Source organism: Variovorax sp. KK3 (genome assembly GCF_001984055.1).
Classification (GTDB): domain Bacteria; phylum Pseudomonadota; class Gammaproteobacteria; order Burkholderiales; family Burkholderiaceae_C; genus Variovorax.
This window is the reverse complement of record NZ_LYVO01000001.1, coordinates 56,850-111,810: the sequence shown is the minus strand read 5'-3', so window position 1 is coordinate 111,810 and position 54,961 is coordinate 56,850. Positions and strand designations below refer to the sequence as shown.

The following is a 54,961-nucleotide window of genomic DNA, read 5'->3' as shown; positions in this document are numbered from 1 at the left end:
GGCGCGGTCGAGCTGCTGCGGCGCGCTCATGGCGACGACGTTTCCTTGCCGGCATCGGCCACCAGCAGCACGTTGGCGAAGGGAGTGCCCTCGCTCATCGGAATGGCCAGCACGGGCGAGAAGCCCAGGCGCTGCAGTAGCGCCGTCCACTCGTCCACCGTCCGGCCCCAGGTCGGCGACACCTTGTGCCCGCGGATGCGCGTCACGGTCCGGTCGACCCATTGGCTGACGGCGAAGCCGCGCCGGCTGGCCATGTCGCCCACGCGCAGCAGCATGCGGCCGCCGGGCTGCAGCGCGGCACGCACGCGGCGCAGCACGCCTTCCTGCGCCGCATGGTCGACGTAATGCAGCACGTCGAGTATCACCACCAGGTCGCAGGACGGCATCGCCGCCGTGCACATGTCTTCGCAGACGAAGCGGGGCCTGGGCTTCAGGTGGCCGATCGAGGCCTCGGCGCGCGCCACGTCCTTGGGCATCAGTTCGATGCCGGTGTACTCGGCCCGCTCGGGCGTGCCGGCCCAGGTCGCGGGCCAGCGGCCGTGCTCCATCTGCATCTCGGCCATCGACGACAGCAGGCTCGCGAACAGGCCTTGGCCGCAGCCGATGTCGACCACGCGGCGGCGGCGCAGCCCGATCAGGCCGCGTTCGATCACGCCACGAAACACGGGGTCGCGGCCGAGCTTGCCGCGAGCGAAATGCCAGGCGAAGCTGCCGGCCTTCTTGTACGGCGCGCTGGCCGCTTCATGCAATTGGCGCCAGGCGGCGTCGGTGGAGGAACTGTCGGTCATGCAGCGGTCAGGGCCTGCGGCAGCGTCACGGCACGCAGGCCGTCGGCGCGCAGGCGGTCGAACAGAGGGGGAAGAACGTCGAGGATCACCGGCTGACCGTCCGCGGTGCGCGCGGCGTGGCCGTCGTGCAGCAGCAGGATGTCACCGGCCTTCAGCTCGCGCGTGAGCCGTGCGAGCACGGTCGCGGCGTCTCGTTCGCGGGTGTCGAAGCCGCGGCGCGTCCAGCTCACGAGCACCAGGCCCATGCGGTGCAGCACGGGCGCCAGAAAAGGATTGCGCAGCCCCGCCGGCGCACGGAAGCAAACCGGCCGCTCGCCGGTGACGGCCTGCAGCATCTGCTGCGCGCGTTCGATCTCGGCGTGGAAACCGCGCGGCCCGAGGAAGGAGAAGTTGTGCCGATGCCGCGCCGTGTGATTCTGGATGCTGTGACCGCGCGCCACGATCTCGCGCGCCAGCGCCGGATGCGCCTGCACCCGCTCGGCGATGCAGAAGAAGGTGGCGCGCTGGCCATGCGCATCGAGCAGGTCGAGCACCTGCGGCGTGACTTCCGGGTCGGGACCGTCGTCGATGGTGATCGCCACCTCGCGGCGTGCCACCGCCGCGGCAGGCAAGCGTGTGATGTTCGGCCCGAGCAGGCTGCTGCGCGGCGTGAGGCCGGCCCCGGTGATCAACGCGTGGTTGAGCACCACCGCGGCCAGCGCCCAGGGCCACGCGCCGGGCACCAGCAACGCCACCGCCAAGGCCAGCAGGTGCCACACCGCACTGGCACGCACCAGGCGCGGCCACGGCCAAGAAACGGAAGCTGGCGGGCTCGAAGACATGGGCGCCGATTCTCCCATCAGCGTGACGCCGCGCGCGCCTTGACCGGACCGCGCGCGAACGCGGCCGACAGCAGCAGCGCCAGCAATGCGCCGGGCGCCACCACCCGGCCGATGGCCGAGAGCGCCGGGATGTCCGAGATGGCGATCAGCGTGAACGACACCACCGTCGTCAGGTTGGCCAGCATCAGCGAAGCCAGCGTGTCTTCGTCGGCCCGGCCGGTTTCGCGCAACTGGTCGAAGAAGAGCGCGTAGTTCGACCCCACCGCCACCACCAGCAGCAGACCCACCAGGTGCAGGATGCCCAGCGGCACGTTCAGCAGCGCCAGGCCGCCGAGCGTCAGCAGCACCGCGACCAGCAGCGGCTCGCACACCGCGATCAGCCGGCGTGCCGAGCGCAGGTAGATACCCAGCAACACGACCACCGCCAGCGCACCCAGCATCACCTGCACGAAGGCTTCGTGCAGGTAGCGCTTGTAGAGCCCGCTCAGTTCGTCACCGACGTTCACGACCTGCACCTCGGGCACGTCGGCCAATGCGGCCGCCAGCCGGGCGGAATCGAAGCGCTCGCCCGGATGCAGCGAGATCAGCGTCGACCAGCCGCCACCCGGGCGCTGGAACATCAGGGCGTTGACGACAGCGCCCAGCGGCCCGCTTTCGAGGTCGGCGCGGTGAATCATCGGCTGCGCGCGCGCCTTCTCGACATCCGCGAGGAAGGGCTCGAGACGGGACGCCGGCAGGGGCAGGCCCGCGGTCGCTTCGGCCAAGCGCGCTTTCAGGGTGGCCGCATCGGGCAGGCTGGCCACGCGCGCCGCCTGTGTGGCTTCGCTCGGCAGCACGCGCGTGACGCTCTCGAAGCCCGCGAGTTCGCCCCGGTCCACCAGCGCTTCGAGCTTGGCCGAAGCCTGCTCGGTGTTGCGCAAAGCCGCCTGCTCGTCGGCGCCGCGGATGACGACCAGCGTGCCGCCGTCGCTCGTGCCGATGTCGTTGCGCAAAGCCTCGTCGAGATCCTGCGCGGCCTTGGGCACCGGGCTCATGGCGCTGAGTTCGGCGCGCCAAAGATGGCCGCCCTGCCACAGCACCAGCGCCAGCGCCGCAGCGCCGAGCGCGACGAAGACGTAGCGCAGGCGCGGCAGTGCGCGCACGATGACGCCGGCCACGCGGGCCATCTGGCGCCGCATGCCCATGCCGGTCGCACCGTCGGGTGCCAGCACGGGCAGCACGTAACGCGCGACGAGCGCCGCGGCGATCAGCCCGGCCAGCGAGAACACGCCGAGTTGCGCCAGCCCCGGGAAGCCCGAGAACACCAGCGCCGCGAACCCGCAGACCGAGGTCAGCAGGCCGAGCCGCACGGTCGGCCAGTGGATGTCGCGCCAGCGCTGCCAGCCGGTGCCGGGCACCGCGGCGCCGCGCGCCTGGATCAGGTAGTAGATCGCGTAGTCGACGGTCTCGCCGATCAGCGTGCTGCCGAAGCCCATCGTGAGCCCGTGCACCTCGCCGAAGACCAGGCTGACGGCCGCCGTGCCGCCGACGACGCCGGTCGCGACCGGCAGCATGGCGATGACCAGCGCCCGCGGCGACGCGAAGGCCAGCAGCAGCAGCACGCCCATCACGATGCCGCCCACCATGGCCAAGTGAATCGCCTCGGCCTTGATCTTGTCGCGGCTCTGCACCGAGAAGACCGGCGCGCCGCTCATCTGAAGGTGCGGGCCGGCGCCGCCCATGTCGCGCGTGGCCGCGGCGAAGGCGCTCTGTACGCGTTCGAGCGCGAGCGCATGCGCATCGAGGTCGCTGCCGGCCGCATGCGTGGTGGCCAGGATCAGCGCGCGCGGCGCGGTGCGCGAGGCCCATACGCCCTGCTCGCTGCGCGGCGAACTCGCGGGTATCAGTCCTTCGGCGATGCGCTGGGTCTCGCCCGTGGGGTCGCGCTCCAGCAGCGGCTTGATGAGGTTGCCGGCGGGCGTGCCGAGCATCGACAGCGTGTCGACGATCGAATCGCGCAGGCCGTCGGCCGTGAAGCGCTCGGGCGTGATGTCGGGCGCGAGCCGGTAGCGTTGGTCGAAGACCCAGGTGCCCGAGTCCTTCCACTCGCTGGTGTCGCCGTTCTGGACTTGGTCGAAGAGCTTGCTCTCGCGCATCGACGCACCGACCGCACGCGACACCTCGGCGCGCTGCGCTGCGTCCTTGCCGCCTTCGATGCCGATGAAGACGGTGCGCGAGGCGATGCCGCTTTGCAGCTGTTCGATGAGCACGCGCTGGCGCTCGTCGGGGCTCGCCGGCAGGAAGGCGGTGAGGTCGGCGCTGAAATGCGTGCGCGCGATCAGCATGACGCCGGCCGCGAGCAGCAGCAGCCAGATGCCCAGCACGAGCGCGATGCGCCGGCGGCCAGGCGCAGCTGCGGCGGGCGTCACGGCGCGGTGCGCGTGGGGGTGATGGTCATCACCGAGCGGTCGCCGCCGATGAACTCCATCTCGACGCCCAGCACCTCGCCGGCACGGCCGGTGAGGCGCAGCGAACGAACCTGAGCGGCCAGCCGCTCGTCGACGGGCGCGAGGTCGAGCGCCCACTTGTCGGCGCTGCCCGAGACCGTGCTGCGAAAGTAGCGCTGCAGGCTCTGCGTGTTGCCGCTCAGCGTGCCGCGCATCGCTTCGACCAGGCCCAGCAGCTCGGGCATGCTGTCGAGCGTCAGCGTGCGCGTGCGGCCGCCGCGCGACAGCGTGAGCGAATTGCCGTCGACCACCATCGACTCGGGCCGCGGCGTGAGCGTGCGGCGCGTCATCTTGTCGGGCGCCTGGAAGCTCAGCGTGCCGCTCGCGTCCAGCGGGCCTTCGAGGCCGCGCACGAAGCGCTGCTCGGTGAAGCGGGCCTCGCCGCTTTTCTGCTTGGCGAGCATGCCCATGAGCTCGGGCAGGTCGAGGGCCCAGGCGGACGATGCGGTGAGGCACAGCGCCGCGACCAGCCAGCGGCACCAGCGCTCAAGGCGAATCTTCGAGCCAGAAATCATGGAAGTTGAACCAGTTGTAGGGATAGGCGCGGCACAGGGCCTCGAGCCGCGCGACGTAGCTTTCGAGCGCGGCGCGGATCAGGCGTTCCCGTTCGGCCGGGTCTCGCACGCGTTCGCTGAAGTCGGCCAGCGGCTCGAAGTGGACATCGTAGCGTGCGCCCCCCGCGTAGAGCCCCGCCATGAAGAACACCTTGCGCCGCAAGAGCGCGGCCAGCCGGAAGGGCCCGTCGTTGATGACGGCCGGATGGCCCAGGAACGGCAGCGTGACGCTGTTGCCGCGCTGTTGGCCCGCCTCCTCCGACCCGGGCAGCGTGCGGTCCGCCAGCAGGCCGGCGAGGCCCCCGCCGTCCAGCCAGTCGCGCAGGTCGAGCATCGAGTGCGGCCGGCCCAGCGCGATGATGTGCGGCCGCAGGCCGGGCTTCGCGATCGCGTCGAGCACCGCGGTAATCTGCTGCGCGTTGTCTTGGTACATCAGCATGGCGAGCCGAAGTTCCTTCGGCCGGCCGCTCTGGTGCTTGCAGGCGCCCATCGCCTCGAAGCTGCCGACGTGCGCGCCGAGCAGGAAGGCGCCTCGTCCCGCGATCGCCTCGGCCTCGACCGGTACGTTGCCCTGCACGCGTACGTCGAACAGGTCCATGCGCCCGCGCAGGAAATAGATTCGATCGAGCACCGTGGACGCGAAGGCGTGCAGCAGGCGGTAGCCGTCCGACCAGCCCGCCTGCGGGCCGATGGCGCGAAACAGGTAGCGCTTGATGTTGCGCCGTGGCCCGGGAGAGAACAGCAGGAAGTACACGCAGATCGGGTGCAGCACCAGCCGCGCGATCGGTCGTCCGCAGCGCAGCGCGATCCAGCAGATCACCCGCAGCGCGAGCATGTTGCTGCGCTCGGGCGCACGCGCCCAGTCGGCCTGACGCGGCTTCGCGTCACCGGCCCCGGGCGGCTGCGCGATGCTCATGATTCGGGGCCGGGTGTCCAGCGGCCGCTGGCAGCCACCACCTCGCCCACGCGCACCTCGAAACGCAAGCCGCGCGAGGGGGCGGTTTCGGGCACGAGGTCGATGGACAGCCGGCTGCCCGGACGCACCGGCGACAGGAACTTGGCCGCCGCGAGCGTGGGCCGCGGGCCGAGCCGCGCGGCCAGGGCCGGCACGCCCTGCGCGGCCTCCAGCACCTCGGCCAGCAGCAGCGCGCCGGGCAGCAACGGTTGGCCGGGGAAGTGGCCCGCGAAGGCCGGGTGGTCTTCCGGCACGTCATGCGTCAGGTGCACCGGCGTGCCGTCGGCGGCGAGCTGCGCCAGCGCGAACTCGCGCAAGGAACGGGCGGTCAGCTTGCCGGTGCCCTCGCGCGGGAAGGCGTCGACATGCACCACGCGGCGCGGCACGAATACCGCTTCGAGCCGCTCGCGCAGCGCCGCGATGATGGCGTGCGCATCGAGGGTGGGCGCCACAACGAAGACCACCGGCCGAACCACGCCATCGGCCAAGTCGTCCGGCAGCCAGAAGGCGCCGTCGTCGACGCCCGGGATGCTGTTGAGGTGGTGATTGAGGTAGCCCAGCGAGCTGCGCCGGCCGGCCACGTGGAACAGGTCGTTGGCGCGCCCGAGCAGCCGGAAGCGCCGGTTGTCGACGAGTTCGAGGATGTCGGCCATCGGCGTCGGCTCGGGCACGAAGTCGCCCGAGACGATGAAGCGCTCGGTGCCCTCCGCGTCGTGTTCGGCGTGGACGCGGATCTCGCCGAAGGTCTGCCACACCTCGCTCTGCGTCGGCCGCCGCGTGGCAACCTGGCCCGATTCGGTGCTGCCGTAGATCTCGATGAGCTTGCCGCCCATGGCTTGCTCGGCCTGGGCCGCGAGCTGTGGCGACAGCGGCGCGGTGGCCGAGAGGATCAGCTCCACCTTCGGCAGCGCCACGCCCGACAGCAGCAGCGTCTTCAGGTGGAAAGGCGTGGTCACCAGCGCACGCGGCTCCGGCACCGAGGCCAGCGCCTGCGCCACGTCGGCGGGGAAGAAAGGCCGGCCGCTGTCGAAGGCGGCGCCGCCCAGCATCGCCAGCAGCGCCGAGGATTCGAGGCCGTAGCTGTGCTGCACGGGCACGGTCGCCACCAGCGTCAGGCCGGTCAGCGAGGGCCGCTCGAGCAGTTCGGCCAGGCGACCGACAGCGGCGGCCACGTCGCCCACCAGCGTTTTCCACGACTTGGCGTGCGGCTGCGGCGCGCCGGTGGAGCCGGACGTGAGCAGGCTCACCGCATGCAGGCTTGCCGCGATGGTCGGCAGCGCCGGGTCGCTGTCCGGGTCGGATGCCGCACGGTGGTCGATCAGCACGCGCGGCATGCCGGGTGTGTCGAGCGCCGCGTCGTCGGCCAACGCATAGGTCTGGCGGCCCGGCTCGATCAGCCGCGCGAGCGTGTCGGGACGGGCATCGGGCGGCAGCAGGCTGGTCTGGCCCCGCACCAACGCCGCGGCAAGGCCCAGCGCGAAGGCATAACGGTCATTGCAGAGATTCACCGCCGGACCGCCGTCGGGCAATTGCGAGGCGAGCCGCGCCACGTCGGACAGGAATTCGCGGGCGCTGACCGGCACGCCGGCGCGCCACGCCAGGGGTGCCTCCGGATCGCGGTCGACCAGCAGCGGAAGGAGATCAGGGCTCAAGTCGGGTCACATTCATTGCCGCGCCGCAGGGTCGGCCGGCGCACTGTAGAAGGCGCGCACCGTGTCGATCAGGCGGGTGCGCTCGAATTCGGGATGCAGGCGGTAGCGCAACAGATACTCGCCGAAGAAAAGCGCACCCACCATCAGGGGCGACAGCAAGTTGGCCAGCACCGACCAGGCCGCGAACGACAGGGTGGCATAGACCCCGACCGACGCCACGGTCATGAGCGCGAAATACACGGTCCAGACGAGCGTGACGCGGCGCGTGTAGTCCCGCATCGCGGGCGACAGCGGATGGATGCGCTGTGCGAACTGGCCGATCAGCGAGAGCCGGTCGCGCCGCAGCGTGCCGCCGAACCAGCCGCACAGCAGCGCGTTGATGCCGGCATGCTGAAGCATGTAGAGCCGGTTCGGGTCGCCCGCCTCGCCGAGCAGCACCAGCGCGAAGCCGAGCACGCCCACCAACGCGGCCACCGCCAGGCCCCAGCCGCCGAAGCGGCTACCGGCCAGGCCCAGCGCCGTCAGCCATAGCGGCCCGAGGAGCACCCCGACCGCCCAGGGCTCGGCGGCATGGAAGAGCATCATCCAATGGGAAGCTCCGGCATAGGCCACCCCCGCGATCAGCAGGAGCGCCATGCGCCATCGGGACATGGATCAGGAGTCGCCGCGGTTCTGGGCGACATGTGCTGCGAGGCTGCGCAGCGATTGAAAGATCTGCTGGTTGCGCTCGTCGTCCGAGCGCAGCTGAAAGCCGTACTTGCGCGAGACTTCGAGCGCCACTTCGAGGATGTCGATCGAATCGAGCCCCAGCCCTTCGCCGTACAAAGGCGCCGTGGGCACGATGTCGGCAGGCGCGACCTCCAGGTTCAGCGACTCGACCAGGAGCACGGCCAGCTCGTTCTCGAGAGCGGACTGCTCGGGCGCATCGCCGAGGGCGGAAGGGGATGACTGGGCTGATGACAAGAGCAACTCCGGGAACTTTTGATTGAACCAACGTACGGGCTCGGAATTATAGGAGGCACCCCCGAAAGGCTTGGATAGACTGCACCCGAGTGCAACGACCGGAGCCCCTCATGGCCGACCCCCTTCTGATCGCCCGCCACGACACCACCGAATGCGCCCTGCTGCCGGGCCTGGCCAACCGCCACGGGCTCATCACCGGCGCCACCGGCACCGGCAAGACCGTCACGCTGCAAACCATCGCCGAACGGCTGTCGTCCATCGGCGTGCCGGTCTTCATGGCCGACGTCAAGGGCGACCTGACCGGCACCAGCCAGCAGGGCCGCATCGGCGACAAGATGGCCGCCACGCTGAAGGAGCGCGGGCTCGACCTGCCGGAGCCCCTCGCCTGCCCCGTCACGCTGTGGGACGTGTTCGGCGAGCAGGGCCACCCCGTGCGCGCCACCATCTCCGACATGGGCCCGCTGCTGCTGGGGCGCATGCTCAACCTCAACGAAACCCAGGCCGGCGTGCTGAACCTCGTGTTCAAGATCGCCGACGACAACGGCCTGCTGCTGCTGGACTTGAAGGACCTGCGCGCCATGCTGCAGCACGTGGGCGAAAACGCCAGCCAGTTCACCACCGAGTACGGCAACATCAGCGCCGCCAGCGTGGGCGCCATCCAGCGCGGGCTGTTGACCATCGAAAGCCAGGGCGGCGACAAGTTCTTCGGCGAGCCGATGCTCAACATCTCGGACTTCATGCAGATCGAGGGCGGCAAGGGCGTGATCAACATCCTGGCGGCCGACAAGCTCATGAACTCGCCGCGCCTCTACGCCACCTTCCTGCTGTGGATGCTGTCGGAGCTCTTCGAGCAATTGCCCGAAATCGGCGACCCCGACCAGCCCAAGCTGGTCTTCTTCTTCGACGAGGCGCACCTGCTCTTCAACGAGGCGCCCAAGGCGCTGGTCGAACGCATCGAGCTGGTGGTGCGGCTGGTGCGCTCCAAGGGCGTGGGCGTGTTCTTCGTGACGCAGAACCCGCTCGACATTCCCGACAGCGTGCTCGCCCAGCTCGGCAACCGCGTGCAGCACGCACTGCGCGCCTTCACGCCGCGCGACCAGAAGGCCGTCAAGGCCACCGCCACCACCATGCGGCAGAAGCCCGGGCTGGACATCGAGGCTGCGATCACCGAGCTGGCGGTCGGCGAGGCATTGGTGAGTTTCCTCGATGCGAAGGGGCGGCCCTCGATTACAGAGCGCGTCTATGTGCTGCCGCCGGGCAGCCAGATCGGCCCGATCACCGCGGCGCAGCGACAGGCCCTGATGGCCAATTCGCTCGTGGCCGGCGTGTACGAGAAGGCTGTAGACCGCGAGTCGGCCTACGAGACGCTGAAGGGCCGAGCCGCCAGCGCACCCGATGCGCCCGCTTCGCCTGGTGCATCGCCTGCGCCGGCGGGCAAGCCCGGCGCCGCAGCTACCGAAGAATCGGGCGGCGTGATGGGCAGCCTCAACGACATCCTTTTCGGCTCCACCGGCCCGCGCGGCGGCAAGCGCGACGGCCTGGCCCAGACCATGGCCAAGTCGGCCATGCGGACCATGGGGACGCAAGTGGGCAAGGAGATCTTGCGCGGGGTGCTCGGCGGGATCTTCGGGGCCAAGTCGCGGACCCGGCGCTGAACCAGAGTCGATGCGAGCCATCGATTCGAGCGTCTCGACGTGACGTGATGTGAGGCGACATGACGCGACGCGTCGTGAGCGCGACACTCGACCCGGCGGCGCATGGCGAAGGAAGCCAAGGCCTGCGCACCACACGCGGCAAGCCACCTTTTCTGTAGTACTTTCGACTAAACTCCGCTGCAACGCAACATGCGGAGGAGAACGTGGAGAGCAATCGTGATGCGGGCCAACGCCACGCGGGCGCGACTGCCTCTTTTTCATGGACACCCCGCACGGTGTGCGTCCCCCTTGCAGGCACCAGCGAAGAGCGACACGCGCGCGTGATCCGCAATCATTGCCGGCCTGGCGCCCCTGTCGAGCTTCGGCGGCCAAGCGACCGTGCGTCGGCGACGGAAGCCATGTGCGCATGGTTGCGCTGCGATGGCTGGTTCGGGTTGGCGACGACCTGGCGTCCCATCGGCTATGTCGATGCAGCGCACGCCTCGGGCTGGGGCTCCCAGCTCGACGCCGGATTGCTTCGCGTGGAGCGCGCGATCGTCTGCAGCAGCGCCCACGCACCCGGATGGCCGGTGCCTGTGGTCTCCATCCAGATCGACCTGCGACCCTGACGCGCATTCGAGGACTTGGCACGGTCATCGGCACTCCGACTGACGGGCAAGGGTCACGACCTCGACAGCAAGCAGTGGCGGAGCAGGCTGACGCCGACTTCTCGTAAACCACGGGCAAGTTCGAACACTGCACATAACCCCTGAGCGACGTCGCACGCATTCGCAATGCCGCGGGCTGGTGTCTATCCCTCATCCGCGAATGGTTGCTGGGCATCACTGGCCGCAAATGACACTGAGTGCCATAAACTACGGCACTCAGTGCCAATTCTCGAGCAATCTCGATCTCGTCCCGAATGATCAACACCAAGGAAGCCAGCCGCCTGGACGTGTCCCGGCACGCCACCCGCCTCTTTCTCGAAAAAGGCGTCACTGCGACGAGCGCCGACGACATTGCCGCGGCCGCGGGCATCTCTCGGCGGACCTTCTGGCGCTACTTCCGGACGAAGGAAAGCTCGGTCGAACCGCTGTTCAACCATTCGTCGTTCCGCTTCGTCTCGCAGATGTCCGAGTGGAAGCTCGACACGACCATCGAGGCATTCATCCACGGCTACTTCGCGCTGGCCACGCGCCCGGAACGCGACGTCAGCGACGACGTGCTCTGCGCGCTGCTGATCGCACGCCTGCCGATGGAGCCGGGCCTGCGCGAGGCATGGCTCATGGCCAACCACAAGGTGCAAGCGGAAATGGCGAAGGTCGTCGCACGGCGCGCACGCCGCCATTCGGAGGAGTTCGACGTGCAGCTGTGTGCCGCAACCATCATCGCCGCGATGCGCACGGTGGACGAGCACATCACCGATGCCGTCATCAACCAGAAGAAGGTCATGACGATGGAAAGCATCAACGACTTTCTCGCCCGCGCGATACGCACCGCCAGCACGCTGCCGATCTGCGACGCGATCAAGGACTAGATGCGACCTCACGACGAACGAACCTGGGCCCGAACGCGCCGAGCCTCATGGCTGGTGCCGGCCGGCTTGCTTGCCGCCATCCTCATGGGATGCGCCACGGGCGAGCATCCGCGCGTGCCCGAGATCACGCTGCCTCCCAGCTACGGCACGCAAGCCAGGAACGAACTGCCACCGGCCGCGCTCGACGCCTGGTGGCGCAGCTACGGCGACGAGCAGTTGCAATCGCTGGTGGAGCGCTCGCTCGCCAACGGCGTCGATGCCAAGCTCGCACTGGCGCGACTCGATGAAGCACGCGCCATCCGCGGCCAGACGCTGTCCATCGCCGATGCGCGCGGTGCAGTGCAAGGCAACGTGGAGCGCACCAGAAACATCCGCCTCGACGACGGGTCGGCATCGTCCGCCGCCGCCATCGCACCGACCACACGGAGCCAGGGCCTCTCGCTGCCCATCAGCTGGGAGCTCGACCTGTTCGGTCGCAACACGACGCGGCGCGATGCGGCGGACGCAGACCTGGCAGCCGCGCGATTCGACTACGAGGCATCGCGGGCGGCGCTCGCGGCCCAGGTGGCGCAGACCTTGTTCGAAGCCCGCGGCCTGGCGGCTCGGCTGGACGACGCGCGTGCGAACGAACGCATCCAGGGCGCGCTGCTCGAGTTGCTCGACCGCCGGGTCGAACGGGGCCTGTCTGCCGCGTCCGAAGCCGACCGCGTCGGTGCCGAGGTCGCACGCAGCCTTGCACAGCGAATGGGGCTGGAGGCGGAGCTACACGCAACGCGCCGTGCCGTCCTGGTGCTGGCCGGCGACGGCCTCGGCCCGATCGACCGCATCGCGGCCGATCAAGGCGCGAGCGATGGCCTGGGCGCGCCGCCGGGCGTGCCCGCCACCGTGCCAGGCAACCTGCTCGAACGCCGACCCGACGTACGGCAGGCACACGCCCGCGTCGAAAGCGCTCGCGCGTCCGTGCGCCTGGCCGAACTCGACTTCTTCCCGACGCTCACGCTGCAACCGTCCATCGGCGTATCGCAGCAGCGCGGCACCTTCGACACGCGGCTCGCCTTCTGGACGCTCGGCGCAGGCCTGAACATCCCGGTGCTCGACCGGCCCCGGCTGATGGCCGCGCTCGACATCCAGAGCGCGCGCGGCATGCAGGCCGTCGTCGCCTATGAGAAGGCCGTGCAGACAGCCTTCGCCGAAGCCGACCAGGCCTTCGTGCGCCTGGAAGCCGCGCACGAACGCGTGGCCATCCTGCAGGACGGCGAAGCACGTGCCCGACGCGCCTTCGACGCGGCGGAGACGCGGTACCGGCGCGGCCTGGGCGACCTGCAGAGCCTGCTCGATGCCGAGGCCGCGTGGCGCGGCTCGCGCGCCGCATTCACCACCGCGAAGGTCGACAGGCTTCTGGGCTCGGTCCAGGCCTTCAAGTCGCTGGGCGGCGGATGGACTGCGCCAGGCGCCGATTCATCCGAGTGAGCCCGCCGATGCCGGCGATCCCGGCGATTTCGCCGATCCTGAAATTTCGTACAGAACGTCCCCGAACCATGAACCGATCTTTTGCGCCCAGCGTCGTCGCGCTCCTGCTGGCTGCCGGCCCTGCCCTTCTGCTCGCCGGCTGTTCGGGCGAAGCCCAACCCAAGCGCGCGGCCGAGGTGCCTCGCACCGTCTCGGTCGCGCAGGTCGCAAGCGAAGCACTCGCCGCCACGACCACGGCATCGGGGCTGCTCGTTGCGCGCGAAGAGGCGGCGGTCGGCGTCGAGCAGGCCGGCGTGCGCGTGCTGCGTGTCTTCGTCGAAGAAGGCGCCCAGGTGAAGGCCGGCCAGGCCCTGGCCGTGCTCGACGATGCGCTGCTGCGCCAGCGCGTCGCGCAGGCGCGGGCGCAGGCCGAGAAAGCGAAGGCCGAAGCGGACCGCGTCGAAGGTCTGGACAGCACCGGCGTCATCTCCGACGAAGACATCGGAAGTCGTCGAAGCCAGGCCCGCATCGCAACAGCGCAATTGCGCGAACTCGAAACCCAGATCGGGCAGATGACCGTTCGCGCGCCCGTGTCGGGCATGGTCGTCGAGCGCACCGTGCGGCCGGGCTCGCTGTCGAGCGGCGAGCCGATGTTCCGTGTCGTCCGGGACAACGAGGTCGAACTCGACGCCGAGGTGCCGGAGATCGCCATCCTCGGTGTGCGGCCCGGCCAGGCGGTGAAGGTGACGCTCGCCGACGGCACCGACGTCGACGGCACGGTGCGCCTGATCAGCCCGCGCATCGATCCCCAGACCAAGCTCGGCCGCGTGCGGGTGGCCATGCCGACCGCGAGCATGCTGCGCGTGGGCGGCTTCGCGCGCGCGACCTTCGCGAGCGGCGCCGCGCCGGTCGCCGTCGTGCCCGAAAAGGCCGTTCACTTCGAAGCCAGCGGCCCGTCGGTGATCGTCATCGGCGCCGACAACCGCGCGCACCGCATGCCGGTCAAGACCGGCCAGCGTTCGCGCGGGCGCGTCGAGCTGGTGCAGGGCCCGCCCATCGGCACGCAGGTCGCGCTGGCGGGCGGTGCCTTCCTGATCGACGGCGACCTGGTGAAGCCGGGACTCGGCCAGCCGGCCGCGAGCGGAGCGAAGTGACATGAAGCTCGGCATCTCCGCATGGTCGATCAAGAACCCGATTCCGGTCAGCGTGCTCTTCATCGCGCTGCTGATCGCGGGCCTCGCGGGCTACCTGGCCTTGCCCATCAAGCTGTTCCCCGACGTTTCGTTCCCCATCGTGCAGGTGAGCGTGTCGCTGCCGGGCGCGGCGACGACCGAGGTCGAGACCCAGGTCACGCGCGAAGTCGAAGGCGCGGTGTCGAACATCGCCAACGTCGCCCACGTGAGTTCGACGGTGTCGCCGGGCGCATCGGCGACGACGGTCGAGTTCGCCGTGGGCGCCGATCCGCAGAAGGCGACCGACGAAGTCCGCGCCGCCATCGATGCGGTGCGGGCCGCCTTGCCGCGCGGCATCGAAGAGCCCATCGTGCGCCGCTTCGACATCGACTCGCTGCCCATCCTGACCTACGCAGTGTCCGCCTCCGGCATGTCCGACGTCGAGCTGAGCTGGTTCATCGACGACACGGTGGCGCGCGCATTGATCAGCGCCGACGGCGTGGCCCAGGTCGCGCGTGTCGGCGGTGTCGAACGCGAGATCAACATCACGCTCGACCCCGCCCGGCTCGAGGCACTGGGGCTGACCGCGCCGCAGGTCAACGACGCGCTGCGAGGCTTCAGCACCGACATCGGCGGCGGCATCACGCAGATCGGCGGCCACCAGCAGACCGTGCGCGTGCTGAACGCGGCGCAGAGCGTCGACAGCCTTCGCCAGCTCGTGATTCCGACCGGCGGCGGCCGCACGGTGCAGCTCGGCGACGTGGCCAACGTCGGCAGCGGTGCGGCCGAACGCACGGGCCTGGCCTTGCTCGACGGGTCGCCGGTGGTCGGCTTCCAGGTGATGAAGACGAATGCGGCATCCGACGTGGACGTGGAGACGGCCACCCTCGCGGCCGTCGACAAGCTGGCGAAGAAGCATCCGGGCGTCACCTTCACGCCGATCGTCTCGTCGGCCGAGAACACGCGGCACAGCTTCGACGCCACGGTCCACACGCTGCTCGAAGGCATGCTGCTCGCCGCGCTGGTGGTGCTGGCCTTTCTGCGCGACTGGCGCGCGACCGCCATCGCGGCGCTGGCCATGCCGATCTCGCTGGTCCCCACCTTCGCGGTCATGCACCTGATGGGCTTCAGCCTGAACATGATCACGCTGCTTGCGCTGACCCTGGTGATCGGCATCCTGGTCGACGACGCGATCGTCGAGATCGAGAACATCCAGAAGCGCATCCAGGCCGGCGAATCGCCTTTCCACGCCGCGTTCGAGGGCTCCGACGCCATCGGGCTGGCGGTGACGGCGACCACGCTCGCCATCGTGGTCGTGTTCATGCCGGTGTCCTTCCTCGGCGGCTTCATCGGCCAGTTCTTCTTCGAGTTCGGCATCACGGTGGCCGTTTCGGTGCTGTCGTCGCTGGTCGTGGCGCGCATGCTCACGCCGCTGATGTGCGCCTACTTCCTGGCGCCCGAGGCACATGCGCATCCGCAGAAGCCGTTCGTGGGCTGGTACCGGCGCTCGCTCGACTGGGCGCTCGACCACCGCTGGATCTCGCTCGGCCTCGGCTCGGCGATCTTCATCGGCTCGCTCTTTCTCGCGAGCCTGCTGCCCACTGGCTTCACGCCGCCGTCGGACAACGGCATCGTGCAGATCACGGTGGAAGGCGGGCCCGGCTCGACCATCGACGACCTGCAGGTCGCGTCGAGCCGGCTCACGCGCGAACTGAAGCAGCGCGACGAGGTGAAGACGGTCTTCGTCACCATCGCCAACGATGCCGCCAAGAGCGGAACCAGCGGCGTGACGGTGCTGCTGCGCGACGACCGCCGCATGACGACGCAGGAGTTCCAGGCCGACATCCGTCCGCTGCTCTCGGCCATTCCCGACGTGCGGCTCGGCTTTGCGTTGAGCGGACAAGGCGGCAGCACGACGGTGCAGATCCTGTTGTCGAGCGAGAACGGCCCGGCGCTCGAAAAGTCGTCGACCGAGCTGGCGCGGCAGATGCGCGAGCTGCCCGAGCTGGCAAACGTGCGCGAGGCGACCCTGCGCCCTGGCACCGAACTGGTCATTCGCCTGAAGCCGTCGGAGGCAGCTCGGTTGGGCGTCACGCCCGAAGCGGTCGCGGCGATCGCCCGTGTCGCCACCATCGGCGACATCGACGCCAGCTCGGCCAAGTTCAATGCCGGTACCGAGCGCCTGACCGTGCGGGTGCGGCTCGACGATGCATCGCGCGGCGACCTCGACGTCATCCAGTCCCTGCGCGTGCCCACCAGCTCGGGGTCGACCGTGCCGCTGTCGACGGTCGCCGAAATCAGCTTCCAGGCGGGCGCGGCGCGCATCGAGCGCTACGACCGCGAGCGCCGCGCCATGGTCGAAGCCGAACTGTCCGGCGTCTCGCTCGGCCAGGGCCTGGCCCGCATCCATGCGCTGCCGATCCTCAAGAACCTGCCCGAGGGCGTGCGCAACCCGGCCTATGGCGACAGCGAAAACCAGCTCAAGCTGTTCAAGAGCTTCGGGCTCGCGCTCGCGGCCGGCATCGGCATGATCTACGCGGTGCTGGTGCTGCTGTTCCGCAGCTTCTTCAAGCCGATCACCATTCTCGCGGCGCTGCCGCTGTCGCTGGCCGGCGCGTTTCTCGGCCTCTTGATCGGCGGCGCCGAACTCGGCCTGCCCGCACTCATCGGCCTGTTGATGCTCATGGGTCTGGCGGCCAAGAACTCCATCCTGCTGGTCGAGTTCGCGATCGAGGCGGAACGCGACGGCGCGAGCCAGCACGAGGCCCTGGTGCAGGCCTGCCGCGAACGCGCGCGCCCGATCGTGATGACGACCTTCGCGATGGCGGCAGGCATGCTGCCGACCGCGCTGGGCATCGGCGAGGGTTCGGAGTTCCGCGTGCCGATGGCACTGGCGGTCATTGGCGGACTGATCAGCTCGACCCTGCTGTCGCTGGTGCTGGTACCCGTGGTCTACGAATTCGTGGAAGACGCGGAGCTATGGCTGACGCCGAAGCTCGCGCGCTTCGTGACGCACAAGGGCATCGGTGCGGAAGGCCAGTTTCAATGAGGTGCGGGGGGCCCCGCTTCTTCGGCGTCACTCGGGCTGCAGCACCGACCTGTATGTGAAGCGGACTCGGCGATGCCCGTGGGCGATACACTACAGAAATCTGTACGCTCGCGACGCAGCATGAAAACCACTCTCGACCTGAATGATGCTTTGTTGACGGAAGCCAAGACCTTGGCCGTTCAACAGCGCACAAGCCTGACGCGTTTGATCGAAGAAGGACTCCAGATGCGCCTGCGCGCTCAAAAGGCGCCTGCAAAGCGCGTCCGTCTCCCGGTGTTCCGCGGCAAGGGTGGACTGGCACCGGGCTTGGATGGGCTCAGCAACAAGGCAATGCTGGACGCCGCCGACCGTGACGCCTGACGTCAACATCCTGGTGGCTGCCTCCCGCAGCGATCACCCGCATCACAAAGCTGCGAACGAGTGGTTGGAACAGGCGCTTGGCGATGCAAACCGCGGCACACGCCTCAAATTGCAGCCGATGGTGCTCGCGAGCTTCCTGCGATTGGTGACGAATCCCAAGATCTTCCTGAACCCCACGCCAACGGCCAATGCCCTGCGGTTCATCGAGGCGATATTGGCCGCTCCCGGCGTCGAAGTGCCATCGTTGGGGCCCGAATGGCCTCACCTGCGCCAGTTGTGCGCCGACATGAAGCTTGCAGGCAATGACCTGCCGGACGCCTGGCTGGCCGCAGCGGCAATTCACCAAGGCGAGCATGTGGTCAGTTTCGACTCGGATTTCAGGCGCCTGCTGCCTCGAACGCAGTTCACGCGGCTCGGGATCGCCTCCTAGCCGGCCGCGTGGCGCTCGACTTGCTCACCACCGCAACACCCGATACCCGATCACCGCCCCCGCCGCCGCCGGCAGCGCCATCCCGATCACGTACCAGATCCCGAGAAAAGGCGCCGCCAGTTCCGGGCAGTGCAGCGCATAGACCGCGGCACCCGCACCAGCGGACATGATGCCCGCGGCTGCGCCGGCGAGCGCCGGTTGCGTCGGCGCCAGGCTCTTCAGCGCGAACAAGGAGGCCACGAACACGGGCAGCGTGATCAGCGAGATGTTGAAGACGCAGCTGCGCCAGGTCTGGCCCCACACCATGGCGGCGCGGTCGTCGGTAGGCGCGTCCAGCCAGCTTGCGAGGCCGATCGCCCATATCAGCAGCACGGGCATCAGCAGGCCCAGCCACGCGGCGCGCACGCGCACGCCGGGGCGCGCGAGGCGTTGGACGACCACGAAACCTGCGACGGCCATGCAGATCGGGAACAGCAGCTTGATCCAGAACATCGGCCAAAACAATGTCTGCACCAGATCGCGCCGCACGCCGTATTCGACAGCCATGATGCCGATCGACAGCGGCAGGCCCAAGGCCAGCGCCAAGGCGAAGCGGCGCGAGGCGGCCTGGCGCGGCACGGGCTCGGCATCGGCGGCGAGCAGCGCCACGAGTTCGTCTGTCTTCATGTCGAGGTCTTTCCGATCTTGAGGGCCAGGGCCTTGAGCCCGCGGTGGATGCCCACCTTCACGGCCGATTCCGACATGCCGGTGAGCCGCGCCGTCTCGGCCACCGACAGGCCCTGCAGCTTCACATGCACGATCGGCAGGCGGTGCCGGTCGGGCAAGGTCTCGAGCAGCCCCGACAGGTCGCGCCGCGCGTCGCTGGCCTCGGTGGCCGAGTCGGCGAACACGGCCAGGTCGTCGTCGAGCGGAACGTGCAACGCCTCGCGGCTGGACTTGGCGCGCAGCAGGTCGATCATCTTGTAGCGCGCGATCGCATGCACCCAGGCCGTGAGCGGCTGGTCGCTCTGGTAAGTGTGGCGCTGGTTGTGCATCGCGAGCAGGCACTCCTGGACAAGGTCTTCCACTTCGTCCGGCCAGCCGAACAGGCGCCGGGCCAGATAGGCGCGCAAATGGGCGCTGAGCTTCTGAAGAAAGGCGCGATAGGCCGCGGCGTCGCCGTCCAGGCCACGCACGAACAGCTCGTGCAGCACCACTTCCGCTTCGCTCTTTGCCATCGGGCTCCCACCGGTCATTCGCGCCCGGGCCCGATCGGGTTACAGGCACGAAGAAAAAAAGAAATCCGGCGCATTGTGCCGCGCGCTGTAACTGCCTTCTTCGAACCCGCGAAGTAGTGACGACCGCGCAATGACGGCACGGTTGACAACCTCAACTTCACCACTGGAGCACTTCCATGATCACTCGCCCTCTCGCCATCACCGCCCTCGCCCTGGGCGCCCTCGCCGCCGGCAACGCCCTGGCGCAAGACACCAAGCCGATGGCCGACAAGATGCCCGCGATGGAGAAATGCTACGGCGTCTCGATGGCCGGCAAGAACGACTGCGCAGCCGGCCCCGGCACCACCTGCGCCGGTACCGCGAAGATGGACTACCAGGGCAATGCCTGGAAGAACGTGCCGGCCGGCACCTGCGCCGCGATCAAGACGCCGAAGGGCATGGGCTCGCTGATGCCGATCAAGTCCTGATGCCAGCGCGCCGCCCGTCACCATGACCTCGCAGGCGCTCGGGGCCGGCCTCGGCCTCAAACCGGAGCACTTCGATGCGGCGCTGTCGGCGCGTGCCGATGGCCTGTGGTTCGAAGTGCATCCCGAGAACTACATGGTGGCGGGCGGTCCGCGGCTGGCCTGGCTCGAAGCCGTGCGTCGGCACCACCCGGTTTCGCTGCATGGCGTTTCGCTCTCTCTCGCTGGCGAGACGAAGCCGGATGCGGCGCAGCTGCGGCGGCTGGCGGCGCTGGCGCGACGCATCGAGCCCACGCTTGTCTCGGAGCACTTGGCCTGGTCGACATGGCGCGGCGGCTACCTGCCGGACCTGCTGCCCTTCGCACGCACGACCGAGGCGCTGCACCGCATCGCGGCCCACGTCGGCCGCACGCAGGACGCGCTGGCAAGGCCTATCGCGATCGAGAACCCCTCCCACTACCTGCGCTTCGACGGCCATGCATGGGACGAGATCGACTTCCTCACGGAGTTGGTCCGCCGCACCGGCTGTACGCTGCTGCTGGACATCAACAACGTCCACGTGTCCGCCTGCAACCTGGGCTACTCGGCCGAAGACTGGCTCGACCGCTTTCCGGCCGCGCCGGTCAGCGAGATCCACCTGGCCGGCCATTCGCAGGATCCGACGCTCGGCGCCGCATTGCTCATCGACTCGCACGATGCACCCGTGGCGACGGAAGTCTGGCGGCTCTATCGGCGATTCGTGGAGCGCGCCGGCCCGCGGCCGACGCTGATCGAACGCGACGGCCAGGTGCCGGCCTTCGACGAACTGATGCGCGAACGTGCCACGGCCCACGCTGCAATGGCCACGCCCGTCCACGCCGAAGAGGCCGCGGCATGAGCTTTCACGACGCATTCGCGCACGCCCTCTTTGCGCCTGACACGGTCGACGACCCGGCGGTGCAGGCGCTCGTGGCCCAACCGGCCTTCGCCGTCTACCGCAACACCGTCATGAAAGGCTGCATCGACGCGCTCGAAGCCAACTTCCCCGCCGTCGCGCGGCTGGTGGGCAGCGAATGGTTCCGAGCGGCCGCGGCGCTGCACGTCGCAGGCCATCCACCGCGTGACGGGCGCCTTCTCGTCTACGGCGACGACTTCGCCGCATTCCTTCAAGCCTTCGAGCCCGCGGCCGGATTGAGCTATCTGTCCGGCGTGGCCCGGCTCGATGCGCTGTGGCGCGAAGCCCATGCGGCCGGCGACGCCGCCTCGCTCGACACCGCGTGGCTCGCGCGACATGAACCGGATGCACTCGCGGCCCTGGTGCTGCGCCCGCATCCGGCAACGCGCTGGGCCTGGTTCGACGACCAACCCGTCTACAGCATCTGGGCACGCAACCGAAGCGCGGCGCCGGACGAATCGGAACTCGCCTGGCGCGGAGAAGGCGCGCTCATGACGCGCCCCTTCGACAGCGTGAACTGGTGCGGCATCGACCAGCCTGCCTGTGCTTTTCTCGACGCCTGTGCAGGCGGCGAGCCGTTGGCCGCAGCGGCCGAGCGCGCGCTCGCGGTCGATGCCGATGCCGACATCGCCGCCCTGCTTGCGTCATTGCTGCGCGCTGGCGCTTTCACCACCACCGACCATTCCCGAGACCACCGCTGAACGAGGACCATCATGAACGCCCAACCTGCCTCCCCGACCGCCACCGCCACCCCTCTTGCCGACGCGCCTGCACACGGCCTCCGTGCGCGCTGGAACGATGCGGCCGACCTGCTCTCGCGGCTCGTGACCCATGACCTGCTGGCACTGGCATCGCGCCTGAGCATCGCGGCCATCTTCTTCCTGTCGGGCCGTACCAAGGTCGAAGGCTTCCTCATGCTGACCCCGGGCGCCTACGAGCTGTTCCGCACCGAGTACAAGCTGCCCCTGGTGCCGCCGGAAATCGCGGCCCATCTCGCGGCCTACGCCGAACACCTGTTCCCGGTGCTGCTGGTGCTGGGCCTGGCCACGCGGCTCTCGGCGCTGGCGCTGCTGGGCATGACGCTGGTGATCCAGGTCTTCGTCTACCCGGACGCCTGGCCGACGCATCTTTCGTGGGCCGCCCTGCTGCTCTACCTGGTCGGCCGCGGCGCGGGCGGCTTCTCGCTCGACCGGCTGTTGCGCCTGCGGTGAAGAGCAAGCGACGCGCCGCGGCCCGCAAACCGCGGCTTGCCAGCCACGGACACCCTCGCTACATTGTGTTTTTTGAGGGCCTGCAATGTCCGTCGACGCCGTTCCGACTCCTTCTTCACCGACCTTTTCCCCGACTTCCCCCGAGCCCTCCTCTTCAGTGCCTTCCGCGCCGAGCACACCGCAGCGCTCCCACATCCGCCTGACATCCCATGCGGGCGGATTCGGAGCCCTGCCGATCCAGTGGGGCGCGCCGACCGCGGCCGAACGCGGCCCGGTGGTCGGCACCACCACCAAGCGCGCCCACCGCAACGTGATCGGCACGCACAGCGGCTCCTACAGCGTGTACCGCGCACTGGCCGTGGCGGCCGGTGCCCTCAAGCGCGAGCACAAGGCCGACCTGACCAACACCGCGCCGACCGACGTGATCGGGCCCTACCCGCAGTGGGGCGAGCCGGGGCGCATCGTCTCGCTCGACCCCTGGGGCGCGGTGGTGGCCGACGCCTTCGCCACCGAGCTGGCCGCGGGCTACGACATCCGCCCCACCATCGCCGTGACGAAGGCGCACGTGATCCTGCCCGAGGTCATCGAGGGGCTGCAGAAGGGCCGGCTGCAAGCCGACGGCAAGTTCCTCACGCCGGGCGGCGCCGCGCTGGTCACCAAGGCCGCGGTCGAGCCCGTGTGGTACTTGCCCGAGGTGGCCAAGCGCTTCGGCTGCTCCGAAACCGACCTGCGCCGCGTGCTCTTCGAAGAGACCGGCGGCATGTATCCCGAGCTGGTGACGCGCTCCGACCTCGAGGTCTTCCTGCCACCCATCGGCGGGCAGACGCTCTACATCTTCGGCAACCCGCGCGACCTGGCCAACCCCGATGTCGAGCTCACCGCGCGCATCCACGACGAGTGCAACGGCTCCGACGTGTTCGGCTCCGACATCTGCACCTGCCGGCCCTACCTGACGCACGCCATCGAGGAATGCATTCGCGGCGCGCAGCGCGGCGGTGTGGGCCTGATCGCCTATTCGCGCAAGGAAGGCCGCGCGCTCGGCGAGGTGACCAAGTTCCTGGTCTACAACGCACGCAAGCGCCAGGTGGGTGGCGACACGGCCGACCAGTACTTCGCGCGCACCGAGTGCGTGGCTGGCGTGCAGGACATGCGCTTCCAGGAGCTGATGCCCGACGTCTTCCACTGGCTGGGCATCCGCAAGATCCACCGGCTGGTGTCGATGAGCAACATGAAGTTCGACGCCATCGTCGGCTCGGGCATCGAGATCGGCGAACGCATCAACATCCCCGACGAGCTGATCCCGGCCGACGCGCGCGTGGAGATGGACGCCAAGATGGCTGCCGGCTACTTCACGCCCGGCATCGTGCCCGATGCCGAAGAACTCAAGAAAGCCAAGGGAAGGACCCTCGATTCATGACCAAGGACAACTACGGCCTCGACCCCGACCGCCCCACCGCCAACGCCGCCGTTCGCCATGCCGATGCGGACGGGCACGTCGACCCGGCGCTGGAGTTCGTCGAGGACACCAGCCGGCCGGCCGGCGCCGCGGCCTTCCTGCGCACCACGCGCGCCATCCGCATCCGTGCCGACGCCCTGCTGGCGCGCGCACGGCGCGGCGAGTCGCAGTGGTTCACCATCGGCGACGAATCGGCGCTCGAAGGCATGGCGAAATCGGTCGCCGACGTGACGCGCGAACGCTACCCCAAGCACACCATTCCGTACCACAGCCGCTGGCGCCACTTCGAAGCCGGCGGTGTCGACAGGCTCGGCGAGCTCAATCGACTGCTGGGCGACCTGGCCCCGACACAGCGCGCCCGTGCCCACATCGACCTGGCCGTGGTCAGCGTGCTGCTCGACGCCGGCGCCGGCCCCTTGTGGCACTACACCGAGCCGGCCACCGGCAAGCGCTTCGGCCGCTCCGAGGGCCTGGGCGTGGCCAGCTTCCATGCTTTCACCAGCGGCCTGTTCTCGTCCAATCCCGACCGGCCGCTGCAGGTCGATGCGGTCGGCCTGCGCGGGCTGGTCACCGACCGGCTGGGCGACGCCTTCCAGGTCAACGACATGAACCAGCTGGTCGGGCTCTCCGGCCGCGCGACGCTGCTGCGCCGCTTGGGTGAGGTGATGAGCGAACAGCCGGAGGTCTTCGGGCAGGACGGGCGTCCCGGCGGGATGTTCGATGCGCTGGTCAGTCCCTTCGGCCCGGCCACGCCGCCGACGGCAGAGACGACGGCGCACGACATCCTGTCGCTGCTGCTGCAATCGCTCTCGCGCATCTGGCCGGCCGCCAACGTGATCGACAGCGGCGGCACCCGCGCTGCAGATGCGGCCGGCGGCGTTGCGCCCGACGATCCTGCGCTGGCGCTGGGCGACTGCTGGCGCCACGGCGCGGTGCGCGGGCCGGGGCTCACCAACGGCTGGATGCCCTTTCACAAGCTGTCGCAATGGCTGACGTATTCGCTGATCGAGCCCTTCGAATGGGCCGGCGTGAAGGTGCGCCATCTCGATGCCCTGACTGCCTTGCCCGAGTACCGCAACGGCGGCCTGCTGCTCGACAGCCACGTGCTGGTGCCGCGCGACCCGGCGCTGCTCGAGCGCGACTGGACGGTGGGCGACGAATTCATCGTCGAGTGGCGCGCCCTGACGATCGCGCTGCTCGACGAGCTCGCGCCGCGCGTTCGCAAGGTGCTGGGCCGCAGCGAAGAAGAGCTGCCGCTCGCGCGCGTGCTCGAAGGCGGCACCTGGGCTGCCGGCCGCGCGCTGGCACAGCGCTTGCGTGGTGGAACGCCACCCTTGCGCATCGAGAGCGACGGCACGGTCTTCTAGGCAGCACGTCTTCCAGACTCCAACCCCTTTCGCAACGCCAAGACAAAACATTCATGAGCAACGTCCATCTCGTCGACCATCCCCTCGTCCAGCACAAACTCACGCTGATGCGCCGCAAGGAAGCCAGCACCAACAGCTTCAGGCGCCTGCTCAACGAAATCAGCATGCTCATGGCTTACGAGGTCACGCGCGACATGGCCATGCAGGACATCGAGATCGAGACCCCGCTCGAGACCATGCACGCCAAGGTGATCGACGGAAAGAAGGTCGTGCTGGTGTCGATCCTGCGCGCGGGCACCGGCATTCTGGACGGCATGCTCAGCGTGGTGCCCGGCGCACGCGTGGGGCACATCGGCCTGTACCGCGACCCGAAGACGCTGACCGCGGTGGAGTACTACTTCAAGATGCCCGGCGAGATGGAAGAGCGCGATTGCATCGTGGTCGACCCGATGCTGGCCACCGGCAACTCCGCGGTGGCGGCGGTGGAACGGCTCAAGGAGCTGAACCCGAAGTCGATCAAGTTCGTCTGCCTGCTGACCTGCCCGGAGGGCGTGCGCACGATGCAGGCGGCGCACCCCGACGTGCCGATCTACACCGCGGCCATCGACCGCGAGCTCAACAGCCACGGCTACATCCTGCCGGGCCTGGGCGATGCCGGCGACCGCATTTTCGGAACCAAGTAACAACGCCCTCGAGGAGAATTCTGTGCCCCTACGCCGCCAATTGATCGTCCGTTCCATCGCCGTCGCTGCGGCCCTTGCGTCTGGCGCCCCCGGGCTTGCCTTCGCGCAAGCCAAGCTGAAAGTGGCGGCGGTCTACACCGTGCCCTTCGAGCAGCAATGGGTGGGCCGCATCCACAAGGCACTGAAGGCAGCCGAGGCCCGCGGCGAGATCGAATACAAGGCCACCGAGAACGTCGCCAACGCCGACTACGAACGCGTGATGCGCGAGTACGCGCAGGCCGGCAACCAGCTGATCCTGGGCGAGGTGTTCGGCGTCGAGGCGGCCGCGCGCAAGGTGGCCAAGGACTTCCCGAAGACGGCCTTCCTGATGGGCTCGTCGCTCAAGCCGCAGGCACCCAACTTCTCGGTCTTCGACAACTACATCCAGGAGCCGGCCTACCTGTCGGGCATGGTGGCCGGCGGCATGACCAAGAGCAACCGCATCGGCATGGTCGGCGGCTTTCCCATTCCCGAGGTCAACCGGCTGATGAACGCCTTCATGGCGGGCGCGAAGGAAACGAATCCGAAGGTGGAGTTCAGCGTGAGCTTCATCAACAGCTGGTTCGACCCGCCGAAGGCCAAGGAAGCCGCCTTCGCGATGATCGACAAGGGCGCGGACGTGATGTACGCCGAGCGCTTCGGCGTGAGCGATGCGGCCAAGGAAAAGGGCAAGCTCGCCATCGGCAACGTGATCGACACGCAGGACAAATACCCCGACACCGTGGTCGCCTCCGCGCTGTGGAACTTCGAGCCTTCGGCCGACCGCGCGATCAAGCTGGTGAAGGAAGGTAAGTTCACGGCCGAAGACTACGGCGTGTACTCGCACATGAAGCACAAGGGATCGGAGCTCGCGCCGCTCGGCACCTTCGAGAAGAAGATACCGGCCGACATCATGAGCAAGGTCAAGGCGAAGCAGGCCGACATCCTGGCCGGCAAGTTCACGGTGAAGGTGGACGACAGCCAGCCGAAATCGACGGCCAAGTAGGCACGATGCGGCAGCGGGAGAAAGAGCCAGACACGGTCCTGAGACTGCGAAGCATCACCAAGCGCTTCGGCACGCTCGTCGCCAACGACGCCATCTCGCTCGAACTCGCCGGCGGAGAAGTGCTGGCCCTGCTGGGCGAGAACGGGGCGGGCAAGTCCACGCTCATGTCGATCCTGTTCGGCCACTACGTCGCGGACGAAGGCGACATCGAGGTCTTCGGCCGGCCGCTGATACCCGGTCAACCGCGTGCCGCCCTGCAAGCGGGCATCGGCATGGTGCATCAGCATTTCACGCTGGCCGACAACCTGAGCGTGCTCGACAACGTGATGATGGGCAGCGAGCCGCTGTGGCAGCCCTTCTCCCGGCGCTCGGCCGCGCGGGCGAAGCTGCTCGACGTGTCGCAGCGCTTCGGCCTGCCGGTGCAGCCCGACGCGCGTGTGGGCAGCCTGTCGGTCGGCGAGCGGCAGCGGGTGGAGATCATCAAGGCGCTCTACCGCGGCGCACGCATCCTCATCCTCGACGAGCCCACCGCCGTGCTGACGCCGCAGGAAAGCGAGGCGCTGTTCGGCACGTTGTCGCAGATGGTGGCGCAGGGCCTGTCGATCATCTTCATCAGCCACAAGCTGGACGAGGTGCTGCACGTGTCGCATCGCGTGGCGGTGCTGCGCGGCGGGCGGCTGGTGGCCGAGGCGCCGACGCGTGACACCACTGCGGCACAGCTGGCGCTGTGGATGGTAGGCCATGCGGTCGAAGGGGTGGCCCGCACGCCGGCACGGCAGGTGGGCGATGCGGTGTGCGTGCTCGACCACGTACGCACCGCTGGCGACGGGCACGACCGGCTTCATGACGTGACGCTCACGCTGCGCGCCGGCGAGATCACCGCGGTGGCCGGTGTCTCGGGCAACGGCCAGGTCGCGCTCGCCGAACTCTTGTGCGGCACGCGCCGCGCGACTTCCGGCACGGCACAGCTGATGGGCCGCCCGCTCGCTGCCGCGCCGGCGCGCCTGGTGCATCGCGGCGTGGCGCGCATTCCCGAAGACCGGCATGCGGTCGGCGTGGTCGGCGACCTGGCGGTGTGGGAGAACGCGGTGTCCGAGCGGCTTCGGCACCCTGCCTTCTCGCGCCTGCTCTGGGTGCGGCGCGCAGCCGCACGCGCGCATGCGAAGCACATCGAGAAGGCCTTCGACGTGCGCGGCGCGGGGCTGGACGCACCGGCGCGCTCGCTGTCGGGCGGCAACATGCAGAAGCTGATCCTGGGCCGTGCGCTGCTGGCACCGGAAGGCGCGAAGCACAAGGCAGCACGCCTCATCGTCGCGCACCAGCCCACCTGGGGCCTCGACATCGGCGCGGTCGCCTACGTTCAGCAACAGCTCATCGCGGCGCGCGATGCGGGCGCCGCGGTGCTGTTGATCTCCGACGACCTTGACGAAGTGCTCGCACTGGGCGACCGGGTCGCGGTGATGCACGGTGGCCATCTGGGCGAGCCCCGGCCGGCTTCGAACTGGACACGCGAGGCCATCGGCCTGGCGATGGCGGGAACCGCCACATGATGCGGCTGGAGCGACGCCACGAGAGCTCGCGCACCGCGCTGCTGCTGGCGCCGGTCGGTGCCGTCGGCTTCACGCTGATGATCAGCGCCTTGCTGGTGCTGTGGGCAGGCGCGCCCGTGGGCCGCACCTACGGCTTGCTGCTGCAGGGCGGCTTCGGCTCGGTCTTCGCGTTGAGCGAGACCCTGACGCGCGCCACGCCGCTCATCCTGACCGGCCTCGCCGCCACCGTGGCCTTCAAGGCCCGGCTTTTCAACATCGGCGCCGAAGGGCAGTTCTACGGCGGCGCGCTGGCCGCGGTGGCGGTGGGCGGCATGCACGGCGGGGCCGGCTTCGAACTGCCGGCCTTGGTGCTGTTCCCGCTGATGATGGCCGCTGCCGCCTGCGTGGGCGCCCTGCTGCTGCTGGGCCCGGCGCTCATGAAGAACCGGCTGGGCGTGGACGAGGTCGTCACAACGCTGCTGATCAACTTCATCGTGCTGCTCGGCGTCTCGGCATTGCTCGACGGGCCCATGAAAGACCCGAGCGCGATGGGCTGGCCGCAGAGCGTGTCCTTGCAGTCCGAACTGGAGCTGGGCCGCCTGATCGCGCAGACCCGGGTTCACACGGGGCTGCTGTGGGCTGGCGTGCTCGCGGTGCTGACCTGGGTGCTTTTCAAGTACACGGTGATCGGCTTCGACATCCGAGCGCTCGGGGCCAATCCGCGTGCGGCAGCCTTCGCCGGCGTGCCGGTCACGCGCACTGTCGTGCTGGTGGCACTGCTGTCGGGTGCGCTCGCGGGGCTGGCCGGCGCCATCGAGGTCGCGGGCCGCACCAGCTACGTCACGCTCGACATGTCCCCGGGCTACGGCTACAGCGGCATCGTGATCGCCATGTTGGCCGGGCTTCATCCGCTGGGCGTGCTGGCCGCCGGCGTGTTCGTGGCCGGCGTGCAGGTGGGCGCGGACACGATGAGCCGCGCCATCGGCGTGCCGACGTACATCGCCGACGTGATCGTGGCGGCATCGCTGATCGCGGTGCTGGTGGCCACGCTGCTCACCCAGTACAGGGTTCGATGGAAATAGCCGACATCCTCTCCAACCAGGCCTTCTGGGTGGCCGTGCTGCGCATTGCCACGCCGCTGGTCTTCGGCACACTGGGCGTGTTGCTGTGCGAGCGCGCGGGCGTGCTCAACCTCGGCATCGAAGGGATCATGGTCGCGGGCGCCTTCGCGGGCTGGCTCGCCGTGTACGCGGGCGCGCCGCTGTGGGGCGGGGTCGCGGTGGCGGCGCTCACGGGCGCGGTGCTCGGGTTGCTGCACGCGTTTCTCACGGTGGGCCTCGCGCTTTCGCAGCACGTGTCGGGGCTGGGCATCACGCTGCTGGCCACGGCGCTGAGCTACTACGGTTACCGCGTGAGTTTTCCGAAGGTGAACACGCCGCCGACGGTGACGCCCTTCGCGCCGATGGAGTGGCTGCACATTCCGGTGCTCGACGCCCAGACGCCGCTCACGCTTTTGGCGCTGCTGCTGGTGCCACTGCTGGCTTATGTGCTCTACCGCACGCCGCTGGGCCTGGGGCTGCGCATGGTGGGCGAGAACCCTCAGGCGGCCGAGGGCCAGGGCGTGTCGGTGGCGGCCGTGCGCACGGGTGCCATCGTCGCCGGATCGGCGCTGATGGGCGTGGCGGGCTCCTTCCTCACGCTGTCGGCCTTCAACGCCTTCTTCTTCAACATGGTGAACGGGCGCGGCTGGATCTGCGTGGCGCTGGTGGTGTTCGCCTCGTGGCGGCCCGGCAAGGCCCTGCTGGGCGCCCTGCTCTTCGCCTTCTTCGACGCCCTGCAGCTGCGGCTGCAACAATCGGGCGACGCGCTGCTGCCCTACCAGCTGTACCTGATGCTGCCCTATGTGCTGTCGATCGTGGCGCTGGTGCTGGTGGCGCGCAAGGCCGGCTATCCGCAGGCCCTGATGAAGCCTTATCGCAAGGGAGAACGCTAGACCATGCTCGACCTGTTGGTACACGACGCCACGCTGCCCGACGGCCGCACCGGCATGTCGATCGCGGTGCAGGACGGCCGCATCGCCGAGGTGACGGCCGGACTCGACGCACCCGCCAAAGACAAGGTGGATGCCGCCGGCCTGCTGGTCGCGCCGCATTTCATCGACCCGCATTTCCACATGGACGCCACGCTGAGCTACGGCCTGCCGCGCGTCAACCAGAGCGGCACGCTGCTCGAAGGTATCGCGTTGTGGGGTGAGCTCAAGCCGCTGCTCAAGGCCGAGGCGCTGATCGAGCGTGCCCTGGCCTATTGCGATTGGGCGGTGGCGAAAGGGCTGCTGGCCATCCGCACCCACGTGGACACGAGTGACCCTAGCCTGCTGGCGGTCGACGCGCTGCTCGAGGTGAAGAAGCGCGTGGCGCCCTACCTCACGCTGCAGCTGGTGGCATTTCCGCAGGACGGCGTTCTGCGCTCGCCCGGCGGTGTCGACAACCTGAAGCGCGCGCTCGACAAGGGCGTGGACGTGGTCGGCGGCATTCCGCATTTCGAGCGCACCATGGCCGACGGCGCCGCCAGCGTGAAGCTGTTGTGCGAACTGGCGGCCGAGCGCGGGTTGCCGGTGGACATGCACTGCGACGAATCCGACGACCCGCTGTCGCGCCACATCGAGACCTTGGCCTTCGAGGCGCAGCGCCTGGGGCTGCAGGGGCGCGTGACCGGCTCGCACTGCACGTCCATGCATTCGATGGACAACTACTACGTCAGCAAGCTGCTGCCGCTGATCGCCGAGGCCGGCGTGAGCGTGGTGGCCAACCCGCTGATCAACATCACGCTGCAGGGCCGCCACGACACCTACCCCAAGCGGCGCGGCATGACGCGCGTGCCCGAACTGATGTCGCAAGGCGTGAACGTCGCCTTCGGCCACGACTGCGTGATGGACCCGTGGTACGGCATGGGCTCGGGCGACATGCTGGAGGTGGCGCACATGGGCCTGCACGTGGCGCAGATGACCAGCCAGCAAGGCATCCGCCAGTGCTTCGATGCGGTGACTGCGAATGCCGCCCGCGTCTTCGGGCTCGGAGGCTACGGGCTCGACGCGGGCCGCGACGCCAGCTTCGTGCTGCTGCAGGCGCGCGACCCGGTCGAGGCGATCCGGCTGCGCGCGACGCGGCTCAAGGTGTGGCGGCAGGGGCGCCTTCTGGCCGAGACGCCGGCGGCCATGGCCACGCTGCAGTTGCCGGGACGGCCTGGGGCGACGAGCTGGATGACGGCGAAACGCTGAGACGGCGCGCGTGCCCGGTCGCGCCGCGATGAAAGCCAGCAGTTCCGATCGCTACGCCACCGGGCTGCGCTCCGCCGCGACGGGCAGCGAAAACTTGAAGCAGGTTCCCTGGCCTGCCGAATCCACCAACGCGATCGCCCGGCCGTGCAGTTCGAGAATCCGGTGGACGATGCGCAGGCCCAGCCCGCCATCGCGCCTTGCGCCACCAACGGTAAAAGGTCGCTGGAACAGGCCTTCCCGGAGCTCCTGCGCAATGCCTGGTCCGGTGTCGCTGACCGTCACGTCCAGCGCATCGCCCGATGGCGCGGCGAGCCTCACCTCGATGCGCCCGGCTTCGGGCGTGTGGCGCAAGGCGTTGTCGAGCAGGTTGCTCAGCACCCGCTCGATCAAGCCCAGGTCGGCGCTGACCGGCGGCAGATGGGGCGGGAAGACGGCTTCGAGCTTGATGCGCCTGGACTCCGCTCGCAGCTCGAACTTCTCGAACACGTCCTGGACGAGATCGATCATCGAAAACTGTTCGGGCGCGGGTTGCACGAAACCGTATTCCAGACGTGCAAGCTCGAACAGGCTCTGCGCCAGGTCGCCCACGCGGCGGCTCTGGTCGATGGCGATCTCCAGATAGCGCCGACGCGCCGGCGCGTCGAGCACGGCGTCCTTGAGGAGCAGGGTTTCCAGATAGCCATGCAGGGACGACAGCGGCGTGCGCAGGTCGTGCGAGACATTGGCGATCAGCTCGCGGCGTTCCTGGTCCTGGCGCGTCAGCGCCTTCCACTGCTCGCCGATGCGCCCCACCATCTGGCGGTAGGCAGTATCCAGCACCGCGATCTCGTCGCGGCTGTTCACTGCCGAGCCTGGCGCGGGGGCCACCAGCTCGGGCGGCGGGCCATTCATGTCGAACTGCCTCACCGACTCGGTCAGCCGCCGCAGCGGCCGCGTGATGAGCGTGAACGCGAACAGCCCCGCCGCCAGGCACAGCAGCGCCACCATCCCGATGGACCACAGCGCGGTCTTCAGCACGGCGTTGGTGGACCCGCGGGCCGCGAAGGAGTCGTGCGCTTCGCCCAGGAGCACGACGTAGATGAAGCCCACGTCCCGCCCGGCCACGCGCAGCGGTGCGGCGCTGAACACCTTGCGGCCGTCGGCGCTGCGCGGGTCGTCCCCCAGGATGGGAAGGGCGGCACCGTCGAGCAGTTGACGCAAGGGCGCCAGGTCCACGCGGTCGCGGCGCAGGCGGCCCTCGGGCGCCGCATGGCCGGCGATGCGGCCATCGGGCTCGAGCAGGTAGACCTCCACGCTCGGGTTGACCATCATGAGCTGGTTGAACAGGTTGCGCACGGCGTTCGGCATCAGCCCGTTGGCGTCCGTGAGCTGGGCGTCGCGCGCGATGCTCTCGGCCACGTCGCGCGACAAGCCCTGCACCACCTCCAGCTCGTGCATGCGGTTCGAGCGCAGCTGCATCCACGCCGACGTGCCGCTGCACACCAGCAGCAGCAGCGCGAACACCAGCGACAGTCGCTGTGTCAGCGTCAGCCTCATGCCGTTGCCTCCGGTTCCGCGAACTTGTAGCCGCGCCCCCAGACGGTGAGGATGCGCGCGGGTTGCGCCGGGTCGACCTCGACCTTGGCGCGCAGCCGGTTGATGTGCGTGTTGACGGTGTGTTCGTAGCCTTCGTGCTGGTAGCCCCACACCGCGTTGAGCAGGTCCATGCGCGAGAAGACCTTGCCCGGCTGGCGAGCGAAGAAATACAGCAGGTCGAATTCGCGGGGGGTGAGGTCGAGCCGTGTGCCGTCCAGCCGCGTGTCGCGCGCGACCGGATCGATCGTCAGCCCGCCGATCGACAGGCTGCCCGTGTCGAGGCGCGCGTTCTGCGCCAGCGCATCGACGCGGCGCAGCAGCGCCTTCACGCGCGCGACGAGTTCGAGCACCGAGAACGGCTTGGCCAGGTAGTCGTCGGCGCCGATCTCCAGGCCCAGGATGCGGTGCACCTCGCTCGCCCGCGCGCTGATGATGATGATGGGCGTGTAGCGCGCCATGGCGCGCGCGCGGCGGCAGATCTCGAGCCCGTCGACGCCGGGCAGCATCAGGTCGAGCACCAGTGCATCCCAGCCGCCGCGTTCCAGTTGCAGCAGCCCTTCGTCGCCACGCGCGCAATGCACGACCTCCAGGCCCTCATCGCGCAGGTGCAACGAAAGCAGGTCGGCGATGTGGGCGTCGTCTTCGACGAGGAGTACGCGACGGGCGGTGGTCATCGGGTTTGGATCGGATTGAAACAGGTGCTGCAGCGTGACGCCCTTGCGTCCCGTTTCAGATTGTGCGCAATCCATCGGGGCGAGTTATCACGAATCTTTTAACTTTGCGTGAGGACTTCGAGAGCGCCAGTGCCTAAGCTCCCATCAAGCCGCCAAGCCATACCCCCGCCATACCCCGTCAACCAATCTGCTCGACCAAGGGATACGCCATGACGTCCAGACGCCACCTTCTTTTCGCCGGTGCAGGCTCCGCCGGAGCCGCGCTGGCGGCCAGCCTCTTCCCCCTTCAGGCGCTGGCTGCCGCCGCGAACGAAGTCTTCGAAGTCAGCTACACCGAAGCGCAATGGCGTGCAAAGCTGACGCCGCAGCAGTTCGCCGTGCTTCGCCAGGAAGGCACCGAGCGGCCTGGCAGCAGCCCACTCAACACCGAACACCGGGCCGGCACCTTCGGCTGCGCAGGCTGCGCCCTGCCCCTGTTCTCGTCGAAGACCAAGTTCGAAAGCGGAACCGGCTGGCCCAGCTTCTGGAAACCGCTGGACAACGCCGTCGCCACGCGCACCGACAAGACCTTCGGCATGGTCCGTACCGAAGCGCATTGCCGGCGCTGCGGCGGACACCTGGGGCATGTCTTCAACGACGGCCCACCGCCCACCGGGCTGCGCTATTGCATGAACGGTCTTTCGCTGACGTTCACGGCGCAGGCTGCCTGAACGGCACAGCCTGAGTCATTGACCCGAGCCCCGCCATGCTGCTCATCGCCCTCGCCTATCTCGGTGGCGTGCTGACCATCGTCAGCCCCTGCATCCTGCCGGTGCTGCCCTTCGTGTTCTCGCGTGCCGGCCAGCCCTTCGCCCGAAGCGGCCTGCCGCTGCTGCTAGGCATGGCGCTGACCTTCGCCGTGGTCGCCTCGCTCGCCGCCGTCGGAGGAGGATGGGTGGTCGCGGCCAACCAGTACGGACGTTGGGTTGCCCTCGTGTTGGTGGCGCTGTTCGCATTGGCACTGCTTTGGCCGGGCCTGTCCGAGCGCCTGACGCGCCCGCTGGTGGCGGCCGGCGCGCGGCTGTCTGAAAGTGCGCAGGCAGACGGACAGCCGCGCATCGGCGCCTCTTTGCTGCTGGGCGTGGCCGCGGGCCTGCTGTGGGCGCCCTGCGCCGGCCCGATCCTGGGCCTGATCCTGACCGGCGCGGCGCTGCAAGGCGCCAACACGACCTCCACGCTGCTGCTGGTTGCCTATGCGGCCGGAGCCGCGACGTCGATGGCGGCCGCGCTGCTGCTCGGCGGCAAGGTGTTCACCGCGTTGAAGCGTTCGCTGGGCGCAGGCGAATGGGTGCGGCGCGGCCTCGGCGGGGCCATGCTGGCCGGCGTGGTCGCGATTGCGCTGGGCCTGGACACCGGCATCCTGGCGCAGTTGTCGACGGCGTCCACCGGCGGCATCGAGCAGAAGCTCGTCGAACGCCTGGGCAACAAGCCCGCAGAGGGTGCGATGGCCATGCGCGGCAGCCAGACGATGATGATGCAGGGGCCGGGCATGGCGCCATCGGAGGGCGCCGGTCCGTCGATGATGGCCGGCGGCAGCGCCATGCGCATGGCGCCGGCAGGCGGCGCAGCTGCCTCGCCCCTGCCCGATCAAGGCGCCGCACCCTCGTTGGATGGCGCGACGCAATGGCTCAACTCGGCCCCGCTGACGATGCAGCAGCTGCGCGGCAAGGTGGTGCTGGTCGACTTCTGGACCTATTCGTGCATCAATTGCCTGCGCACCCTGCCTTACGTGAAGGCCTGGGCCGAAAAGTACGGCGGCCAAGGGCTGGTGGTGGTGGGCGTGCATGCGCCGGAATTCGCCTTCGAGCGCGACGTGTCCAATGTCACCAAGGCCATGAAGGATCTGGGAATCACCTACCCTGTGGCGGTGGACAACAAGTACGCGATCTGGCGCGCCTTCAACAACCAGTACTGGCCGGCGCACTACTTCATCGATGCGAAAGGGCACGTTCGCCATCACCACTTCGGCGAGGGCAACTACGCGGAGTCGGAGCGCGTGATCCAGCAACTGCTGCAGGAGGCCGGGGCCACGCGGGTCGCACAGGGGCTGACCGAAGTCGATGCCCAGGGCGTGCAGCGCGCCGCCGACATGGACGCCGTGCGTTCGCCCGAGACCTACCTTGGCTACGAGCGCGGCGAGAACTTCGCGTCGAAGCCCGCTGCCGTGCATGACAAGGCTGCGGCCTACTCGCTGCCCGCGAGCCTGTCGCTCAACGCGTGGGGGCTGGCCGGCCGCTGGAACGTGGATGCGGAGCGCGCCACGCTGGCCGGTCCGTCCGGCCGCATCGCCTATCGATTCCACGCGCGCGACCTCCATCTGGTACTGGGCCCCGGGCCGGACGGCAAGCCGGTCCGCTTCAAGGTCAGCGTCGACGGCGGCGCGCCAGGCGACGCCCACGGCATGGACGTCGCCGCGGACGGCAGCGGCACCGTGACCGAGCAACGCCTGTATCAGTTGCTCCGACAGCCGGGCGACGTCGGCGAACGCACCTTCACCATCGAATTTCTGGACCCGGACGTGTCGGCATACGCCTTCACGTTCGGATGATGATCCGGCAACGACGAACGACAGCCCCTCTTTCACTTTCAAGGACAGCACGCCATGAATGCACGCACCACCGCTTCGAGCCCGCTCCACCGGCGCGGCGTCCTCCAGCTACTGGCGGGCGGATCGATCCTCGTCGGAGGCGGCTTGCTGTGGCAGAACGCCGCGCGCTCGGCTGCGGAAGAGGCGGTCCGCATCCCGTCGCCGGCTCAGGACATGCCGCCCCCGAGCGGCCAGGGCACGCAGAAGGCCATCTTCGCGGGTGGCTGCTTCTGGGGCGTGCAAGGCGTGTTCCAGCACGTCAAAGGCGTCCAGCGTGCCGTATCGGGCTACAGCGGCGGCACGGCACCCACCGCGTCGTACGACCTGGTCAGCGGCGGCCGCACGGGACACGCGGAATCCGTCGAGATCACCTACGACCCGGCGCAAGTCAGCTACGGCACGCTGCTGCAGATATTTTTCTCCGTCGTGCACGATCCGACGCAGTTGAATCGCCAGGGGCCGGACACGGGCACGCAGTACCGCTCGGCCATCTTCGCGACGAACGAGGCGCAGCTGAAGGTGGCACAGGCCTACGTCGCGCAGCTCGAAGCCACGCGCCTGTTCGGCAAGCCGATCGTCACCCGCCTGGAGGCCTCGCCCAGTTTCTTCCCGGCAGAGACCTACCACCAGGACTTTCTGACCGAGAACCCGCGCCACCCCTACATCGTCATCAACGACCTGCCCAAGGTGGCTAACCTGAAACGGATCTTCCCCGACCGCTACCGAGGAGATCCGGTGCTGGTCAAGGCGTCACGCTGACGCGCTGGCGCCGCATTCGCGGCGCTGACAAGCCGGGCCGACCAGCCCATCGAACGAGCGATCGATTTCGCAGTCGGCCAGCGAACGCCGCAACCCCGCCTCGAAGCGGCTGCCCTCAGAGCTGGACCGGTTCCGCGTCGTAGATCTGCAGCGTCGGCGCCTGGGCCGCGAGTCCCCCGAGGGCTTTGGCGAACGCGCGAGAGGCTGGCACGGCGAAGTGCGCAAGCAAGGCCGCGCGATCGGACCACTGTTCGACGAAGACCAGGCGCAGCGCGTTCTCCTCGTCGCGATGCACGGCATGCGAGATGCAGCCGGGCTCGGCGCGTGAGCGGCGAACGTGCTCCAGGCTCAGTGCGAGCACCTGGTCCAGGGTGTCGGGTTTGGCGACGATGTCGCCGGTCACGACGATCATGGTGGCTCCTTGCAAGGTTCGCAGGCGGTTATCGGGCAGCTTCAAACGGACGGCACGATGGCTTCTGCGTATTCGTAGAGTGCGCCGAGGATTTCTTCGCTGCGCTCGTCCGCGGTTTCGGCCAGCGCATCGATCTCGGCGGAGAGCTGGTCTACGCTGCGCGCGCCCTTCTCGCCGTCGAGCAGGCGGGCCACGCGATGCGCAGCCCAGCGCTCCGTCTCATCGGCATCGAGGGTCTCGGGAAAGTTGCGCGCACGGTAGCGAAACAGCAGCTCGGCCAGACGCGGGTCGTCGAAGCCGGTGCGCGCGTGGGCCAGCTCCGTCGACGACAGCCCGCGAAGTTGCATGAGCCGGCGGCGGTCGCCATTGCCGACGAAGCCGCCGTAGAGATCCTCGTCGACGTCCGGCGTCTCCTCTCGCGGCCGCTCGTACACCTGGGGCCAAATGGCACTCATGTCGGGCAAGGCAGCGGCCAGCGACGCGTGGCGCATGGCTGCGTCGAGGTCGATGCCCCAGCGCGCGGCCATGGCCGGCGCGAGCGTCTTGAGGTTGCCCACCACCATCGGCGACTTGTTCAGATGCACACCCTTGAGCGGCAGGCGCTGCACGCCCTCCGGCAAGTCGGCGCTGCGCGTGAAGAGGCGTTGCCGGATCGTGGCGACGTCCAGGTCGCGCAGCTCGCTGGGGTCGTGCGCGAGGTCCCACGCCAGCAGCTCGTTCTTGTTGCTCGGATGGCTCGCCAGCGGCCACATGACGGCCAGGCAGCCGCGTTCGGCCGGGAACATGCCGGACACGTGCAGGAAGGGCCGGGAAGTCTCGCGCGAGGCCGGCAGGCCGAGCTCGCTGGCTACGCGGTCCTTTCGGTGCAGCGCGAAGGCGAAATCGAAGAGCTTGGGCTGGCGCGTGCGGATCAGGCGAGCCAGCGCGATGGTGGCGCGCACGTCCGAGAGCGCGTCGTGCGCAGCCTCGTGCAGCAGACCGTTCGCACGCGCGAGGTCTTCGAGCTTGAAGCTCTGGCTGCCGTCTTCCTTCTTCGGCCATTCGATGCCGTCGGGGCGCAGTGCATAGCAGAGGCGCACCACGTCGAGCAGGTCCCAGCGACCGCAGTCGTTCTGCCACTCGCGCGCGTAGGGGTCGATGAGGTTGCGCCAGAACAAGAAGCGCGTCACTTCGTCGTCGAAACGGATGGTGTTGTAGCCCACGCCGATGGTGCCGGGCTGAGAGAAGGCGGTCTCGATCCTGGCGGCGAACTCGTGCTCGGGCAGGCCGCGTTCGAGGCACAGCTGCGGCGTGATGCCGGTGATGAGGCAGGCCTCCGGGCTCGGAAGGTAGTCCGGCGCGGGCTTGCAGTAGATCATCAGCGGCTCGCCGACTTCGTTGAGCTCTGCGTCGGTGCGGATGGCGGCGAACTGCGAGGGCCGGTCGCGGCGCGGCACGGCACCGAAGGTCTCGTAGTCGTGCCAAAGAAAAGTTTGCTGGGTCATCAGGATGCTTTCCTCCGAATCCTTCTTGTGTTGTGGGCCTGCATGCATGCGTGCGTTCGTGCGTGCGTGCATGCGTCCGTTCGTTCGTTGATTCGAACGCACGCGCCGATGCTAGAGCAAAGGCGAGAACAGGCGCGCGATCGAGTCGCCGAGCCGGCGCACGAATGGTTGGCGCCGCTGGTGCCGTACCGGCGACGCGCTGTGCAAGTCGGTTTCGAACTGCGCCGCGAGCGGCCGGGCGAGCGCGGGGCCATAGATGACGGCGCACACCTCGAAGTTGAGCCGGAAGCTGCGGTTGTCGAAGTTGGCGGTGCCGATCATCGCGCACAGGTCGTCGACCACCAGGGTCTTGGAATGCAGCATGCGCGCCTTGTATTCCCAGATCTTGACGCCGGCGGCGATCAGCTCGTCGTAATAGGAGCGCGCCGCGGCGCTCACGACCAGCGAGTCGCTGCGGTGGGGCACGAGAAGGCGCACGTCGACGCCTCGCAGCGCTGCACTGGTCAAGGCCATCAGCGCGGGCTCGCCAGGCACGAAGTACGGCGTGGTGAGCCAGGCGCGGTGTGAAGCCGAATGAATGGCGGCGACGTGCATGCGGTGGATGGCCTCCAGCACGCTGTCGGGGCCGCTGGTGACGATCTGCACGGGGATGTCGCCAGCGCTCTCGTGCGCCGGAAGCCGCGGCAGCAGGGCATCGAGCGTCTCGTTGAGGCGGCGCGGGTCTTCGCCCGTGGCGTAGGTCCAGTCCTCGAGAAAGGTGGTCTGCAGCCAGCGGACCGCGCTGCCCTCGATGCGCAGATGGGCATCGTGGTAGGCGTCGGGGCGGATGCGGCGGTCTTCCTCGTCGGTGATGTTGACGCCGCCGGTGAAGCCGACGCGGCCATCGCAGACCACGATCTTGCGGTGGGTGCGGTAATTCGTCACCGGCCTCAGGCGGCGGCCGATGCGGGTGTCGTGGAAGAGCGCGACCTGGATGCCGGCTTCGAGCATCGGCGCCATGAATCGGCGCCCGATGCGCTTCGATCCGAGCGCGTCGAGCAACAGGCGCACCGAAACGCCGGCGCGTGCACGCTCGATCAGCAGGTCGCGCAGCGCGGTGCCCGTTCGGTCGGGCTCGAAGATGTAGTACTCGAGGTGAACGTGGTCACGCGCCTGGCGAATCGCCTCGAAGATGGCATCGAAGGTGCGGGCGCCACCGGACAGCAGTTCGGCAGCGGTGGCGCTCGACACCGGCAAACCGCAGGCGGCGGTGCCGAGCGCCGCCATCTGCCGCAGCGCCGGCGGTGCGCGCTCGGCGGCCTCGCGCAGGCTCGCGACGTCGGCCGGCGCCTGTGCGATCGCGCGGCTGCGCAGCCGCTTGAGGCGCTGCTTCCTGAGCCGTTGCGGACCGAGAAAGTAGTAGATGAGGAAGCCCGCGAACGGCAGCAGCGCCAGCGACAGGATCCAGCTCATCGTCGACACGGGCGCCCGCTTCTGCATGACGATCCAGACGGACAGCACCGCGATGTAGCCGCTCCATGCGAGGGAGAGGCCGGTCTTCCATTCCTGGCTGAGTTCGGGGAGGGTCAAGGGGGAAGGTCGTGGACAAAGAAAAAGGCCGGCAGCACGAATGCTACCGGCCTTGCGTGACGCGAACGAAGACGGTGGGTCAGCCGGTGGCGGCTTCTTCGGCCTCGGGCTTGGCGCGACCTTCCTTCTTCGGCAGCGGCTGGATGTCGAGCTGCACTTCTTCCTTGTCGTCGAGGTCCACCGTCAGGCGGCCGCCTTCCTGCAGGCGCCCGAACAGCAGCTCGTCGGCCAGGGCGCGGCGGATCGTGTCCTGGATCAGCCGCTGCATCGGACGTGCACCCATCAGAGGATCGAAGCCCTTCTTCGCCAGATGCTTGCGCAGCGTGTCGGTGAAGGTGACGTCGACCTTCTTCTCGGCCAGCTGCGTTTCGAGCTGCAGCAGGAACTTGTCGACAACACGCAGGATGATCTGCTCGTCGAGCGACTTGAAGCTCACGATCGCATCGAGGCGGTTGCGGAACTCGGGCGTGAACAGGCGCTTGATGTCGCCCATTTCATCACCCGCCTGACGCGGATTCGTGAAGCCGATGGTGGACTTGTTCATCGTCTCGGCGCCCGCATTGGTCGTCATGACGATGATCACGTTGCGGAAATCGGCCTTGCGCCCATTGTTGTCCGTCAGCGTGCCGTGGTCCATGACCTGCAGCAGCACGTTGAAGATGTCCGGGTGCGCCTTTTCGATTTCGTCGAGCAAGAGCACCGCGTGCGGCTTCTTCGTGATCGCTTCGGTCAACAGGCCGCCCTGGTCGAAACCGACGTAGCCGGGAGGCGCGCCGATCAGGCGGCTGACCGCATGGCGCTCCATGTACTCGGACATGTCGAAGCGGATCAGCTCGATGCCCATGATGTAGGCCAGCTGCTTCGCCGCCTCGGTCTTGCCGACGCCGGTGGGGCCGCTGAACAGGAACGAGCCGATCGGCTTGTCGTCGCGGCCGAGGCCCGAACGCGCCATCTTGACCGACGACGCCAGCACCTCGAGCGCCTTGTCCTGGCCGAACACCACGCTCTTGAGGTCGCGCTCGATGTTCTGCAGCTTGCCGCGGTCGTCGTTCGACACGTTGGCCGGGGGAATGCGCGCGATCTTCGCGACGATTTCCTCGACCTCGGTCTTGCTGATGGTCTTCTTGCGCTTGCTCGCGGGCAGGATGCGTTGGGCCGCGCCCGCCTCGTCGATCACGTCGATGGCCTTGTCGGGCAGGTGCCGGTCGTTGATGTACTTGGCGCTCAGCTCGGCCGCGGCCTGCAAGGCCGCCACGCCGTACTTGACGCCATGGTGCTCCTCGAAGCGCGACTTCAGGCCCTTGAGGATGTCGACGGTTTCCTGCACGGTCGGCTCGACAACGTCGACCTTCTGGAAGCGACGCGACAGCGCTGCGTCCTTCTCGAAGATGCCGCGGTACTCGGTGAAGGTGGTCGCGCCGATGCACTTGAGCTGGCCGCTCGACAGCGCCGGCTTGAGCAGGTTGGACGCATCGAGCGTGCCGCCCGAAGCTGCGCCGGCACCAATCAGCGTGTGGATCTCGTCGATGAAGAGGATCGCGTTCGGCTTGTCCTTGAGGGACTTGAGCACGCCCTTCAGGCGCTGCTCGAAATCGCCGCGGTACTTGGTGCCGGCCAGCAACGCGCCCATGTCGAGCGAGTAGACATGCGACTCGGACAGGATTTCAGGCACGTCGCCCTGGGTGATGCGCCAGGCCAGGCCCTCAGCGATGGCCGTCTTGCCGACGCCGGCTTCGCCCACCAGCAGCGGGTTGTTCTTGCGCCGGCGGCACAGGATCTGGATCACGCGCTCGACCTCGTACTCGCGGCCGATCAGCGGATCGATCTTGCCGTCCTTGGCCATCTGGTTGAGATTCTGGGTGAACTGCTCGAGCGGGGAGGACTTCTCGTTCTTCTCGCCGCCGCCCTCTTCGCCTTCGGAGGCAGATTCACCGCTGCTCTTGGCGGCTTCGGGCGGATCGCTCTTCTTGATGCCGTGAGCGATGAAGTTGACCACGTCGAGGCGCGTCACGCCTTGCTGATGCAGGTAGTAGACGGCATGCGAGTCCTTCTCGCCGAAGATCGCGACCAGCACGTTGGCGCCCGTCACTTCCTTCTTGCCGTTGCCGGTGGACTGCACGTGCATGATGGCGCGCTGGATCACGCGTTGGAAGCCGAGCGTGGGCTGGGTGTCCACGTCGTCGGTTCCTGCCACCTGGGGCGTGTTGTCCTTGATGAAGTTGGTGAGCGACGCGCGCAGGTCGTCGACGTTGGCCGAGCAGGCGCGCAGAACTTCGGCGGCGCTCGGGTTGTCGAGCAAAGCGAGCAAGAGATGCTCCACCGTGATGAACTCATGGCGTTGCTGCCTGGCTTCCACAAAAGCCATGTGCAAGCTGACTTCCAGTTCCTGGGCAATCATGTGATTTCCTTTTGGCTTTGCTGTAAATGAATTCTCAGATGGGTTGGAGCGCGGTTTATTCAACCGGTTCACTGACGCACTGCAATGGATGGCCGGCCTGGTGGGCGGCTTCCATCACCTGATTGACTTTGGTGGCTGCCATGTCGCGAGAATAAACGCCGCAGACGCCTCGACCGTCGAGATGGATCTTGAGCATGATCTGGGTGGCGGTTTCCCGGTCCTTGTTGAAGAACTCCTGGATTACCACGATGACGAATTCCATCGGCGTGTAATCGTCATTGAGCATCACCACCTGATACATCTGGGGCGGCGCCGTCTTCTGCGGGCGCCGCTCGATCACGACCGCATCGCCATCGCCCCGCTCAGGCTTCACAGCCGGAGGCGCAGGCGGGGTCGAAGGGATTTTGGTAGCCATGAAGTTCATTTTATCGAGCCGACTGCCGCTTGCAGCGGCCAAGAAGCAGGAACTGGTGGCAGCTTTGTGACATTCAAGACGGCGGCCGGCCGCGGGCCCTGTTCGGCGCTCATGCAAACAGCATGCCCTGTTTCCGGCCGAGAGCATTCCGGTCCCAAAAAAACCCCGGAGCCTCGCGGCACCGGGGTCGACGACAGGAACATGGAAAGTCGCTTCGGGATGCGCTTTACATGTTGTCGATCATGACCTGGCCGAAGCCGGAACAGCTGACCTGGGTGGCGCCGTCCATCAGGCGTGCGAAGTCGTAGGTCACCTTCTTGCTGGCAATGGACTTCTCCATCGATTCGATGATGAGATCGGCGGCCTCCGTCCATCCCATGTGACGCAGCATCATCTCGGCCGAGAGGATTTCGGAGCCGGGGTTGACGTAGTCCTTGCCGGCGTACTTGGGCGCCGTGCCGTGGGTCGCCTCGAACATCGCGACCGTGTCGCTCAGGTTGGCGCCGGGGGCGATGCCGATGCCGCCGACCTGGGCTGCCAACGCATCGGACACATAGTCTCCATTCAAATTGAGGGTGGCGATGACGCTGTACTCGGCCGGACGCAGCAAGATCTGTTGCAGGAAAGCATCGGCGATCGCATCTTTGATGGTGATTTCTTTGCCGGATTTCGGGCTCTTGAGCCTCATCCAAGGCCCGCCGTCGATGAGTTCGGCGCCGAATTCGCGGGCGGCCAGGCCATAGCCCCAGTCGCGGAATCCGCCCTCGGTGAACTTCATGATGTTGCCCTTGTGCACCAGGGTGACGCTGGGCTTGTCGTTGTCGATCGCGTACTGGATCGCCTTGCGCACCAGGCGCTCGGTGCCCTCGCGCGAAACCGGCTTGATGCCGATGCCGGAGGTGTCGGGAAAGCGGATTTTCTTGACGCCGAATTCGTCTTGAAGGAATTTGATGAGTTTCTTGGCCTTGTCGCTTTCGGCCTCGAATTCAATGCCGGCGTAGATGTCCTCCGAGTTCTCACGGAAGATCACCATGTTGGTCTTCTGCGGCTCCCTCACCGGGCTGGGCACGCCTTCGAAATACTGAATGGGGCGCAGGCAAACGTACAGGTCGAGCTCCTGGCGCAGCGCCACGTTCAGCGATCGGATGCCGCCGCCCACGGGGGTGGTCAACGGGCCCTTGATCGACACCACATACTCGCGCACGGCATGCAGGGTTTCGTCGGGCAGCCAGACGTCGGGGCCGTAGACCTTCGTCGACTTCTCGCCTGCGAAGACCTCCATCCACTGGATCTTCTTCTTGCCGCCGTAGCTCTTGGCCACGGCCGCATCCACCACCTTGATCATCACCGGGGTGATGTCGAGGCCCGTGCCGTCACCCTCGATGAAAGGAATGATGGGCTGGTCCGGCACATTCAATGAGTTGTCGGCGTTGACCGTGATCTTCTGGCCTTCGGTCGGAACTTTGATGTGCTTATAGCTGGACATGAGAAGCGGAACTCCGGGGTGGTTTGTAGGCAGGAAGACACTATGTTTCCAGCCGGCTGAATAGCCGTAGAATTTTAGATGCAACCGGAGGAGCCCGAGGGTCCTGTCAACCGTGGCCTCGAAGCCCTCGTTGTTGGCTGACCTTCTGCTGGCCGGGAGGCATTTTCAAACCATCTCCACAAGAGGAATCCGTAATGAAGAAAGTTCTCGCAGTGATGATTGCCGGCCTGTTCGCCGCTGGCGCGTTCGCTCAAACCCAACCTGCCGAAGTCAATCCGCAGGCCCAGGGCAAGGCAGCCGACCGCGCCGAAGCACGCAAGTCGGCTCGTCCGGCCGGCCAGGTGAAGGCTCCGGGTGGTGACCAGTCCAATGTGGCCGAGGGCAGCGGTGGCGTGACCAAGACTGGCGCCGACAAGGCAGCCCAGGCTCGCCGCGATTCGCGCGACACGCGTCGTCCTGCCAAGGGCGGTGGCAAGAAGCCGGTGCCGATGCAAGGCGGCACGCCCCAGTAAGCCGGGTCGTCCCACAAAAAAGAAAGCGTTCCTCGGAACGCTTTTTTTTCGGCAATCTCCTATCTGTCGTCCGCATCCGGAAAGCCGTCTTCATGTTTCAGCGTTTTGTCGTCCTGTTCGCATTCCTTGCCATATGCGCTGGTGCCCATGCCCAGCAACCCCAAACCCAATTGCAGCGGGTCAAATTGACGGCGGGCATGTACCAGATCGATGCGCAGGTGGCGCAGACGCCCGAGCAGCGCCAGATCGGCCTCATGTTCCGTAAAGAGATGCCGCAGACCGAGGGCATGATCTTCGTCTTCGAGCAGCCGGCCACCCAGTGCTTTTGGATGCGCAACACTTTGTTGCCATTGACTGCAGCCTTCGTGGCCGATGACGGGCGCATCGTCAATCTGGCCGACATGAAGCCGATGACCGACGACTCTCATTGCTCGGAAGAACCGGTGCGCTACGTGCTGGAGATGAACCAAGGCTGGTTCGCGCAGAAGAACATCAAGAAGGGCACCAAGCTCGGCGGCACGCCTTTCGTCGCCAAGCGCTGATGCCCCCGACATTGCGCATGTAAAAAAGCCGACCCGTATGGGTCGGCTTTTTTCATGCGTGCGACGCGTTCAGCCGAAGTTCTTCTGGGCGAAGTCCCAGTTGACCAGTTTCCCGAGGAAGGTCTCGACGAACTTGGGGCGCAGGTTGCGGTAGTCGATGTAGTAGGCGTGTTCCCAAACATCCACCGTCAGGACGGGCTTGTCGGCCGTGGTCAGCGGCGTACCGGCCGCGCCCATGTTCACGATGTCGACCGAGCCGTCGGCCTTCTTGACCAGCCAGGTCCAGCCCGAACCGAAGTTGCCCACTGCGGACTTCACGAAGGCTTCCTTGAAGGCTGCGTAGCTGCCCCACTTGGCCTCGATCGCCTTGGCCAGCGCGCCGCTGGGTTCGCCGCCGCCGGCGGGCTTCATGCAATTCCAGAAGAAGGTGTGGTTCCAGATCTGCGCGGCGTTGTTGTAGATGCCGCCGCTGGACTTCTTGACGATGTCCTCGAGTTCCATGTTCTCGAACTCGGTGCCCTTCTGCAGGTTGTTCAGGTTCACCACGTAGGCGTTGTGATGCTTGCCGTAGTGGTACTCCAGCGTTTCCTTGGAGTACTCGGGTGCCAGTGCATCCAGCGCGTACGGAAGGGGTGGGAGGACGTGTTCCATGTCTTTTCTCGCAGGTTGGTTGTGGGGACGAAGCATTCTAGAAAGGATTCATTGCCCTCGCGTCGGACGCAGTCGCGTCGCGGCCGTCCGGTCGACGGTCATGTCCACCGTGCCGTCGGCCAGCCTTGCCTGCACGACGTCGCCGACGCTCATCTGGGTGGTGCTCGTGATGGCCTTGCCGTCCGGGCCCGTCAACCAGGCATAGCCGCGCTCGAGCACGAGCGCCGGGTCCAGCAATTGCAAGCGCAGCGCCGCGCGTTCCAATCGCTCTTTACGTTGCTGCAAGCCTCGGATGAAGCGGACCGGCAACTCGGGTTCGAGGCGTTGCTGCCGTTGAGTCAGGCTCTGGATGCGCGACGCAGCGCCGTGGCGCAAGCGCTGCGCGTACTGTGCCAGCCGAAGTTGCTGCCGCAGCACCAGCGTCGAGGGGCGCGCCAGGCGAGTGGCCGCATCGTCGACGCGTTGATGCAAGGCATCGAGGCGTCCCGCCACGCCTCCGCGCAAGCGATCCGCCAACAGGTCCAGCGCGCCGAGCCAGAGCTCACGCGGCGCCGCCACCAGTTCGGCGGCCGCAGTGGGCGTCGGTGCCCGCAGGTCGGCGCAGAAGTCTGCAATGGTGAAGTCGGTCTCGTGACCGACGCCGCTGATCACGGGCACCGGGCTCTGGACGATGGCTCGTGCCAGGCTTTCGTCATTGAAGGCCCAGAGGTCTTCGATCGAGCCGCCGCCACGCACCAGCAGGATCGCCTCGACGGGCGGTTGCAGGGCATAAAGCGCCTGCAGCGAGCGCACCAGTTCGGCCGGCGCACCGGCGCCCTGCACCGCCGCCGGCGCCAGCACGACGGAAACATGCGGCACGCGCCTGCGCAACGCGGTGACCACGTCATGCAGCGCCGCCGCTCCCAGCGACGTGACGAGCCCGATGGAGCGCGGCGCGGCTGGCAGCGCGCGCTTGCGGGCGGGATCGAAAAGCCCTTCGGCCTCCAGGCGCGCCTTGCGCTGCATGAACTGCTCGAACAGCGCACCCTGCCCGGCCCGGCTCAGGCTTTCGACCACCAATTGCAGGTCGCCGCGTGGTTCGTACACCGCCAAGCGTCCGCGAACCTCGACCTGATCTCCGTCGCGCGGTGCGAAGTCGAGCAGGCCGGCAGCGCGCCTGAACATCGCACAGCGCAACTGGCCCGACTCGTCCTTCAAAGCGAAGTAGCAATGCCCGCTGGCGGCGCGCGAGAAGCCGCTGATTTCGCCGCGCACGGCCACAGGATTGAAGCGCGATTCGAGCGCATCTGCGACCGCGCGGCACAGCGCACCGACGGCCCAGACGCGAGGGCCCGCAACCCGCGCAGTGTCAAATCCGCTCATCGGAAGGCGGTGTGCGAGGTACGAGTCGTCCACAACGGAGGGTGCCTTGCCACGGATGGCACCTGCCCCAACACAGCAGGCCCGAGTCCACGTGCAAGCCGTTGATTTGATTGAAGAAAGTGCTGCTCAAAATTCGATCGTTCCAAGGCGAGGCCCGTGGAATGGGGCTTCAGCGGAGTTGCCCCGATGGTTAGCCACAAAGTTATCCACAGAATCTGTGCGTCGTATCCGACAGGCGAATACAAATGGGAACATCTGCTTCCGACGGGTGGATAATCGCCGCGCATTCGTAATCCACGGGCCGGAGGATTTCTTTGTTTTCGATCATAGTTGCTGCGGGCTGGCCGATCTGGCCGCTGCTCGCTTGTTCAGTGGTGGGGCTTGCACTGGTCATCGAAAGATTCAGCAGCCTCAAGACGGCCAAGGTTCTTCCTCCCAAGTTGCTCGACGAAGCCATCGGCGTCTCGCGCAACGCCATTCCGGGGCCGGAGGTGGTGACCAAGCTCGAGAAAAACTCGGGCCTCGGCGAAGTGCTCGCCGCCGGCTTCCGCACGCTGAACTCGAACCCGCAATCCACCGAAGACGACCTGCGTGCGTCCATGGAAGCCGCCGGGCGCGTCGTCGCCCATCGACTCGAACGTTACCTGCCCGCGCTGGCGACCATCGCATCTGCAGCACCGCTGCTGGGACTGCTCGGCACGGTGATCGGCATGATCGAAATCTTCGGCTCGCAAGCGCCGAGCACCGGGGCAGTCGGCTCCGGCAACCCCGCGCAGTTGGCGCATGGCATTTCGATCGCGCTGTACAACACGGCCTTCGGGCTGATGGTCGCGATCCCGGCGTTGATTTTCTGGCGCTACTTCCGCAGCCGGGTCGACGAATACCTTCTCAACCTCGAACTGGCCGGCGAGCGCTTCGCGCGCCACCTGAACACGCTGCGGTCATGAGGCGGATGCACTTCAGCCACGGCTCGAAGGAAGAGCCCGAGATCAACCTGATTCCCTTCATCGACGTGCTGCTGGTGGTGCTCATCTTCCTGATGCTGTCCACCACCTACAGCAAGTTCACCGAGATGCAGTTGCGACTGCCGGTCGCCGACGTGGATGCGCAGCGCGACTATCCGAAGGAAGTCATCGTCGCGGTGTCGGCCGATGGCCGTTATTCGATCAACAGGACCGTGTTGGCCGAGCGCAGCGTCGAGGCCGTGGCCGATGCCCTGGGCGCGGCCTCCAACGGCAACAAGGACAACGTGGTGATCATCAGCGCCGACGCCACCGTTGCCCATCAGTCCGTGATCACCGTGATGGAGGCCGCGCGCCGCGCCGGGCTCTCGCAGATCACCTTCGCCACCCAATCGGCCGGACGGGCCGGCCGCTAGTTTGGGGCTGCAGCAGGCCTGGCTCGGGCGCGGGGCCACCGCACGCTCGCTGTGGCCGCTGTCGCTGCTTTTCGGCGCCTTGGCCGCAACCCGACGCGCGCTCTATCGGTCCGGCATCCTGCGCACGGAGCACGTCGGCGTGCCCGTGATCGTCGTTGGGAACGTGATTGCCGGCGGCTCGGGCAAAACGCCAGTCGTGATGGCCGTCGTGCGTCATCTCCAGGCCCGCGGGCTTCGGGTGGGCGTGATCTCGCGGGGCTATGGCCGAGCCACCGACGACTGCCGCGAAGTCCTCGACGACAGCGATCCACGCGACGTCGGCGACGAGCCGGCGCTCATCCACCGTGCGACAGAAGCACCCGTCTTCGTCGCGAGGCGGCGCGTCGAGGCCGCGCGCGCGCTGCTCGCACGGCATCCGGATATTCGCTGCATCGTGAGCGACGACGGCCTGCAGCACATGGCGATGGCCCGCGACGTCGAGATCTGCGTCTTCGACGACCGCGGGACGGGCAATGGATGGCTGCTCCCCGCCGGCCCGTTGCGCGAGCCCTGGCCTCGAGCTTGCGACCTGGTGCTGCACACCGGCGCGCGGCCCGCGTTCGAAGGTTTCACGGCCCGCCGCGCGTTGGCCGACCATGCAGTGCGCAGCGACGGCACCGCGGTGCCCCTGACCGAACTGACCGGCAGGCCTTTGGTTGCCGTTGCGGCCATCGCCAAGCCCGAGGCCTTCTTCCAGATGTTGCGCGAACTCGGGCTGCACGTGCAGCAGTGCATTGCCCTGCCCGACCATGACGACTTCGACCGGTGGCAGCCGCCGGCCCGCCAAGGCCACACCGTTCTTTGTACCGAGAAGGACGCGGCCAAACTATGGCGCCATGCTCCGGACGCACTGGCCGTGCCGCTGCTGTTCGAGCCCGAGCCCGCCTTCTTCCGCGCCCTGGACGCGAAGCTATCATCGACCGATGGACACCAAGCTGCTTGAACTGCTCGTCTGCCCCGTGACCAAGGGACCGCTCACCTGGAACCGCGACAAGCAAGAGCTGGTGTCGCGCAGCGCACGCCTGGCCTACCCCGTGCGCGACGGCATCCCGGTGCTGCTCGAAACCGAGGCGCGCACCCTTTCCGACGAAGAACTCGGCCTGTGACGCTGCGCTTCGACGTTCTGATCCCGGCCCGACTCGCCTCTACACGGCTGCCGGACAAGCCGCTTGCCGATATCGCCGGACTGCCGATGGTGGTGCGCGTTGCCCAGCGAGCCATGCAGTCGCAAGCGGCCCGCGTGGTGGTGGCGGCCGACGATGCCCGAATCGTCGACGCGTGCGCGGCGCACGGCGTCCAGGCTCTGCTCACGCGCACCGACCATCCGAGCGGCAGCGACCGGCTTGCCGAAGCCTGCCACCTGCTCGGCCTGCCTGACGACGAGATCGTGGTCAACGTGCAAGGCGACGAACCGCTGATCGATCCGGCCCTCATCAATGCCGTGGCCCAGACCCTGGCGGACCAGCCCGATGCCGCGATGAGCACGGCCGCCCATGCCATCGACACGCTCGAAGACTTCGTGAATCCCAACGTCGTCAAGACCGTGCTCGACGCGCAGGGCAATGCGATGTATTTCAGCCGCGCGCCCATCCCGTGGTGGCGCGACGGCTTCGCGAAGGGCGGCCCCACGGCGCTCCCGACCGCGCCCGGACCGCTGCGCCACGTCGGCATCTACGGCTATCGCGCCGGCTTCGTGCGGCGCTTTCCCGGCCTGCCGCCAGCACCGGTCGAGGCGACCGAAGCGCTCGAGCAGCTTCGCGCACTATGGCATGGTCACCGCATCGCGGTGCACGTGAGCACCCATGCGCCGGGGCCGGGCATCGACACCCCGGAAGACCTGGAGCGCGTACGCGCCTGGTTCGCCGCCCACTGAGCGGCTCGGATCGAGCACCGAATCGAGGCTGAAACACGGGGGCCTCGGCGCCTCTGCGCCCCCGGGGCTGCATGCTATCCTCGACGCAACTGCGCCCTTGCTCCGTCGCCTGAGACAGGCAGGCAGGCGCTACAGAAATCGAAGAACCGTCCGAGGACACCATGAGACTGATTTTGTTGGGCGCCCCCGGGGCGGGCAAGGGCACACAGGCTGCCTTCATCTGCCAGAAGTACGGCATCCCCCAGATCTCCACCGGCGACATGCTGCGTGCCGCGGTCAAGGCTGGCACACCGCTCGGCTTGCAGGCCAAGGCCGTCATGGATTCCGGCGCCCTGGTCAGCGACGACCTCATCATCAACCTCGTCAAGGAACGGCTCACGCAGCCCGATTGCGCCAACGGTTTCCTCTTCGACGGCTTCCCCCGGACCATTCCGCAGGCCGACGCGATGCGCGCCGCCAACGTCAAGCTCGACTACGTGCTCGAGATCGACGTGCCCTTCGCGGACATCATCGAGCGCATGAGCGGGCGCCGCTCGCACCCGGCGTCGGGCCGCATCTACCACGTCAAGTTCAATCCGCCGAAGGCCGAAGGCAAGGACGACCTGACGGGTGAAGACCTGATCCAGCGCGACGACGACAAGGAAGACACCGTGCGCCATCGGCTCGACGTCTACAGCAAGCAGACGCGTCCCCTGGTCGACTACTACGCCGCCTGGGCCAAGACCGAGCCGGACGCGGCGCCGAAGTACCGTGCCATCAGCGGCGTGGGCACCGTCGAGGAAATCACCCAGCGCGCCTTCGCCTCTCTGGCGAGTTGATCAGGCCGGGCTGGACCGCAGCCCGTAGACCTTGCCGTCCACGAACAGGTATTCGACCCGCATGATGGGCTCGCCCTTCTCTTCCTTGAAGGTGAAGCCCACTGCCGAGACGGCGGTGCCGGCCTTGATCTCTGCCACCTTCCAGGCTTCCATCCGCGTGAGCGGTGCGAGTTCGAGTTCCCACTGACGCTCCGTGCGTCGCGGCACTGCGGCCTTCGCGAGCAGGCCCGCCCCGTCCACCGGCGCGCTTTGCGAGGGCAGGCTCCGCTTCGCCAGGTCCGCAGGCACCTTGAGACCGGCTGGTACGTCGATCATCAGCTCCACATGCGGGTTCTGCCAACGCGCGCGCGTGACCTTGCCCTCCAGGTAGATCGGGCGGTCCTGGTCGAAGCTGCTCCAGCCGTGGTGGGCCCAGGCCACCTTGCCTGCGAGGGGAAAGGATGCGGCAGCGATGAGGATGCGGCGACGGTTCATCGAATAGCTCCTTCTTTCAATCAATAGGCGATCCAGCGGCCGCAGAACACGACCGCCAGCCAGATCGCAGTAGACATCAGCATCTGAATCCGCGCCAGCGCGTCGAGTTTGCGCAGCGATCCGCGGGCATGGAACCAGGCGGCGTTGCAGCCGGCGAACACGAGCAGGCCCATCTTCGCGATGAAGGCGCGGTTGGACAGCAGTTCGGCCGGCTGCGTGGCGAACATCAGCGATCCGCTGGCTGCCGCAAGCGCGAAGCCGGCCAGCGCGATCGACAGCGACAGCCTGGCCATCGCCTCGACCGGCAACGCGTCGGCGCGGCCGAACACGCGCATTTCGAGTGCGATCAGGTTGCCGACCAGCAGCGCGATCCCGACGATGTGCACGACCTCGAGCGCGGGATACATCCAGGCGTTGGACTGAAGCGCAGCGAACATGCGCTCAGCCGCCGGTGGCCTGGGCCTGAGACGCCATCAGTTCCAGCATGAGCGCGATGCGTGCCTTGACCGGCGTCAGCGCGCCCGCATCGCGCAGCACCGCGCCCGGCGTGGGAAGAATGCGCCCCTGCACGCAGCGTGTGGCTCGCACCACGCCGATGCCGGCTGCCTGCGCCCTCAGGGCCGCAGCTTGGAGGGCTTCGTGCAGCGTACCGTTGCCGGTTGCCGCAAGCACCAGGCCCTGCACCGGCTCCGCCGCACCCGACTGCCGCTCCGCCACCAATAGGTCGACGATGCTGCCGCCCGCCTCGGCGTGACTGAACAGGATCTCGACCCGAGGCCAGCGCACGGCCCGCACCACGCGCGCAAAAGCCTGGCGTGCGGGCTCCGGCGCCGAGGTTGGCCACGGCCTGAGTTCGCGCATGGCGCCTTCTTCCACGTAAGCCACCGGCCCTGCATCGCCGGAAGAGAAGGCATCGATGCGGTAGGTATGCACCTTTTGCACATCGAACGCGCTGTGCACGGTGCCTGCGCACACCACCGTCACTCCCCGTGCGCCGGCGCTGGACGCGACCGCGATCGCATCGCGCACGTTCTGGGGGCCATCGGGCGTCAGGGCGGTGGCAGGCCGCATGGCACAGGTCAAGGCCACCGGCTTGGACGGCGCCAGCACGGACTGAAGAAAGAACGCGGTCTCCTCGATCGTGTCGGTGCCGTGGGTGATCACGAGGCCCGCCACGTCGGGGTCCGCCAGCCAATGCGCGCAGCGCTCTGCCAGGGTGCGCCAGATCGCGAAACTCATGTCCTTGCTGTCGACCTGCGCAACCTGCTCGGTCTGTACCGCGACGCCGGAAGGCGCCTCGACGCCTTCGAGCAACTCCGTCACGCCCACCTGCCCGGCGGTGTAACCGATGTTGTCGCCTGACGCCGCCGCTCGGCCGGCGATGGTGCCGCCCGTTCCCAGAACGATGACGCGACGCCGGGTTTGTTGCTTCGAATCGGCCATGGCTTGCCAAAGTTTCCAAAACTGGTTAAAAATACAGCTACTGGATGTTCAGCCAGTACAGCAAGGAGCCGCCAATGCAGTTCGCCCCCAAGCTTACCGCCCGTCAACAGCAGATTCTCGACTTGATCCAAAGCGCCATCGCCCGAACCGGGGCGCCGCCCACGCGCGCCGAAATTGCGGCCGAGCTGGGCTTCAAGTCTGCCAACGCGGCCGAAGAGCATCTTCAGGCGCTGGCGCGCAAGGGCGTCATCGAGCTGGTGAGCGGTACCTCGCGCGGCATCCGGCTCAAGGGCGACGCATTGCGCTCGCTCAACGAATCGCGCAATAACCAGTATTCGCTCTCCCTGCCCGGCATGGCCCAGCTCGCTCTGCCGCTCATCGGGCGTGTCGCAGCCGGTTCGCCCATCCTGGCGCAGGAGCACGTCGACCAGACCTATTACGTCGAGAACACCTTGTTCCAGCGGCAGCCGGATTACCTCCTCAAGGTGCGCGGCATGTCCATGCGAGACGCCGGCATCATGGACGGCGACCTGCTCGCCGTGCAATCGACCAAGGAGGCGCGCAACGGCCAGATCATCGTGGCGCGGCTCGGTGACGAAGTCACCGTCAAGCGCCTCAAGCGCACCAAGCAGGTCATCGAGCTCCATGCCGAGAACCCCGACTACCCCACCATCATCGTCCAGCCTGGCGAGCCTTTCGAAATCGAAGGCCTGGCCGTCGGCCTGATTCGCAACACGATGCTGATGTAGCCCCCATCGGGCGGATGCGCGCGCGTCGCGCGTTCCGCCCCCCAACGGCTGCGACAGGTGGCGGGCGTATGGCCAAGGGGCCATCACCCTGTCGCGGCCGACGACGACAGCAATCCTGCCTGTGTTCAACCTCTGACCTTCATGGAGTTTCACATGGGAATTGCTCTGCTCAGCTTCGCCGACCTGTTCATGCCTCTGCAATCGTTGGCCAGCCGATGGATGCCTTCGCGCCGCGCGAACGCATCCGGTCTTCGATACGTGGGAATCCGTCCGAGTTGCGCGACACGTCCGGCCGCAGCCGTAGCGACGCGCCTGGCGGCGCAGGCCCGCCCGTTGCGCGTGGTTCGTACGGTCGATGCGCAGACGAGCGGCCGCAGCAATGGCCGCGTCGTCATCTCGGGCCGCATGGCAGACGTGTGCGCCGAACTCGAACGCCTGGCCGCACTCGAAGCGGCCGGCACTGCCGCGTCATCCGGCCGTCTGCACTAGTCTCGACGCTGCGCGCCGGCCTCACTGGCGCGCAGCCTTAACCCACGGGCATCCTGCGCTTCTGGCATGCATGCGCGGCGCCGTGGGTAGTGCGAGGCACAATGACGTGCCATGAACATCGTGATCCTCGACGACTACCAGGATGCAGTGCGCAAGCTGCGCTGCGCTTCCAAGCTCGATGCCTATGCCGCCAAGGTCTATACCAACACCGTGAAGGGGAT

At 67.7% G+C, this 54,961-nt stretch carries 58 protein-coding genes (2 of these 58 only partly in view); 34 read left to right on the top strand and 24 right to left on the bottom strand.

The annotated features are described in order from the left end of the window. The 9 genes in view from B0W80_RS00555 to B0W80_RS00515 are tightly spaced (at most 12 nt apart) and all read right to left on the bottom strand, a layout consistent with a single transcriptional unit that may run on beyond the window. On the bottom strand, positions 1-30 hold the beginning of the coding sequence (locus B0W80_RS00555) for a hydroxymyristoyl-ACP dehydratase (RefSeq protein ID WP_076997143.1). Its footprint begins 456 nt before the window's first position; 30 of the gene's 486 nt are visible here — the first part of the coding sequence; its start codon is at positions 28-30; its stop codon lies beyond the left edge, outside the window. Further along, positions 27-788 (bottom strand): class I SAM-dependent methyltransferase, encoded by a 762-nt coding sequence (locus B0W80_RS00550; RefSeq protein WP_076997142.1) that lies wholly within the window; start codon positions 786-788, stop codon positions 27-29. The genes B0W80_RS00555 and B0W80_RS00550 overlap by 4 nt, the downstream gene beginning before the upstream one ends. After that, positions 785-1,627 carry a polysaccharide deacetylase family protein gene (locus tag B0W80_RS00545; RefSeq protein ID WP_076997141.1) on the bottom strand — a complete coding sequence of 281 codons (843 nt, stop codon included), beginning with the start codon at positions 1,625-1,627 and terminating at the stop codon, positions 785-787. Before B0W80_RS00545 ends, B0W80_RS00550 begins: the two co-directional genes overlap by 4 nt. Then, entirely contained in the window at positions 1,627-4,017 is a 2,391-nt protein-coding gene (locus tag B0W80_RS00540; RefSeq protein WP_076997140.1) for an MMPL family transporter, read from the bottom strand. Before B0W80_RS00540 ends, B0W80_RS00545 begins: the two co-directional genes overlap by 1 nt. After that, complete coding sequence (locus tag B0W80_RS00535) at positions 4,014-4,610, bottom strand: LolA-related protein (RefSeq protein ID WP_076997139.1); 597 nt, start codon at positions 4,608-4,610, stop codon at positions 4,014-4,016. Before B0W80_RS00535 ends, B0W80_RS00540 begins: the two co-directional genes overlap by 4 nt. Further along, positions 4,582-5,565, bottom strand: coding sequence for an acyl-CoA synthetase (locus B0W80_RS00530; protein ID WP_076997138.1), 984 nt, complete (start codon positions 5,563-5,565; stop codon positions 4,582-4,584). The genes B0W80_RS00535 and B0W80_RS00530 overlap by 29 nt, the downstream gene beginning before the upstream one ends. Then, entirely contained in the window at positions 5,562-7,256 is a 1,695-nt protein-coding gene (locus B0W80_RS00525; protein WP_076997137.1) for an AMP-binding protein, read from the bottom strand. The genes B0W80_RS00530 and B0W80_RS00525 overlap by 4 nt, the downstream gene beginning before the upstream one ends. Before the next feature lie 12 nt (positions 7,257-7,268). Next, entirely contained in the window at positions 7,269-7,907 is a 639-nt protein-coding gene (locus tag B0W80_RS00520; RefSeq protein ID WP_076997136.1) for a hypothetical protein, read from the bottom strand. A gap of 3 nt (positions 7,908-7,910) precedes the next feature. Further along, on the bottom strand, positions 7,911-8,219 hold the full coding sequence (locus B0W80_RS00515) for a phosphopantetheine-binding protein (RefSeq protein ID WP_218668860.1): 309 nt from the start codon (positions 8,217-8,219) through the stop codon (positions 7,911-7,913). A gap of 110 nt (positions 8,220-8,329) precedes the next feature. Between B0W80_RS00515 and B0W80_RS00510 the strand changes: the two genes are divergently transcribed. The 8 genes from B0W80_RS00510 to B0W80_RS00475 all read left to right on the top strand — a co-directional run bounded on the left by B0W80_RS00510 (position 8,330) and on the right by B0W80_RS00475 (position 17,850). After that, a complete protein-coding gene (locus B0W80_RS00510) occupies positions 8,330-9,874 on the top strand; it encodes a helicase HerA-like domain-containing protein (RefSeq protein WP_076997134.1) in 1,545 nt (514 codons plus the stop codon). A gap of 398 nt (positions 9,875-10,272) precedes the next feature. Next, on the top strand, positions 10,273-10,482 hold the full coding sequence (locus tag B0W80_RS00505) for a hypothetical protein (RefSeq protein ID WP_076997133.1): 210 nt from the start codon (positions 10,273-10,275) through the stop codon (positions 10,480-10,482). Positions 10,483-10,775: 293 nt separating this feature from the next. Continuing rightward, entirely contained in the window at positions 10,776-11,390 is a 615-nt protein-coding gene (locus tag B0W80_RS00500; RefSeq protein WP_076997132.1) for a TetR/AcrR family transcriptional regulator, read from the top strand. Continuing rightward, a complete protein-coding gene (locus B0W80_RS00495) occupies positions 11,391-12,860 on the top strand; it encodes an efflux transporter outer membrane subunit (RefSeq protein WP_076997131.1) in 1,470 nt (489 codons plus the stop codon). It abuts the gene before it with no gap. A 68-nt stretch (positions 12,861-12,928) separates the two neighbouring features. Beyond that, the gene (locus B0W80_RS00490; RefSeq protein WP_076997130.1) at positions 12,929-13,993 is read left to right on the top strand and encodes an efflux RND transporter periplasmic adaptor subunit; all 1,065 of its coding nucleotides are present in this window, start codon (positions 12,929-12,931) and stop codon (positions 13,991-13,993) included. A 1-nt stretch (position 13,994) separates the two neighbouring features. Beyond that, complete coding sequence (locus B0W80_RS00485) at positions 13,995-17,060, top strand: efflux RND transporter permease subunit (protein WP_076997129.1); 3,066 nt, start codon at positions 13,995-13,997, stop codon at positions 17,058-17,060. Positions 17,061-17,180: 120 nt separating this feature from the next. Continuing rightward, entirely contained in the window at positions 17,181-17,420 is a 240-nt protein-coding gene (locus B0W80_RS00480; RefSeq protein WP_076997128.1) for a DUF6364 family protein, read from the top strand. After that, positions 17,410-17,850, top strand: a complete 441-nt coding sequence (locus B0W80_RS00475) for a TA system VapC family ribonuclease toxin (RefSeq protein WP_076997127.1) — start codon at positions 17,410-17,412, stop codon at positions 17,848-17,850. The genes B0W80_RS00480 and B0W80_RS00475 overlap by 11 nt, the downstream gene beginning before the upstream one ends. Before the next feature lie 24 nt (positions 17,851-17,874). On the opposite strand, the gene B0W80_RS00470 is transcribed toward B0W80_RS00475, so the two are convergent. Further along, entirely contained in the window at positions 17,875-18,516 is a 642-nt protein-coding gene (locus B0W80_RS00470) for a DUF1109 domain-containing protein (RefSeq protein WP_076997126.1), read from the bottom strand. Further along, positions 18,513-19,067, bottom strand: coding sequence for a sigma-70 family RNA polymerase sigma factor (locus B0W80_RS00465; RefSeq protein ID WP_076997125.1), 555 nt, complete (start codon positions 19,065-19,067; stop codon positions 18,513-18,515). Before B0W80_RS00465 ends, B0W80_RS00470 begins: the two co-directional genes overlap by 4 nt. Positions 19,068-19,243: 176 nt before the next feature. Between B0W80_RS00465 and B0W80_RS00460 the strand changes: the two genes are divergently transcribed. The 12 genes from B0W80_RS00460 (at position 19,244) to B0W80_RS00405 (ending at position 31,012) form a co-directional block, all read left to right on the top strand. Next, the gene (locus tag B0W80_RS00460; protein ID WP_076997124.1) at positions 19,244-19,534 is read left to right on the top strand and encodes a DUF2282 domain-containing protein; all 291 of its coding nucleotides are present in this window, start codon (positions 19,244-19,246) and stop codon (positions 19,532-19,534) included. A gap of 22 nt (positions 19,535-19,556) precedes the next feature. Continuing rightward, positions 19,557-20,408 (top strand): DUF692 domain-containing protein, encoded by an 852-nt coding sequence (locus tag B0W80_RS00455; RefSeq protein WP_076997123.1) that lies wholly within the window; start codon positions 19,557-19,559, stop codon positions 20,406-20,408. Continuing rightward, positions 20,405-21,166 (top strand): DNA-binding domain-containing protein, encoded by a 762-nt coding sequence (locus B0W80_RS00450; RefSeq protein ID WP_076997122.1) that lies wholly within the window; start codon positions 20,405-20,407, stop codon positions 21,164-21,166. The genes B0W80_RS00455 and B0W80_RS00450 overlap by 4 nt, the downstream gene beginning before the upstream one ends. A gap of 12 nt (positions 21,167-21,178) precedes the next feature. Further along, positions 21,179-21,676, top strand: coding sequence for a DoxX family protein (locus B0W80_RS00445; RefSeq protein WP_076997121.1), 498 nt, complete (start codon positions 21,179-21,181; stop codon positions 21,674-21,676). 85 nt (positions 21,677-21,761) lie between these two features. Continuing rightward, the gene (locus B0W80_RS00440) at positions 21,762-23,093 is read left to right on the top strand and encodes a GTP cyclohydrolase II (protein ID WP_076997120.1); all 1,332 of its coding nucleotides are present in this window, start codon (positions 21,762-21,764) and stop codon (positions 23,091-23,093) included. Further along, a complete protein-coding gene (locus tag B0W80_RS00435) occupies positions 23,090-24,499 on the top strand; it encodes a URC4/urg3 family protein (RefSeq protein ID WP_083745107.1) in 1,410 nt (469 codons plus the stop codon). Before B0W80_RS00440 ends, B0W80_RS00435 begins: the two co-directional genes overlap by 4 nt. A 53-nt stretch (positions 24,500-24,552) precedes the next feature. After that, positions 24,553-25,182: a uracil phosphoribosyltransferase gene (upp, locus tag B0W80_RS00430; RefSeq protein ID WP_076997119.1), complete on the top strand. Its 630-nt coding sequence runs from the start codon at positions 24,553-24,555 to the stop codon at positions 25,180-25,182. A 22-nt stretch (positions 25,183-25,204) separates the two neighbouring features. Further along, positions 25,205-26,206, top strand: coding sequence for a BMP family protein (locus B0W80_RS00425; protein WP_076997118.1), 1,002 nt, complete (start codon positions 25,205-25,207; stop codon positions 26,204-26,206). A gap of 5 nt (positions 26,207-26,211) precedes the next feature. Beyond that, positions 26,212-27,756: an ABC transporter ATP-binding protein gene (locus B0W80_RS00420; RefSeq protein ID WP_076997117.1), complete on the top strand. Its 1,545-nt coding sequence runs from the start codon at positions 26,212-26,214 to the stop codon at positions 27,754-27,756. After that, positions 27,756-28,817, top strand: coding sequence for an ABC transporter permease (locus tag B0W80_RS00415; RefSeq protein ID WP_179106794.1), 1,062 nt, complete (start codon positions 27,756-27,758; stop codon positions 28,815-28,817). Before B0W80_RS00420 ends, B0W80_RS00415 begins: the two co-directional genes overlap by 1 nt. Beyond that, on the top strand, positions 28,808-29,728 hold the full coding sequence (locus B0W80_RS00410) for an ABC transporter permease (RefSeq protein WP_076997115.1): 921 nt from the start codon (positions 28,808-28,810) through the stop codon (positions 29,726-29,728). The genes B0W80_RS00415 and B0W80_RS00410 overlap by 10 nt, the downstream gene beginning before the upstream one ends. A gap of 3 nt (positions 29,729-29,731) precedes the next feature. Beyond that, complete coding sequence (locus tag B0W80_RS00405) at positions 29,732-31,012, top strand: amidohydrolase family protein (RefSeq protein ID WP_076997114.1); 1,281 nt, start codon at positions 29,732-29,734, stop codon at positions 31,010-31,012. 51 nt (positions 31,013-31,063) lie between these two features. Here B0W80_RS00405 and B0W80_RS00400 read toward each other — a convergent pair whose 3' ends face one another. After that, on the bottom strand, positions 31,064-32,548 hold the full coding sequence (locus B0W80_RS00400) for a HAMP domain-containing sensor histidine kinase (RefSeq protein WP_076997113.1): 1,485 nt from the start codon (positions 32,546-32,548) through the stop codon (positions 31,064-31,066). Next, the gene (locus tag B0W80_RS00395) at positions 32,545-33,261 is read right to left on the bottom strand and encodes a response regulator transcription factor (protein WP_076997245.1); all 717 of its coding nucleotides are present in this window, start codon (positions 33,259-33,261) and stop codon (positions 32,545-32,547) included. The genes B0W80_RS00400 and B0W80_RS00395 overlap by 4 nt, the downstream gene beginning before the upstream one ends. A 209-nt stretch (positions 33,262-33,470) precedes the next feature. On the opposite strand from B0W80_RS00395, the gene msrB reads away from it, so the two are divergent. The 3 genes from msrB to msrA are packed head-to-tail and all read left to right on the top strand — an operon-like array spanning position 33,471 to position 36,646. After that, entirely contained in the window at positions 33,471-33,971 is a 501-nt protein-coding gene (msrB, locus tag B0W80_RS00390; RefSeq protein ID WP_076997112.1) for a peptide-methionine (R)-S-oxide reductase MsrB, read from the top strand. A 35-nt stretch (positions 33,972-34,006) separates the two neighbouring features. Beyond that, positions 34,007-35,848: a cytochrome c biogenesis protein DipZ gene (locus B0W80_RS00385; RefSeq protein ID WP_076997111.1), complete on the top strand. Its 1,842-nt coding sequence runs from the start codon at positions 34,007-34,009 to the stop codon at positions 35,846-35,848. Between the two features lie 54 nt (positions 35,849-35,902). Beyond that, positions 35,903-36,646: a peptide-methionine (S)-S-oxide reductase MsrA gene (gene msrA, locus B0W80_RS00380; protein ID WP_076997110.1), complete on the top strand. Its 744-nt coding sequence runs from the start codon at positions 35,903-35,905 to the stop codon at positions 36,644-36,646. Between the two features lie 115 nt (positions 36,647-36,761). Here msrA and B0W80_RS00375 read toward each other — a convergent pair whose 3' ends face one another. From B0W80_RS00375 to icd, 6 genes are all read right to left on the bottom strand, one after another. Further along, on the bottom strand, positions 36,762-37,058 hold the full coding sequence (locus tag B0W80_RS00375) for a putative quinol monooxygenase (protein ID WP_076997109.1): 297 nt from the start codon (positions 37,056-37,058) through the stop codon (positions 36,762-36,764). A gap of 41 nt (positions 37,059-37,099) precedes the next feature. After that, complete coding sequence (gene sbcB / locus B0W80_RS00370; RefSeq protein ID WP_076997244.1) at positions 37,100-38,542, bottom strand: exodeoxyribonuclease I; 1,443 nt, start codon at positions 38,540-38,542, stop codon at positions 37,100-37,102. 111 nt (positions 38,543-38,653) lie between these two features. Continuing rightward, entirely contained in the window at positions 38,654-40,111 is a 1,458-nt protein-coding gene (cls, locus tag B0W80_RS00365; RefSeq protein ID WP_076997108.1) for a cardiolipin synthase, read from the bottom strand. Positions 40,112-40,190: 79 nt separating this feature from the next. After that, on the bottom strand, positions 40,191-42,509 hold the full coding sequence (gene clpA, locus B0W80_RS00360) for an ATP-dependent Clp protease ATP-binding subunit ClpA (RefSeq protein ID WP_076997107.1): 2,319 nt from the start codon (positions 42,507-42,509) through the stop codon (positions 40,191-40,193). A 55-nt stretch (positions 42,510-42,564) separates the two neighbouring features. Then, a complete protein-coding gene (gene clpS, locus B0W80_RS00355) occupies positions 42,565-42,924 on the bottom strand; it encodes an ATP-dependent Clp protease adapter ClpS (protein ID WP_076997243.1) in 360 nt (119 codons plus the stop codon). Positions 42,925-43,150: 226 nt separating this feature from the next. Continuing rightward, on the bottom strand, positions 43,151-44,410 hold the full coding sequence (gene icd, locus B0W80_RS00350; protein WP_076997106.1) for an NADP-dependent isocitrate dehydrogenase: 1,260 nt from the start codon (positions 44,408-44,410) through the stop codon (positions 43,151-43,153). A gap of 194 nt (positions 44,411-44,604) precedes the next feature. Between icd and B0W80_RS00345 the strand changes: the two genes are divergently transcribed. Together B0W80_RS00345 and B0W80_RS00340 are read left to right on the top strand one after the other, a co-directional pair. Continuing rightward, complete coding sequence (locus tag B0W80_RS00345) at positions 44,605-44,922, top strand: hypothetical protein (RefSeq protein ID WP_076997105.1); 318 nt, start codon at positions 44,605-44,607, stop codon at positions 44,920-44,922. A gap of 92 nt (positions 44,923-45,014) precedes the next feature. Then, positions 45,015-45,464: a DUF192 domain-containing protein gene (locus tag B0W80_RS00340; protein WP_076997104.1), complete on the top strand. Its 450-nt coding sequence runs from the start codon at positions 45,015-45,017 to the stop codon at positions 45,462-45,464. A 69-nt stretch (positions 45,465-45,533) separates the two neighbouring features. Here B0W80_RS00340 and B0W80_RS00335 read toward each other — a convergent pair whose 3' ends face one another. Together B0W80_RS00335 and xseA are read right to left on the bottom strand one after the other, a co-directional pair. Next, on the bottom strand, positions 45,534-46,115 hold the full coding sequence (locus B0W80_RS00335) for a superoxide dismutase (protein ID WP_076997103.1): 582 nt from the start codon (positions 46,113-46,115) through the stop codon (positions 45,534-45,536). A gap of 48 nt (positions 46,116-46,163) precedes the next feature. Beyond that, the gene (gene xseA / locus B0W80_RS00330) at positions 46,164-47,477 is read right to left on the bottom strand and encodes an exodeoxyribonuclease VII large subunit (protein WP_076997242.1); all 1,314 of its coding nucleotides are present in this window, start codon (positions 47,475-47,477) and stop codon (positions 46,164-46,166) included. Between the two features lie 314 nt (positions 47,478-47,791). Here xseA and B0W80_RS00325 point away from each other — a divergent pair, with 314 nt between their 5' ends. The 6 genes from B0W80_RS00325 (at position 47,792) to adk (ending at position 51,585) form a co-directional block, all read left to right on the top strand. Next, on the top strand, positions 47,792-48,424 hold the full coding sequence (locus tag B0W80_RS00325; protein WP_076997102.1) for a MotA/TolQ/ExbB proton channel family protein: 633 nt from the start codon (positions 47,792-47,794) through the stop codon (positions 48,422-48,424). A 5-nt stretch (positions 48,425-48,429) separates the two neighbouring features. Next, positions 48,430-48,855 carry a biopolymer transporter ExbD gene (locus tag B0W80_RS00320; RefSeq protein WP_076997101.1) on the top strand — a complete coding sequence of 142 codons (426 nt, stop codon included), beginning with the start codon at positions 48,430-48,432 and terminating at the stop codon, positions 48,853-48,855. A gap of 1 nt (position 48,856) precedes the next feature. Then, entirely contained in the window at positions 48,857-49,837 is a 981-nt protein-coding gene (lpxK, locus tag B0W80_RS00315; protein WP_076997100.1) for a tetraacyldisaccharide 4'-kinase, read from the top strand. Then, the gene (locus B0W80_RS00310) at positions 49,818-50,000 is read left to right on the top strand and encodes a Trm112 family protein (protein WP_076997099.1); all 183 of its coding nucleotides are present in this window, start codon (positions 49,818-49,820) and stop codon (positions 49,998-50,000) included. The genes lpxK and B0W80_RS00310 overlap by 20 nt, the downstream gene beginning before the upstream one ends. A 2-nt stretch (positions 50,001-50,002) precedes the next feature. Continuing rightward, positions 50,003-50,767: a 3-deoxy-manno-octulosonate cytidylyltransferase gene (gene kdsB, locus B0W80_RS00305; RefSeq protein ID WP_076997241.1), complete on the top strand. Its 765-nt coding sequence runs from the start codon at positions 50,003-50,005 to the stop codon at positions 50,765-50,767. Positions 50,768-50,928: 161 nt separating this feature from the next. Continuing rightward, positions 50,929-51,585: an adenylate kinase gene (adk, locus tag B0W80_RS00300; protein WP_076997098.1), complete on the top strand. Its 657-nt coding sequence runs from the start codon at positions 50,929-50,931 to the stop codon at positions 51,583-51,585. Here adk and B0W80_RS00295 read toward each other — a convergent pair whose 3' ends face one another. The 3 genes from B0W80_RS00295 to B0W80_RS00285 are packed head-to-tail and all read right to left on the bottom strand — an operon-like array spanning position 51,586 to position 53,502. Then, a complete protein-coding gene (locus tag B0W80_RS00295) occupies positions 51,586-52,059 on the bottom strand; it encodes a DUF6152 family protein (protein ID WP_076997097.1) in 474 nt (157 codons plus the stop codon). 20 nt (positions 52,060-52,079) lie between these two features. After that, the gene (locus B0W80_RS00290; protein WP_076997096.1) at positions 52,080-52,496 is read right to left on the bottom strand and encodes a hypothetical protein; all 417 of its coding nucleotides are present in this window, start codon (positions 52,494-52,496) and stop codon (positions 52,080-52,082) included. A 4-nt stretch (positions 52,497-52,500) separates the two neighbouring features. Beyond that, positions 52,501-53,502, bottom strand: a complete 1,002-nt coding sequence (locus B0W80_RS00285) for an asparaginase (RefSeq protein ID WP_076997095.1) — start codon at positions 53,500-53,502, stop codon at positions 52,501-52,503. Between the two features lie 74 nt (positions 53,503-53,576). On the opposite strand from B0W80_RS00285, the gene lexA reads away from it, so the two are divergent. From lexA to B0W80_RS00270, 3 genes are all read left to right on the top strand, one after another. Further along, positions 53,577-54,251 carry a transcriptional repressor LexA gene (gene lexA, locus B0W80_RS00280; protein ID WP_076997094.1) on the top strand — a complete coding sequence of 225 codons (675 nt, stop codon included), beginning with the start codon at positions 53,577-53,579 and terminating at the stop codon, positions 54,249-54,251. Positions 54,252-54,404: 153 nt separating this feature from the next. Continuing rightward, positions 54,405-54,740, top strand: coding sequence for a hypothetical protein (locus tag B0W80_RS00275; RefSeq protein ID WP_076997093.1), 336 nt, complete (start codon positions 54,405-54,407; stop codon positions 54,738-54,740). A 111-nt stretch (positions 54,741-54,851) separates the two neighbouring features. Then, positions 54,852-54,961, top strand: partial view of a D-2-hydroxyacid dehydrogenase family protein gene (locus B0W80_RS00270; protein ID WP_076997092.1) — the start only. Its footprint extends 898 nt past the window's final position; 110 of the gene's 1,008 nt are visible here — the first part of the coding sequence; the start codon lies at positions 54,852-54,854; the stop codon falls past the right edge of the window.

What these genes read in the sequence shown, in the direction of transcription:
- B0W80_RS00440 (WP_076997120.1), top strand. Translation starts at nt 21,762, where the DNA reads ATGTCCGTCGACGCCGTTCCGACTCCTTCTTCACCGACCTTTTCCCCG.
- B0W80_RS00490 (WP_076997130.1), top strand. Translation starts at nt 12,929, where the DNA reads ATGAACCGATCTTTTGCGCCCAGCGTCGTCGCGCTCCTGCTGGCTGCC.
- msrA (WP_076997110.1), top strand. Translation starts at nt 35,903, where the DNA reads ATGAATGCACGCACCACCGCTTCGAGCCCGCTCCACCGGCGCGGCGTC.
- xseA (WP_076997242.1), bottom strand. Translation starts at nt 47,477, where the DNA reads ATGAGCGGATTTGACACTGCGCGGGTTGCGGGCCCTCGCGTCTGGGCC.
- B0W80_RS00450 (WP_076997122.1), top strand. Translation starts at nt 20,405, where the DNA reads ATGAGCTTTCACGACGCATTCGCGCACGCCCTCTTTGCGCCTGACACG.
- lexA (WP_076997094.1), top strand. Translation starts at nt 53,577, where the DNA reads ATGCAGTTCGCCCCCAAGCTTACCGCCCGTCAACAGCAGATTCTCGAC.
- B0W80_RS00345 (WP_076997105.1), top strand. Translation starts at nt 44,605, where the DNA reads ATGAAGAAAGTTCTCGCAGTGATGATTGCCGGCCTGTTCGCCGCTGGC.
- B0W80_RS00395 (WP_076997245.1), bottom strand. Translation starts at nt 33,261, where the DNA reads ATGACCACCGCCCGTCGCGTACTCCTCGTCGAAGACGACGCCCACATC.
- adk (WP_076997098.1), top strand. Translation starts at nt 50,929, where the DNA reads ATGAGACTGATTTTGTTGGGCGCCCCCGGGGCGGGCAAGGGCACACAG.
- B0W80_RS00310 (WP_076997099.1), top strand. Translation starts at nt 49,818, where the DNA reads ATGGACACCAAGCTGCTTGAACTGCTCGTCTGCCCCGTGACCAAGGGA.
- B0W80_RS00550 (WP_076997142.1), bottom strand. Translation starts at nt 788, where the DNA reads ATGACCGACAGTTCCTCCACCGACGCCGCCTGGCGCCAATTGCATGAA.
- B0W80_RS00275 (WP_076997093.1), top strand. Translation starts at nt 54,405, where the DNA reads ATGGGAATTGCTCTGCTCAGCTTCGCCGACCTGTTCATGCCTCTGCAA.
- B0W80_RS00520 (WP_076997136.1), bottom strand. Translation starts at nt 7,907, where the DNA reads ATGTCCCGATGGCGCATGGCGCTCCTGCTGATCGCGGGGGTGGCCTAT.
- B0W80_RS00385 (WP_076997111.1), top strand. Translation starts at nt 34,007, where the DNA reads ATGCTGCTCATCGCCCTCGCCTATCTCGGTGGCGTGCTGACCATCGTC.
- B0W80_RS00295 (WP_076997097.1), bottom strand. Translation starts at nt 52,059, where the DNA reads ATGAACCGTCGCCGCATCCTCATCGCTGCCGCATCCTTTCCCCTCGCA.
- upp (WP_076997119.1), top strand. Translation starts at nt 24,553, where the DNA reads ATGAGCAACGTCCATCTCGTCGACCATCCCCTCGTCCAGCACAAACTC.
- B0W80_RS00495 (WP_076997131.1), top strand. Translation starts at nt 11,391, where the DNA reads ATGCGACCTCACGACGAACGAACCTGGGCCCGAACGCGCCGAGCCTCA.
- B0W80_RS00400 (WP_076997113.1), bottom strand. Translation starts at nt 32,548, where the DNA reads ATGAGGCTGACGCTGACACAGCGACTGTCGCTGGTGTTCGCGCTGCTG.
- B0W80_RS00545 (WP_076997141.1), bottom strand. Translation starts at nt 1,627, where the DNA reads ATGGGAGAATCGGCGCCCATGTCTTCGAGCCCGCCAGCTTCCGTTTCT.
- msrB (WP_076997112.1), top strand. Translation starts at nt 33,471, where the DNA reads ATGACGTCCAGACGCCACCTTCTTTTCGCCGGTGCAGGCTCCGCCGGA.
- B0W80_RS00410 (WP_076997115.1), top strand. Translation starts at nt 28,808, where the DNA reads ATGGAAATAGCCGACATCCTCTCCAACCAGGCCTTCTGGGTGGCCGTG.
- B0W80_RS00285 (WP_076997095.1), bottom strand. Translation starts at nt 53,502, where the DNA reads ATGGCCGATTCGAAGCAACAAACCCGGCGTCGCGTCATCGTTCTGGGA.
- B0W80_RS00335 (WP_076997103.1), bottom strand. Translation starts at nt 46,115, where the DNA reads ATGGAACACGTCCTCCCACCCCTTCCGTACGCGCTGGATGCACTGGCA.
- clpS (WP_076997243.1), bottom strand. Translation starts at nt 42,924, where the DNA reads ATGGCTACCAAAATCCCTTCGACCCCGCCTGCGCCTCCGGCTGTGAAG.
- clpA (WP_076997107.1), bottom strand. Translation starts at nt 42,509, where the DNA reads ATGATTGCCCAGGAACTGGAAGTCAGCTTGCACATGGCTTTTGTGGAA.
- B0W80_RS00455 (WP_076997123.1), top strand. Translation starts at nt 19,557, where the DNA reads ATGACCTCGCAGGCGCTCGGGGCCGGCCTCGGCCTCAAACCGGAGCAC.
- B0W80_RS00465 (WP_076997125.1), bottom strand. Translation starts at nt 19,067, where the DNA reads ATGGCAAAGAGCGAAGCGGAAGTGGTGCTGCACGAGCTGTTCGTGCGT.
- B0W80_RS00320 (WP_076997101.1), top strand. Translation starts at nt 48,430, where the DNA reads ATGCACTTCAGCCACGGCTCGAAGGAAGAGCCCGAGATCAACCTGATT.
- B0W80_RS00485 (WP_076997129.1), top strand. Translation starts at nt 13,995, where the DNA reads ATGAAGCTCGGCATCTCCGCATGGTCGATCAAGAACCCGATTCCGGTC.
- icd (WP_076997106.1), bottom strand. Translation starts at nt 44,410, where the DNA reads ATGTCCAGCTATAAGCACATCAAAGTTCCGACCGAAGGCCAGAAGATC.
- B0W80_RS00415 (WP_179106794.1), top strand. Translation starts at nt 27,756, where the DNA reads ATGCGGCTGGAGCGACGCCACGAGAGCTCGCGCACCGCGCTGCTGCTG.
- B0W80_RS00480 (WP_076997128.1), top strand. Translation starts at nt 17,181, where the DNA reads ATGAAAACCACTCTCGACCTGAATGATGCTTTGTTGACGGAAGCCAAG.
- B0W80_RS00405 (WP_076997114.1), top strand. Translation starts at nt 29,732, where the DNA reads ATGCTCGACCTGTTGGTACACGACGCCACGCTGCCCGACGGCCGCACC.
- B0W80_RS00460 (WP_076997124.1), top strand. Translation starts at nt 19,244, where the DNA reads ATGATCACTCGCCCTCTCGCCATCACCGCCCTCGCCCTGGGCGCCCTC.
- B0W80_RS00505 (WP_076997133.1), top strand. Translation starts at nt 10,273, where the DNA reads ATGTGCGCATGGTTGCGCTGCGATGGCTGGTTCGGGTTGGCGACGACC.
- B0W80_RS00375 (WP_076997109.1), bottom strand. Translation starts at nt 37,058, where the DNA reads ATGATCGTCGTGACCGGCGACATCGTCGCCAAACCCGACACCCTGGAC.
- B0W80_RS00340 (WP_076997104.1), top strand. Translation starts at nt 45,015, where the DNA reads ATGTTTCAGCGTTTTGTCGTCCTGTTCGCATTCCTTGCCATATGCGCT.
- B0W80_RS00510 (WP_076997134.1), top strand. Translation starts at nt 8,330, where the DNA reads ATGGCCGACCCCCTTCTGATCGCCCGCCACGACACCACCGAATGCGCC.
- B0W80_RS00445 (WP_076997121.1), top strand. Translation starts at nt 21,179, where the DNA reads ATGAACGCCCAACCTGCCTCCCCGACCGCCACCGCCACCCCTCTTGCC.
- B0W80_RS00470 (WP_076997126.1), bottom strand. Translation starts at nt 18,516, where the DNA reads ATGAAGACAGACGAACTCGTGGCGCTGCTCGCCGCCGATGCCGAGCCC.
- sbcB (WP_076997244.1), bottom strand. Translation starts at nt 38,542, where the DNA reads ATGACCCAGCAAACTTTTCTTTGGCACGACTACGAGACCTTCGGTGCC.
- B0W80_RS00290 (WP_076997096.1), bottom strand. Translation starts at nt 52,496, where the DNA reads ATGTTCGCTGCGCTTCAGTCCAACGCCTGGATGTATCCCGCGCTCGAG.
- B0W80_RS00435 (WP_083745107.1), top strand. Translation starts at nt 23,090, where the DNA reads ATGACCAAGGACAACTACGGCCTCGACCCCGACCGCCCCACCGCCAAC.
- B0W80_RS00500 (WP_076997132.1), top strand. Translation starts at nt 10,776, where the DNA reads ATGATCAACACCAAGGAAGCCAGCCGCCTGGACGTGTCCCGGCACGCC.
- B0W80_RS00420 (WP_076997117.1), top strand. Translation starts at nt 26,212, where the DNA reads ATGCGGCAGCGGGAGAAAGAGCCAGACACGGTCCTGAGACTGCGAAGC.
- B0W80_RS00535 (WP_076997139.1), bottom strand. Translation starts at nt 4,610, where the DNA reads ATGATTTCTGGCTCGAAGATTCGCCTTGAGCGCTGGTGCCGCTGGCTG.
- B0W80_RS00530 (WP_076997138.1), bottom strand. Translation starts at nt 5,565, where the DNA reads ATGAGCATCGCGCAGCCGCCCGGGGCCGGTGACGCGAAGCCGCGTCAG.